This window comes from Amycolatopsis sp. NPDC023774 (genome assembly GCF_040639695.1).
GTDB lineage: Bacteria > Actinomycetota > Actinomycetes > Mycobacteriales > Pseudonocardiaceae > Amycolatopsis.
Window position 1 is genome coordinate 8,086 of the sequence record NZ_JBFAAJ010000011.1, and the last position, 55,675, is coordinate 63,760.

A 55,675-nucleotide genomic window follows, 5' to 3' on the forward strand; every position below is an offset into this window, starting at 1 on the left:
GCGGTGAACCGCGCGCTTCGGGCGAGCCGTATTGGACTGATCCGGTTGGCGTCGTTGTCGGGTCTTGGGTTTTGGTCGCGCCTGGTTGAGCCGGGCTGGGCTGGTTGGGTTGGTGCGCGCGGGCGTTCGGTTGTCGGGCGCGCGCTTCGGTCGGGCGGCGTCGGGGCTCGGGCGTGGTTGTCGGATCTCGGGGGTTCGGTGGCGCCTGGTCGAGTCGTGTCGGCTTGGTGCTCGGCGGTGAACCGCGCGCTTCGGGCGAGCCGTATTGGACTGATCCGGTTGGCGTCGTTGTCGGGTCTTGGGTTTTGGTCGCGCCTGGTTGAGCCGGGCCGGGTTGGTGCGGGCCGGCGCGTGGTGGTCGGCTGCGCGTTTCGGTCGGGCTGTGTCGGGTTCACCCGGCTCGGGCGTCGTTGCCGGGTCTCGGTGGTCGGCCGCTCCTGGTCGAGCCGGGGCTGTCGGTTTGGTGCGGCGGGGTCTCGGCCCACCACCGCTGGGCGTAGCCGTGGCTCGCGGAGCAATTCGGGCCGGTGCCGCAGCCCCCGGCCCCTGAATGCCGCAAAGGGCACCCTGAGGGAGTCGGAGTCCCTCGAGGTGCCCTTCGTGGACGTCGGTGCCGGCTAGAAGTCGAAGCCGCCGCCGCCAAAGCCACCGCCGTCGAACCCGCCGCCATCAAAGCCGCCGCCGTCGAAGCCGCCGAAGTCCTGGCCGCCGCCGTCGCCTCCGTCGAAGCCGCCGGCATCACCACCGTCGCCACCGTCGCCGCCCTGGTCGCCGGACTCGAGGGCGTCCTGCTGGCCGGCGTCGTAGCCCGACTCCCAGGCCGAGGCGCTGGCGATGCCGCTCATGCCTGAGAACATGGCGCTGAACAGGAACATCGAGCCCAGGCCCCACGCGCCGGCCACGAGCGCGGGCTTCCACCACGGCTCGCTGTACCAGCCCTGTGGCACCGGGCGCCCCGCCACGCGGCCGCCCGGGTAGTAGTACGGCGTGTCCTGGCCGGGGTCGGGCGAGGCCTCGTAGTGCTGGCCCTCGACGTCGACCTTGCGATGCTCGGTCACCTTGCCGGCGCGCTCGCGCTCGGCCTCCTCCGGCAGCGCCGGGCCCGGGTCGAGGCCCATGGCCATGCGGGCCGCGCGGACGTAGTACAGGCCTTCGACGGCGGTGTCCTTCACCAGCCGAGCCTGTTCCACCGTTTTCGCCTGCTCCATCTGCGAGCCGGCGGCGTTGTAGCGCTCGCTGGCGTCGGCCATCGCCTGCTGGGAAGCCGTGTCGGTGCCGGAGATGTTGAGGACCTGCCCGCCGAGGCGTTCGACGAGGCGGCGCGCGTCAGCCTTCGCGTCGTCGAGCTGCCGCTGCCGCGAAGCGGCCTGCGACCGGGCGAAGTACAGCCCGCCCCCGACGATCACGACGACGAGCACGATCAGCAGGATCGCGGTGCCCATGGGTCACTCCACGTGGTGAGCTTGTCTCGGCGGCCCCGTAGCCGCCTTTGAAACGGACAACGCGGACAGTACGCTGAGGGTTCCCGGGAGGTGATGTGGAGCACCCCTGGCCGGGCAAAATAGAACACGTTACGGTCGGGTATGCAGTTCTCCCTGTCGATCGCGATGAATCCCCTCGATCAGCTGGGCGAGCTCGCCCGTGCCGCCGAGGAGGCCGGATTCTCCTCGATCGTCCTGCCGGATTCCCTGTTCTACTCGGAGAAGGTGTCCGCGGATTACCCGTACACGCCCGACGGCAGCCGCTTCTGGACCGAGGAGACGCCGTGGGTCGACCCGCTGGTGGCGGCGGCGTCGATGGGCGCGGTGACCGAGCGGCTCGAGTTCTACACGTCCGTGTTGAAGCTCGGCTCGCGCAACCCGGTGCTGCTCGCGCGTCAGGTGAACTCGGTGGCGGCGCTGACCGGCGGCCGGTTCGGCCTCGGGCTCGGCATTGGCTGGTCGCCGGAGGAGTTCGAGTGGTGCGGCGCGCCGTACGAGCGGCGCGGCAAGCGCTTCGACGAGGCCATCGAGGTGCTGCGCCTGATCCTCGACGGCGGCATGGTCGAGTTCCACGGCGAGTTCTTCGACTTCGACAAGCTGCGTATGAGCCCGACGCCGCCGAAGCGCGTTCCGTTCTACATCGGCGGCCACACGGACGTCGCGCTGCGCCGCGCCGCGCGTGTGGGCGACGGCTGGTCGTCGGCGATGATGACGCTCGACCAGCTGCGCGACACGATCAAGCAGCTCAAGGAACTCCTGGCCGAGCGCGGGCGAGAGGCCGATCCGTTCGAGTTCCAGGCGGTGTGTGTCGACCGGTTCGGGCTCGACGGGTTCCGCGAGCAGGCCGAGGTGGGAGTGACCGACGCGATCACGATGCCGTGGGTGTTCGAGGGCCTCGGTTTCGACGCCGAGGTGGGCCCGAAGGTCGACGCGATCCGCAAGTTCGGCGAAGAGGTCATCGCGAAGTTCGGCGAACCGGGAGAGTGACATGAGTGTCGAGGTCAGCTGGGACGTCGACGCGGACCAGCCGCCGGCTCGCCTGGCGTCGTTCCGCTCGATGACGTCGGTCGCGGCGGGCGACAAGGACGCCTGGCTGGCGTTGTTCGCACCGGACGCCGTGGTGGAGGACCCGGTGGGTCCGTCGATGTTCGACGAGCAGGGCAAGGGCCACCACGGCCACGAGGACATCGCTGCGTTCTGGGACCTGACGATCGCCCATGTGGAGCGCTTCGAGTTCGTGATCCGTGACTCGTTCGCCGCGGGCGCGGAGTGCGCGAACGTCGGCACCATCACCACGTACCTGCCCGGCGGCTACTGCGTCGACACCGACGGCGTCTTCGTCTACCGCGTGGGCGAAGCCGGTCTGATCACCTCGATGCGCGCCTTCTGGGAACCCGAACGAGCCATGGCGACGGCGCGGCAGGTCTGACCTGCCCATACCACCTCCGCGGGCCGTCTGACCGGCCGCTGTTCGGCTCGCGGCCCCGCCGGGGCATTTCGCGCACGGGCTCACGGTGGGCGCATGGTGGCTCGTGGGGTGCACCTAGTCAGCGGCGTGCCGCTCGAGGACTCGGAGACGGTGTCCCGCGCGTCTCGTCGCACGGCGGCACGTTCGTGCGGCGGATGCCGGACGGCGAGACGGGCGTCCGGTCGAACTGGACGTCCTGGCGGCGGCCGGAGTGCGAACGCACCCCGGCCTGGTCACCGACGACGTCCACCGCGGCGAGTACAACAGCACGCCCGAGTACCGGCTGGCCGGTCCCGCTTCGGCAGTGTGCTTGGGCCCTCGGCTACGCCCAGGCGGCCCTGTCGTCGCGGGTCGTCTTCCGGCGCCTGCGCGCGGCGCGGGTGCTGCCGGACGTGCAGTTTCAGGTCCAGCCTCCCCACGCCCATGGCGCCGACCCGCCGTGCACGTGGACACCGCCGACCAGACCGCCGTCGAGCCGACGTACGAAACCGCGATGCTGCGCGAGCTGGAGCTCATCCCCGACGCCATCCCCGCCGACCAGCTCGCCATCCAGTGGGACGCCGCCGTCGAGTCCGGCATGCTGGAGGGCGTTTTGTCGGCTGAGTCCCGGATCTCGAGGCCAGTATCCTCGACCGCCTGACCCGCGTCGCAACGCCGTGCCCGCCGACGTCCACCTGCGTTACGGCGACGGCGGCAGCCGCCACTTCGTCGGGACACCACGCTCCTGGCGCGCGTGGCGAACGCCGTGGCCGCGGGGCGCTCGCGGCCGTGGGGGTGGATTTAATTGCCCGTGCCGATCGGGCTGACGGACCCGGAGTACTTCGCGCCGCCGCGTTCCCTGGCGTTGCCCGCGAAGACCGAGCTCTACGTGGGTCTCTTGCGCGTCGCAGACGGTGAACCCGGTGCCCGCAACCGCATCGCTGCCGCACTGTCCGCTGTGGACTCCTTCGGCATCGCCACGGAATGCGGCTTCGGCCGGCGCCCACCGGAGACGGTGCCGGGCTTGCTGGCGCTGCACGCGGCGGTGGCGGAGCTGACGCCCTGACCCGGTTACCGGGCGGAGGGCAGCGCCTTCATGCAATGGTCGGCGTACGAGCATTGCGTCTGGATGACCTCGCGGAACTGATCGAGCGACACCGGCACGTCGGCGCGCTCGGGCGGGCACCTCGCGCGCAGCCAACGCGCCCAGGGGCCGTTGTCGGCCAGGAACTGGGCCGCGTGGTCGGTCCCGAGTAGTACGTCCAGGTAAGCGAGCGCGCCCATGGCCGAGTCCTGCTCGCCGCGGTCGGTGCGCGGCAGGAACGCGTGGAGGTAGTCGACCAGCAGGCGCGCGTCCGCCTCCGTGCCGAATCGGGCCAGGGCGAAGCAGAACCCACGGCCGGCATAGATGCGTTCGTTCGCGAGGAGCAGCTCGCCGATCCGTTCGCGGTGCGCCGCTCGCCGGGCGAACGCGACCAGCCACGACGCCGTCAGCTGCGCGCGCCATTCGTAGCCGAGCAGCAGCGCGAGCTCGTCGTCGGTGATGCGCACCGAATCCCCGGCCAGCGCGCGTCCGAAGGTCTGCCGGGCCGCCGGGTCGCTCAGGAACGGCGTGTTGACCAACTGCAGGTACCTGCGGCCCGGCGTCACGTACGTTTCGACGACGGCCTTGAGCGCGGGCTCGTGCCGGTGGTTGCGCATGCGGGGATTCTGCCCGCGCGGGCGCCTGACCACGAAGGCCTTTTCCTGGCAGGATCGCCGGTCGGGAGTTGCCGAACAGGGGAGGCGTCATGGCTGCCGGACATCCGCTCGGCCCGCCGGCACACGAGCAGCACTGGGTCGACCTCGCGGCACGGCTCGCGGGCGAGTTCGCGCTCACGACGGCCGAGCGGGACCGGACCGGCGAGCTGCCCGTCGAGAACCTCCGACGGCTGAACGCGAGTGGGCTCGACGCCGCGTTGCTGCCGGCGCAGTACGGCGGCCAGGACCTCAGCTACCGCAGCTACGGCGCGATCGTCCGGGTGCTGAGCGCGGCATGTCCCTCGACGGCGTGCGTATGGGTGATGCACGTCGGCGCGGCGGCGGGGCTGGTGGAGATGTCCGAGCCGGGGGTGGCGCGGTTCTTCGCCGAGCGGCTGGCGGCCGGGGCGCGGTTCGCGAACGCGTTGAGCGAGCCGGCCGGCGGGAACCTGTTCCTGCAGTCGCAGCAGGCCGCGCAGGCGGTGGCCGGCGGATTCCGGCTGAGCGGGGAGAAACGCTTCTCGTCCGGGTGCGAGCTCGCCGACCACTTCCTCGTCAACGCGAAGGTCGACGGCGTCTCCACGTTCTTCGGGCTCGACGCCGACCCGGCGACGATGACGTTCCTCCCGAGCTGGGACGCGATGGGCCTGCGCGCGAGCGGCAGCCAGCTGATCCGCTTCGACGGCACGCTCCTGCCGCACGAGCGGCGCTGCCCGCCGTCGAACCGCCGGCGACCCAACCACATCGGTGCGGGGGTGGCGGCGTTGTCGCTGGGGATGGCCGACGGCGCGCTGGCCGCGTTGCGGGAGCACGCGCGCGCCCGGAAGGTGGTGCCCGGCGGCGGGACGCTGGCGGAGCAGCAGTGGGTGCGCTTCGGCGTCGGCGAGCTGGAGAGCCGGCTGCAGGCCGCGGGGATGTTCGCGCAGCACATGTGCTGGCTCGCCGACGAGAACTCGCCCGACTTCCTGCCCGCAACGATGCGCGCGAAGCTGCTGGCCAACGACATCGCGCGGGAGATCGCCGACCTCGGCGTGCGCGTGGGCGGGGGATCCGGGTACCTGAAGACGTCGCCGATCGAGCGGTGGTTCCGCGACGCGCAGGCGGGCTGGCTGATGGCCTACTCCGCCGAGATCTGCAAGGACGTGATCGGCTCGGAGGTGCTGGGCGACGATGCCTGAGCGGATGCTGTTCAACGCGTTCCACATGTTCGCCGTGTCCCACCACGCGCAGGGGCTGTGGGCCGAGCCGGAAAGCCGCCAGCGCGGCCGTAGCGCTCCTCGTGCCCCGGCAGCCCGCCGTGGCCGAAGTTGCGACCCGTGCCCGGGAGGAACGACGTGACGATGTTCCACGCCACCCGCCCGCCGGTGAGGTGGTCCAGAGTGGACACTTTGCGGGCGAACGGGTACGGGTGCTCCTTCAGGATGTTCTGCGTGAACGTGTAACCCAGGTGTTCTGTGTGGTAGGCGAGCAGCGGGATCAGCACCGACGGATCACCGGTCGGGAACTGCATTCCCTCGCGCACCGCCGCGTCGCGCGAGCCGCAGTAGGTCTCATAGGGGGCGAGGACGTCGGCGAAGAAGAGCGTGTCGAACCGGCCGCGCTCCAGCGTCCGGGCGCGGCGCGAGTTCGCCGATCCGGCCAAGGTGCACGCCGTGGTCCACAACGGACCCTACTACCGGCTCGACGGCCCGCACCTGAGCGATCCTTTGCCGCAGCGGGTGCCGGTGTTGTTCAACGCCGGCGTCTCGCCGACGGGCCGAGCGTTCGCCGGACGGTACGCGGAGTTCCTGTTCATCAACTCGCAGGACGCCGCGGAGGCGGCCCCGCTTGTCGCAGACGTGCGCCGGGCGGCGGCCGCCGCCCGGCAGGAACCCCGCGCACGTCAAGGGTTTTCGTGCCCCAGTCGTACCTGCTCGCCAGTACCGAGGCCGAGGCCGCCGCCGGCACGCCGAGCTGCCGGAGCGCCAGAGCGTGGAGGGGAGCCTGGCACGCGCGTCGGTGTTCGCCGGGCACGACTTCGGCCTCGACGACCCGGACGCGCTCGTCGGTGACCTGCGCCGGCGGGAGGTGTCGGAGCCCGTGCGCAAGGTGCTCGCCACGACCACGCGCGACGACTGGACGCTCGGCGAGCTGATCCTGAGCCGCACCAACAAACGCGTGGTGGAGACGCCTGAGCAGATCGTCGAGAGCATCGCGCGCTGGCGCGACGCGGGCGTCGACGGGATCAACCTGGAGTACGTGATCTCGCCGACGAGCTTCACCGAGTTCGTGGACCACGTCGCGCCGCTGCTGCAGGCTCGCGGCCTCATGCAACGCAAGTACTCGCCGGGAACGTTGCGGGAGAAGCTTTTCCCGGGTGGCGGCCCTCGGCCGCCGCGGGACCACCCGGCGTGGGTGCTCAGGCCGCGCTGTGAGCCAGCCAGTGCTCGACGAGACCGCGGTCGCCGGTGATCGTGACGTCGTCGGCGGGCCGGCGGCGGGTGAAGACGAGCAGGAGGTCGGTCAGCGGGCCCGCGAGCGTGGCGTCGGCAGGGGCGGTGCCGCGGGTCCACTCGATGCCGTCCGGGGTGCGGGTGACGTGCCAGCCCTCGGCGTCGGCGGGGAGGAGCCGCAGGGTCTGACCGGTGCCGTGCAGTTCGGCGACGTCGGGTTTGAGCGTTCGCGTGACGGGGTGGGCGAGCAGTTCGAGCCAGTCGGTGATCGCGTCCTCGGCGAGATCCGGGGAAACGGAGAACGCGCGGCCCGCGGCGTCGGCGTGGTGGACGATGGTGTCGTTGAGCATGCGGCGCAGCCAGAACGTGGCGGGTCCCGGGCCGAAGAACGTCCACACGGGACCGTCGCCGGCGCACACCGCGTCGACGAGGTCGGCGGCGCCCGCCTGCAGCCAGCCGGGCCAGCCGGCCGGGTCGCCGGGGTCCGCGTCGAACGGGTCGGGCACCGGCGACGGGCCGGAGCGGACGATGCTCGCCGACCAGCGGTGCGCCTGGCCGACGTGGCCGACGAGCACGCGCAACGGCCAGTCGGGGCACGTGGGCACGCGGGCGTCGGGGTGGGCTCCGGCCGCGGCTTTCGCGAAGGCGGCGGTGTGGTGGTGGAGAGCGTCGGCGAGTCGAGTGGTGTCCATGGCCGTACCGTAGGAACTCCATCCGGCTGGAGGTTCTACCGATGGTGATCGGGGTCACGCTGGGGATCGGCGACCTGGCGCGACTGACCGGCGTGCCCGTTCGCACGATCCGCTTCTACTGCGACGAAGGCCTGCTCGAACCCACCCGCAGCGCGGGCGGGCACCGCCGCTTCGCCGAGGACGCCGTCGAGCGGCTCACGCTCGTCCGCCGGATGCGCGGCCTCGGCCTGGGCCTGCCGCTGATCACCGACGTCCTCGCCGGCCGCCGCTCCCTGACCGACGCCGTGGCCGCCGAACGCGCAGCCCTGGACCGCGAGGTCGCCACGCTCGCCTGGCGACGTTCTGTCCTGCGCGCCGTCGAGGACGCGACCCCGCTCGACCGGCCCGCGCGGCTCGAGCTGCTGTCGGCCGTGGGGGACGGGTACGCCGCCCACGACGTTCTCGTCCGCCTGTGGCACCCCATGACCACCGGCCCGGTACCCGCCGAGTCGGCCCGCATGTTCCTGGAAATCAGCGCTCCACCGCCCCCAGAGCTGCCGACGTCCGCGCAGGTAGTCGCTTATGCGTCGCTCGTGCTGCTCGCCTCGGACCGCTCCTTCGTCGATGCCCTGCGCACCAGCACGCTGGTCGACCACGACCAGATCCCCGACCTCGCCGCCCTCCACGCCGAGGTCGCCCAGGCCTGCGAGCTCGCCTTCCCCGCCGTGACGTCCGGCACCCGCCCGGCGCCGGGCCCGCCCCTCGACCGCTTCGTCGCCGCCCACGCGGCCGCCCTGCGCACCACCGACACCCCGGCCTTCCGCCGCGCCCTCAACCACCGCACGGCCCCCGACCGCGACCCGCGCGTGCGCGCCTACTGGACCCTGGCGGGCCAGGTCACGGGCGAGCCGGCCCCGATGGGCGTCACGCACACCTGGCTGCTGGATGCGCTGAACGCATCGGCCGGCTGAATGGGGCCCCGTCCGGTGACGGTGAACCCGAAGGCCGCGCTGCTCGCGCCGGTGGTCGTCCTGCTGGCCGCGTGCGGCCCGACGGCGAAGGCGATCGATCCGCCTCAGCCGGGGCAGCCGCCGTACGCGTTGCTCGCCGGCGCGGAAGACTTCTACGTCAATCCCGACAACCCCGCCGCGAAATGGGTGCGGACAGCGCCGCCCGGTCCGCGCACGGACGCGATCCGGACGCGGATCGCCACGAGGCCGGCGGCCACGCTGATCGCGGAGCCCGCGGCAACGGCACCCGAGCGAGTCCGGGCCGTGGTGACCGCCGCCGCGGCGGTGCGCAAGCTGCCGATCCTGCTGCTCGACGCGGATCGGGCCGGTGCGTGTGCGGACGGGGGTGCGCGGTGGTTCGGCGAGGTGGCGCGAGGGCTGCGGGACGACCGCGCGCTGGTCGTCGTCCGGGGGCGCCACTGCGAAGCCGGTGACGCTGCCCACGCTTTGGCGGCCGCCGCCCACGCGACCGTGTTGCTCGACGTGTCCGATGCGGCGTCGCCGGAGATTGCGGCGCAGCGGGTCGCGGCGAGCGGGCCGGACGTCGACGGGTTCGCCACCGACGTCGGCGGCTACACCCCCGAACGCGCGGCCCTCGCGACCAGCCGGGCGATCAGCCGGGCTCTTGCCGCGAGCACCGGCAAACGCGACTACACCGCCGTGATCGACAGCAGCCGCAACGCCGAGCCGGTGTCCGGTGCGTGTAACCCGGCCGGTGCGCGAATCGGGTCGTACGAGTCGCTGTCCGATGACGGCGCCCCGCAACAGCTGTGGCTCACCGTGCCGGGCATTTCCGACGGGCCGTGCGGAAGCGCCTCGTCCAGCCGTGCCGGCGACTTCGTCCCCGACCTCGCCGCCGCCCTCGCGCAGCGGTGAGTCCCAGATCTTGGACAGGCTCGCCAGACGTCTGACGTCGAACCTATTCTCGCGGCGGACGAGGTCGAGGAGTGGTGCATGTCCGAACGTGATCGGGCTCGGCTGGCCGAGCCGGCGCAGCCGCAGGATTTTCCGGACAGCCCGTTGAGCCGGGTGTTGCGGCAGCCGTTGCTGCTGGGGGTGTTCCTGCCGCTGCAGACGGGTGGGTGGTCGCAGTCGACGTTGCCGCGCGGGACGGACTGGACGTTCGACTACAACCGGGCGCTGACGCAGCAGGCGGAGAAGTTCGGGTTCGACATCGCGTTCGGACTGTCGCAATGGCTGCCCAAGGGCGGGTTCGGCGGCGAGACGCACTACCGCGAGAACTTCCTGGACCCGTTCGTCTCCGCGATCGCGCTCGCGTCGGCGACGGAGTCCATCCTGTTGCTGGGCACGGTGCACGTGCTGTACGGGCCGTGGCATCCCTTGCACCTGGCCAAGTTCCTCGCCACCGCCGACCACATCTCGGGCGGGCGCTTCGGCGCGAACATCGTCACCGGATACGCCGACACCGAGCCCGCGATGTTCGGCCAGCTCAAGCCCGAGCACGACAAGCGCTACGCGATGGCCGACGAGTTCGTCGCCGTGTGCAAGGACCTCTGGGCGGGAGAGGACAACCTCACGTTCCGCGGCGAGCACTACTCGCTGCAGGAAGCCTACGCGTCGCCGCTGCCGAAGTACGGCCGCCCGATCCTGGTGTCCGCCAGCGGTTCCCCGGCGGGCTTCGCGTTCGCGGGCCGCAACTCCGACCTCGTGTTCATCTCCAGCCCCGCGGGCGAGAACATCGACCGTGCGCTGGAGGCGTTGCCGGCGCACGTGGAAAAGGTCAAGCAGGCCGCGCGGGACCAGGGCCGCGAAGTGCGCGTGGTCATCAATCCCACGGTCGTCTCGGCGCCCACCGGTAACGAGGCGCACGCGCGGTACCAGGCGATCATGGACCACGCGGACCTCGGTGCGATCGGCGCGTTCACCGACCGCCACACCGCGGGCGACAGCCAGTCGTGGCTCGAGCACTCGGCCCGTGGCCGCGCGGTCGGCGGGCACCTGCACATCGTCGGCTCGCCCGAGGAAGTCACGGACAAGCTGCGCCGGCTACACGAAACGGGCGTCGACGGCGTTCAGCTGACGTTCTACGACTACCAGCCCGAACTCCATTTCTTCGGCACCCAGATCGTGCCGCTACTGGAAGAGGCCGGGCTGCGCAAGAGTGTTACGAATCCCTGACTGTCCACGCGGGACCGGCCGCCGCGGCCGGTCCCCGGCCTACTCTGTGCCCGGACAGAGGAGGTCACCCTGATCACGTTGATGCTGATCGGCTTGGTGGGCGGGCTGATCACCGGCATTTCGCCGTGCGTTCTCCCGGTTCTGCCGGTGTTGTTCATGACCGGCGGGGCGAGCGGCGCGTCGGTGACGCCTACACGGCGCCGGCCGTTCTTCATCGTCGCGGGGCTGGCGTTGAGCTTCAGCCTCGTCACGCTCCTCGGCACGCTCGTGCTCGCCGCGCTGCACCTGCCCGGCGACGTCCTGCGCTGGGCGGGCCTCGTGGTGCTGGTGGTGCTCGGCGTCGCGATGATGTTCCCGAGCGTGCAAGACTTCCTGGAACGCCCTTTTGTCCGCCTGGGCCGCAAATCCGTGCCGGGCGACCGCGGCGCGTTCGTGCTGGGGCTCGCGCTCGGCACCGTCTACGTGCCGTGCGCGGGACCGGTGCTCGCGGCCATCACCGTGGCCGGCGCGACGCACACGATCGGCGTGACGACGGTCGCGCTCACCATCGCGTTCGCCGTCGGCACGGCGATTCCGCTGCTGTTCTTCGCGATGGCGGGCAACCGCGTCGCCGAGCGGGTGAAGGCGTTCCGCGACCGGCAGCGGCAGGTTCGCATCGCCGCGGGGATCGTGGTGATCGGGCTGGCCGTGGCGCTCACGTTCAACGTCACCGACGCGCTGCAGCGCGCCATTCCCGACTACACCGCGGGGCTGAACCAGGCCCTCGGCGCGGACAAGGTCGGCGGCGGCAGCCTGCAGGCGTGCGACCCGTCGGACGAGTTGCAGGACTGCGGAGCCGCGCCGCAGCTGGTCGGGATCAACCAGTGGCTGAACACGCCCGGCGGGAAACCGGCGCCGCTGAGGGGGAAAGTCGTGCTCTACGACTTCTGGGCGTACTCGTGCATCAACTGCCAGCGCGCCATCCCGCACGTCGAGGCGTGGTACCAGCGTTACCACGACGCGGGCCTGGAGATCGTCGGCGTCCACACGCCGGAGTACGCGTTCGAGCACGTCCCCGCCAACGTCGCGGACGGCGCCGCCCGCCAGCACATCACCTACCCCGTGGCGATCGACAACGACTACGCCACCTGGAACGCGTTCGAGAACGAGTCCTGGCCCGCCGAGTACCTCGCTGACGCCACCGGGCAGGTCCGCCACGTCTCCATCGGCGAGGGCGACTACGACGGCACCGAGTCACTCATCCGCGAGCTGCTCACCACCGCCAACCCGGGCCAGACGCTGCCCCCGCGCACCGACGTCGCCGACGACACCCCCACCAACCCGTTGCAGAGCCCGGAAACCTACCTCGGCTCCGAGCGCAGCGGCGCCGGCGGCGCCCCGGTCGACCTCCACGGCAAGTGGACCACGACACCGGAGTACCTCACCGCCGGCGACGACGCCTCCCTCACGCTCACCTATGACGCCTCCACGGTCTACCTCGACGTCGGCGGCACGGGCACCGTCACGGCGACCGCCGGCGGAGCCACGAAGACGATCCCGGTGTCCGGCAGCCCGGACATCCACGCTGTCGTGCAGACACCGACGCCCCAGCAGGGCACGGTGACGCTGAAGCTGAGCCCGGGGCTTCAGGCGTACTCCTTCACGTTCGGCTGACGTTTCGCGACTCGGAAGCTCACCACCGGCCTCGGTGCACGACCTCGTCGAATGGACGGCGCGTGGGGTTCTTGACGGGCCGCAATGGCCGGTCGGCGGGGTAGCCGATGCCCAACATGACCGACACCACGTGGTCGCCCGGCACCGCGAGGATCTCGCGCGCCCGGTCCTGGTCGCCGATCGAGGAGTGCCCAGTGCCGATGCCGAGGTCGGCGGCCGCGAGCATCATCGCGTAGGTGGCCTGCCCGAGGTCGTACTGGTCGAGCACGCGCGTGCGGTCGTCGGCCGGTTCGGGGACCACGAGCACGATCGCGGCCTGTGCGCCGGCGAGGTGGCCGGCGCCCTGCCAGACGGTGGCCAGCTCACGCAGCTGCTCGCGGTCGGTGACGATCACGAAGTCCCAGTGCTGGCGGTTCGAGGCCGACGGCGAGCGCCAGCCGGCCTCGGCGATCCGGGTCAGGTGTTCTTCGGCCACCGGCTGGTCGGTGTAGCTGCGGACGTTGCGGCGGGCGCGGATGGCGTCCCAGGTCTCCATGGTGTTCTCCTCTTCGCGCGGCGGACCGGTGCCACAAAGAGCCTTGCAGGAAAGCCCTTGCGGGCCAACTCCGCCACGGCGGCCGCGCGGTGGACAAACGACTGCCTTGGCCAACTGTTGCTTCAAGTAACAATCTGGCAGCCATATGTTTTCGTCCTCACCCGTCGGGGTAGCTGGCCGTCGGACACGACACGGCCAGAGGAGGCCCTATGGGTGTGGACGCCGGAACCACTCGCGCGGAACAGGTGGGCGCGGCCGGTGACGACAAGCGGCTGAAGAAACACTTCGGCCCGATCGGCCTGCTGTTCACCGCCGTCGGGTCGGTGATCGGCTCCGGCTGGCTGTTCGGCGCGTTGAATGCCGCGGAGCTGGCCGGGCCGGCCGCGATCGTCTCGTGGGGGATCGGCGCGGTGATGTTCATCCTGATCGGGATGACCTACGCCGAACTCGGCACGATGTTCCCGCACTCGGGCGGGGTCGCGCGATTCCCGCACTACTCGTTCGGTTCCTTCGCCAGCTTCTCGATGGGCTGGGTCACCTGGATCGCAGCGGCCGCGGTTTCGCCCATCGAGGTGCTCGCGGTCGTGCAGTACGCGACGAACTACCTGCCCTGGCTGGAAACGCTCGACGCCGACAAGAACGCCGTGCTCACCCCGGCGGGCACCGGGATCTGCATCGTGCTGCTCGCGCTGTTCGTGCTCGTGAACTTCTTCGGTGTGCGCTGGTTCGCGCGGATCAACAACGTGCTCGTCTGGTGGAAGCTGGCGATCATCACCTTGGTGATCGTCGTGTTCCTGTTCACCGCCTTCGACGGGAGTCACTTCACCGACTACGGCGGCTTCGCGCCCTACGGGGCACACGGCATCTTCTCGGCCGTGGCCAGCGCCGGGATCGCGTTCTCCTTCTTCGGGTTCCGCCAGGGCGTGGAGCTTGCGGGGGAGACGTCGAACCCGAAGCGCAACGTGCCGCTGACCCTCATCGGCTCCGTTGTGCTCACCGGGATCCTGTACGTGCTGCTGCAGATCGCGTTCATCGGCGCCGTTCCGTCCGACGCGGTGGCGAAGCAGGGCTGGCAGAACGTCGGCGCGAACTTCACGGCCGGCGGCGACGTGCTCGCCACGTTCGGGCCGCTCGCGGCGATCGCCGGCATCCTCGGGCTGGGCTGGCTCGCCGGGCTGCTCTACGCCGACGCCATCATCTCGCCCGGGGACACCGGCCTCATCTACACGGGCGTCACGGCGCGCATCTCCTACGCGATGGGCCGCAACCGCAACGCGCCGGCCGGGCTGTCGAAGGTGAACAACACCGGTGTGCCGTGGGTGAGCCTCGTCCTCGCGTTCGTGGTGGGCTGCTTCTTCTTCCTGCCGTTCCCGGGCTGGAGCCAGCTCGTGCAGTTCGTCACCAACAGCACCGTGCTGTCGTTCGGGTCCGGGCCGCTGGTGTTGCTCGCGATGCGCCGGCAGCTGCCGAACCAGGTCCGGCCGTTCCGCCTGGGCCGCTCGTGGGCGTGGGTGGTGGCGTTCCTGGCGCTGTTCTCCACCAACCTGATCATCTACTGGACCGGCTGGGACACGAACTGGAAGCTGTTCGTGGTGATCGCGTTCGGCTACGTCCTGCTGGCGCTCCATCAGACCCTGGCGAAGGGGCGCACGGCGCGCATGGACCTGCGGCACGGCTGGTGGGTGCTGGTGTGGTTCGCCGGACTGGCGGTCATCAGCTACCTCGGTGACTACCCGGAACAGGGCAAGCACGCCGGCAACCTCGGGGTGCTCGACTTCGACCTCGGGGCCATCGCCTCGCTTGCGCTGACGGCGATCGTCATGTGGCTCGCGTTGCGCAGCGCGCTGCCGCGTGAACGCGTCGAGGAGATCCTCGCCGAACACCGCGACGACGAGGAGGAGCAAGCGCCGGTCTGATCCGCCGCGCGCGGGTTCTTTTGCCGAATCGGCCGTCCTGTTCCTCCTGTTTGCGGCACACTGGACGCCATGACTCGACCGAGCCCGGTGACCGACGCCGCCGACGTCGACGCTCTCACCGACGCCGTGCTCACGGCGTCGCGGCTGCTCGTGGCGGTGTCGGTCCGGTCGATCGCCGCGGCCGGCGACCGGCTGACGCTGCCGCAGTTCCGGCTGCTGGTGGTGCTGCGTACGCGCGGGCCACTCAAGCACGCCACGCTCGCCGAGCACCTGGGCGTGACCCCGTCCACGGCCAGCCGGATGGTCGACCGGCTCGTGGCCGCCGGGCTGGTGCACCGGCGCCACAGCACCGTCTCCCGGCGGGAGATCGTGCTGGAGCTGACCGAAGACGGCGAGCGGACCGTCCGGCAGGTCACCGCGCGGCGGCGCCGGGAGATCGCGAAGATCGTGGCGAAGATGCCCGAGCAGCGGCGGCGCGGTCTCGTGGAGGCGCTCGCCGCGTTCGCCGAGGCCGGGGGCGAACCGCCGGTCGGCGCGGGGCCGGACGGCGGCTGGGGCTGACCGTGGTTGTCACGGGGGCCGGAGGACTTTGCTCAGCTTCCGGATGATCTTCCCGTCCAGCCCCGCGACGCGGCCGGCCGGCACGATCGCCGGCAAAAGCAAGGGGAACAGGTCGAGCGGGTAGGTCCACAGGTACTGGTTGGTGTGCAGGAGCATCAGCCAGATCGTGCCGAGCAGCAGCAGGCCGCCGATGGCCGCGATGCGCGTGAGCAGCTTGAAGGTGAGGTCGATGGCCATGAGCTCCGCCAGGAGCAGTAACCCTATTTTCGCGATGACATTGCCGAACCAGTCGAGCCCGACGAAAATCCGCAAGGCGACGGTAAGTTGTACCAGTGCCCTGGTGGGTATGGCGGATTTTTCTTCGAGCGCAACGGGTTCGGCGGTCTGCTGAGTCATCGTGGTCTCCGTGGTCGTGCTGAAGGAGAACGACCAGAGAGTAGATCCACTTCGGCCGAGTGCCGCGTTTTACGCTGGCGGCGTCAGAGGCCCGTAAGACATTGCCGAAATGTTCCTGGCGACCGAATTCGATTCGCGTTTCTTGTCGCGGACTGTCCACTGTGGCCGATTGGGCCTACTTCCGTGGTGTCGTGTAGTGCTCGACGAGATTGATCATTATGCGGCGACGACCCACAGCGCGTCGGCCACGACCACACTGACGCCCAGCGCCGCCACCGCCGACGTCCAGGTGCCAGCCAGACCGGCGAGGCCGAACGGGATGCTGAACAGGTTGAGCGGGAAGCGGTGTTCGCGCGGTTTCTCGCCCGTTGCGGAATCCCCGTGCATGGTGGGCGCTCCTTTCCGGCCGGCGGCGGGTGTTCGGGCCGGGCCGGTGGCAGTGGACAGCGAACGTCGCGGCGGGTCGGCCCGCTGCGACCGGCACCCGGTGGTCCGGCGGGTGGTGTCGACAGAGGACTGTCGCGCTGAACCCGGGTGCGGCCGGAGTCCACTTCGTACACAGTCGTGTCGGGCTCGTCGCCGGGACCTATCGCGCCGGCGCTGGCGGAGCACTTCGATCGGGTGGGCTTCACCGTGCGCACTGTCGCCGGAACGGGTCACTTCGTGCACCTCGACGACCACGAGGGCTTCGTGGCGGCCCTGGACGGCTGGGTGTGAGCTATGCCCGCGGCGCATAGGAAGTCAGCTCAAGCAGCATTTTCCGGATATCCGGTGAGCGGGACACGATGGACGTGTGACCACCAGGACCACCGTCGCGGCGCGATTCCCAGGAGCCCGCAGATGAGCGGGAACGCGCGCGAACCCGGCCGCTCGACGATCGACCGGCTGTTCACCCTGCTCGACGTGTTCGACGGCACTGAGCTGACGCTGGCGGAGATCACCGAGCGCTCCGGGCTGCCGCTGACCACGGCGCACCGGATCCTCGCGTCCCTCGAGCGCTGCGGCGGCGTCGAACGCGGCCCGGCCGGCACCTACCGCATCGGGCTGCGCCTGTGGGCATTGAGCACGCGCTCGTCGGCCGGCGCGGCGCTGCGGGAGCGAGCGTCGCGACCGATGCAGACGCTGTACGAAGCCACGCACGCCACCGTGCAGCTCGCCGTGCGCGATCACCACAGCGCGCTCGTGGTCGAGCGGCTCACGGGGCTGCAGGCGTCCGCCGACCGCACGGAGGTCGGCGGACGCCTGCCTTTGCACGCGACCGCGGTGGGCAAGGTCCTGCTGGCCCACGACCCGGCCGGGCTGCTCGCCGAACTCGGCGAGCGGGGTCTGCGCCGCCATACCCCGCACACGCTCGTGATGCCGGGCCGCCTCGCCGCGTCGGTGCGCGCCACCCGCGAAACCGGATTCGGCACGTCGCACGAGGAACTGATCCTGGGCGCCGCGTCGCTCGCCGTGCCAGTGACCGACGCCGACGGCGTCGTGCGCGCCGCCCTTGGGCTCGTCACCCGCTCCCACGCGTCCCTTGCCCGGCACGCCGACGTGCTGCGCTCCGCGGCCGAGCGGATTTCGGGGCCTGCCCTGCTTCGGAAGTCGAGCTGACCCCATGGACTTGACGGTGCGCCGGTGGGCGGGTGGCAATCGGACCGCGTTGCTCGTCCACGGCTTGTTCAGCGACAGCGCGTCGTGGCATCGGCTGGGCCCGGCGCTGGCCGATCGCGGCTACACCGTGCTGGCGCCGGATCTGCGCGGCCACGGCGCCAGCCCTCGGAGCCGCTATTCGCCGACCGACTGGGCGCTGGACCTCGTCGACACGGTCGGCGACACGAAGATCGACTTGGCCGTCGGGCATTCCCTGGGTGGCCTCGCGCTGGCCATCGCCGCGCACGCGCTGCGCCCGTCGAGCGCGGTGTACCTCGACCCGGCGTGGCGGATGACGGCTGAGCAGGACGTGCGCTCGCGAGGCGAGTGGACCGCGTGGCTGGAGTGGACCGAGCCCGCGCAGTTGCGCGAACGCCTCGGCGGGCGGTGGCCCGAAGCCGACCTCGCGCTGCGGTGGGAATCCCTGTGGCGCATGGATCCCGCGGCCATCCCCGGGCTCGCCACCGGCGTCGGTTACGACCATTCACCCGAGTCGGCGCCGTGGCCGTCGCTGGTCCTCGGAGCGGAGGGGAGCGAGTACATCACTCCGGTGCACGCCGGGGAGCTGCGCGCCCGCGGCCTGGCCGTGGAGACCGTGCCCGGCTCGGGGCACTCGTGGTTCCGCGAGGACTTCACGGCATTCCTCGCGCGCCTCGACGAGTGGCGCGCGGCGTCGTAGTCACGCGGCGGCGAGCCAGCGGGCACAGCGACTGTCCACACGGGACGAACCGCTTCAGGGCGCGGATGCCGTCGAAGCTGCCGGGCCGGTAGCCATCGGCGATGACGCCTCGGAGCAGGGAGCCGGCGACGAAGACTCCGCCGTAGGCGGCGCGGTGGTGTAAAGCCAATTGTGCCAGGGATGGGCGTTGGGGTCCGCGCCGGAGCGGAGCATCGCCTCCATCATCGGGTGGTTGTCCACATCGACCAGGGACAGCACCGCCGCGAAGCCGCGCACGCGGGCGGCGCGGTAGGCCGCGAGCAGGAGTTGGTCCACGTAGCGGTGACCGCGCTGCTCAGGTAGGACACCGATGAGCACGATGGTGCCCACCCCTGGATCACCGTCCCGTTGGGCCAGACCCACGAACCCGACCGGTACAGCGTCGGTTGTTTCGGCGTACAGCCACGACTGGGCGTCCGCGGGGGAAGCGTGGTGGTCCAGGAACGTGGTGACCCATTGCTGGGGATGGTGGCGGCCGAACACCAGGGCGTCGGTCCGGTCCAGGGTCTGGGCCACACACCGCCCGATCAGGGATAGGAACGCCTCCTGCCCGATCCGCGACATCGGCTCCAGTCGCAGTCCGACGGACTCGCGCAGCGCTTGACCGGTGTCGGCCCACCAGAAGCCCTCTTTCTCCTGGAACAACTCGAACCCGCAGGCCTGCGCAACGTCGCGGCGAGCGGCGTGGTCAGAGCTCACCGACGCGCTGACCGGCAGGTAGACCGAGACGCCCCGCGGGGCCGAGTCCAGGGCTGCGGTCACCACGGCCCGTGCGGCACCCCGCCCGCCCTCTGCCCAAGACAGCCGAGCCACCGCGTACTCGAGGGGCTCGCGCTCGAAGATCTCCGCCCGCCCCAACACCGCCGACGCCTGTTCCACACCGTCGTGCTCCACCACAAAACGCGCGATCGGCCTCAATGTCGATCCCGGCCTGACCTGCGAGGGATCAAGCGTGATCCGACGAACCTCACCCACTGCACAACCCCCGTCCCCTCCGGCGCCAACCGGGACTATCCAACACCTGCGCAGCCGAGCGTCACAGTCTCCTTCGTCCGGCCCGATATTCCTGTCCGCACTTGTCCGACTGCTTGTAGACGCTGTTGAAGTCGCGTTTGCGGGTGCGGTCGAGGTCGGCCAGTTTCGCTGTGGCAGCGGTGAAGCTGGTGGTGCGACCTTCGACCTCGCCGAGCCAGCCGTTGAGGCTCGCTTCAGCGATACGGTCGCGCAGGTTCGCCACGATCTCCACTGGCCGGCCGCGCTGGCAGGGATCGACGTGCAGCGTCGGGCAGCGAACGCAGGCGTGTTCGTGCTGGCAGGGTGTGCCGTCGGGTCGCCGCAGTCGCCCAGTTCAAGTCTGCGTAGCTGGAAGCTTCTCTGCACGGATCAAGTTGATCACGGCGGTCAGATTGCCGCTGTCGGCCAGGGCAGGACTGTGAGCTCGGGCCACTGGCGGCGCCAACGACTGGTCTTGTCCTCGAAGACGCTGCGTGGCGCCAGGATTGGGTTGGGCCGGACGATGATGTTGAACACGTCGGATAGCCCGTGCGGGGCGTAGACGCGCCAGCGCCCGGCTGGTTCGAGGCGGACACCCAAACAGCAGGTGGTCGCCGCGAAGGAGTCGATCGCATCCTCGGTGCACGTGTGGGCGGGACATGGCGTCCCGAACTTCTCCTCGTACCAGAGATGGACGCGCGCCTCGTTGCGGATCTCCACCTCGGCCGGGATGTCGGCGAAGACATGCTTCGCCGACTGGATCACCGCGTCCTCCGCCTCCCAGGACAGGTCGGTGGCGTCGAAGTAGAACAGGTCGTAGTCCTTGATGCCGTCGCCGGGCGCCCGGCTGGTGACTGCGTTCCAGACGGTCTGGAACAGACAGCCTGCCGTGAGATACCAGCCGGGCAGCCGCAGCGACACCGACCGGGACAGCACCTCCGTCAGCACTTCGTTGCACGAGAGCACCGTTCGGAAGGCGTCGAGTTGTTCTCAACAGGTAGTTGGCTGCTCACCGCCTATACCTACCACCTGCGCGGCTGGGTGGGCGGACAAGCGTCAACGCGCGGGCCGAAGCCTCGCGTGCGGCGCGTGCGCGTCGGTCCAGCAGGTCTTCCCTCGATCTCATCGAGACGGGACAGCATTTTCGGATTTATGGCGAGCATCGGGCAGCGCAAACACGAATGCTCATGCCGGCAAGCGGAACCGTATGGCCGTGTGCAACCCGGGACGCCGTCCTGGCAGGTGGTGTTCCCGCTGACGGTGCATGGGCCGCTGACGGGGTGGTTGTGGGACCTGGCCGCGTGCGACGTGAGTCCGACGACGTCGCGATGATGGCGGTGGTTTCCGGCGGTGGACGTGAAGTCGAAAGCCGGACGCCGCCCGTCGGCATCCCCCGACCGCTCCTCGAGCTGCTGCGCAAGCACAAGGCGACGCAGGACCGAGAACGCGAGTTCGCGGGCACCGAATGGCAGGAACTGGGCTGGGTGTTCGCGCAGTCAACCGGCAAGCCGCTGGATCCGCGGGCGGATCACGATGAGGGGAAGACTTTGCCGGCCGAGGCTCAGGTTCGCGACGGCTGATTGCACGATGCTGGTCATACGGCAGCGACGATGCTGCTCGTCCTGCGGGTGCCGCTGCCCGAGACCATGGCGGTGATGGGCTGGGGCGATGCGGCAGTGGCGAAGCGATCCGTCCACGTGCCGACGGAAGTCTTCACGGGAATCGCCGACCAGGTCGGCAACTTCCTCCGGAACGATGCGCCACGGCAGGAGCCTCCTGCGGAGCCTGCGATGCAGCCTCGCTGATCGACCAGCGCCAGCAACTCCTCGATGCCGCGAAATCGCCCGGCCGCCACTCCGGTGGCGACGACCCGCCTGGGCTACGCGCGGTGGTCTGAACGCCGTATAACGGCTTGTACTGAGACGGAAACTGAGACGGCGGGACAGCTCCGGTCGGAGCCGTCCCGCCGCTTCTGCCGGTCGGCATACTTCTACTGGTCGGGATGACAGGATTTGAACCTGCGACCCTTCGCTCCCAAAGCGAATGCGCTACCAAGCTGCGCCACATCCCGATACCCGCCACCCGCCGAAAGCCGAGCCCGCCGGGATCCGGAGGGGGTGTGCGGCACCAGCCTAGCCCTCACGCTAAGCTGGGCCAGCCTCCGGGTCCACTGGGTCCCAGCGGGGGCGCTGCGGGTGTAGCTCAATGGTAGAGCCCTAGTCTTCCAAACTAGCTACGCGGGTTCGATTCCCGTCACCCGCTCCATAGCCGTTCACCTGCGAAGACGAGGCCGCGTCGGCCTCGAGGCGGGTGGCGATCACGTCCAGGAGCAGGTCGGTGTCCACCGGCTTGGTGATGTAGTCGTCGGCGCCCGAGGCGAGGGTGCGTTCGCGGTCCTCGGCGGTGGCCTTGGCTGTGACGGCAATCACGGGCAGGTCCTCGTGGGCCGCCTCGGCGCGGATGGCCGCGATGGTGGCGTTGCCGTCGAGTTCGGGCATCATGACGTCCATCAGCACCAGCGCGGTGTCCTCGTGGCGTTCCAGGGCGCGGATGCCCGCGACGCCCGTGTCGGCGTAGATCACCTCCAGGCCGGCCTGTTCGAGCACCGCCGCGAGGGCGAAGACGTTGCGCAGGTCGTCGTCGACGATCAGGACCTTCTCGCCGTTGAAGCGCTTCGGGGCGCTGTCCGGCTCGGTGACGGTGATCGTGCTCGGCAGGACCGGCAGCTTCGGCTTGGGCCGTACCGGGACGGCGGGCGCGATGAGGTTCGCCGCGCCCACGGGCAGGTACAGCGTGAACGTGCTGCCCTTGCCCGGTTCGCTGCGCACGCGCAGCTCGCCGCCGATGAGCTCCGTGAGCTGCTGGCTGATCGAGAGCCCGAGGCCGGTGCCGCCGTACTTGCGGCTCGTGGTGCCGTCGGCCTGGCGGAACGCGTCGAAGATGATCGCCAGCTTCTCCTCGGGGATACCGATGCCGGTGTCCTCTACGGCGAACGCGATGATGCCCGCCGCCGACTGCAGCGCCTCCTGCTCGACCTCCTCGGCCGAGGCCATGCGGATGTGCAGCCGCACGCCGCCCTCGTCGGTGAACTTCGCGGCGTTGGACAGCAAGTTGCGCAGCACCTGCTGCAACCGGTGCTCGTCGGTGTGCACGCTGCCGGGCACGGGTGGATCGATGAGCACGGCGAATTCCAGGCCCTTGTCCGACGTGAGCGGGCGACACAGCGATTCGACGTAGTTCACGAGCTCCGGCAGCGTCACGTCGGACATCTGCAGGTCCATGCGCCCGGCCTCGACCTTCGCGAGGTCGAGGATGTCGTTGATCAGCTGCTGCAGGTCGCTGCCCGCCGCCCAGATCGTCTTGGCGAACTGGATCTGCTTCTCCGTGAGGTTGCCCTCCGGGTTCTCCGACAGCAGCTTGGCGAGGATCAGGGCGCTGTTGAGCGGGGTCCGCAGCTCGTGCGACATGTTCGCCATGAACTCGGTCTTGTACTGCGACGCCACGGTGAGCTGCCCGGCACGCTCCTCCAGCTCCTGGCGCGCCTGCTCGATCTCGATGTTCTTGACCTCGATGTCGCGGTTCTGCTGAGCCAGCAACGCCGCCTTCTCGGCCAGCTCCGTGTTGGAGCGCCGCAGCTCGCCCTGCTGCGCCTGCAGCTGCTCCGAACGCGCGCGCAGCTCCTGGGCCAGCCGCTGCGATTCGGTCAGCAGGGCCTCGGTACGCGAGTTCGACAGGATCGTGTTCACGTTGACGCCGATGGTGTGGCGCAGCTGCTCCAGCAGATCCAGGTGCACCGCGGAGAACTCGTTGACCGAAGCCAGTTCCAGCACGCCGAGTACCTCGCCCTGGAACAGCACGGGCAGCACGATCACGTTCACCGGCGGCGCCGAGCCGAGGCCCGAGGACACCAGCGCGTACTCCGGCGGAGCCTCGCGCACGAGGATCGTCTGCCGGTCGACGGCGGCCTGCCCGATCAGCGACTCGCCCATCGTGAACCGCAGTCCGGCGCGCGACTGCGCGAGCCCGTAGGCGGCGATGCAGTCGAGGACCTTGCGGCCCGGGTCGCTGCCGTCGTCGTGGGCGAGGAAGAACGCGCCCTGCTGCGCGCTCACCAGCGGCGCGAGCTCCGAGAGGATCAACGTGGCCACGGACGCGAGGTCGCGGTGGCCCTGCATCCGCCCGGACAGGCGCGCGAGGTTCGTCTTCAGCCAGTCCTGCTCCCGGTTCGCCGAAGTCGTCGACTTCAGGTTCGCGATCATCTGGTTGATGTTGTCCTTGAGGTCCGCCAGCTCACCGGACGCGTCCACGGTGATGTGGCGGGTCAGGTCGCCCGCGGTCACGGCCGTGGCGACCTGGCCGATCGCGCGCACCTGTGTGGTGAGGTTGCCGGCCAGCTGGTTCACGCTTTCGGTGAGCCGCTTCCACGTGCCGGACACGCCCTCCACCTCGGCCTGGCCGCCCAGCTTGCCCTCGGTGCCGACCTCGCGGGCCACGCGCGTGACCTCCGAGGCGAACGCGGAGAGCTGGTCGACCATCGTGTTCATCGTGGTCTTGAGTTCCAGGATCTCGCCTCGCGCGTCGACGTCGATCTTGCGCGAGAGGTCCCCTCGCGCGACCGCGGTGGTCACCTGCGAGATGTTGCGCACCTGGCTGGTCAGGTTGTGCGCCATGAAGTTGACGTTCTCGGTCAGGTCCTTCCACGTGCCCGCCACGCCGGGCACGCGCGCCTGACCGCCGAGGATGCCTTCCGTGCCGACTTCGCGCGCCACGCGCGTGACCTCGTCTGCGAAGGCACGCAGCGTCTCGACCATGCTGTTCAGCGTGGCCGCGAGGGCCGCGACCTCACCGGCGGCGTCGATGGAGATCTTCTTCGACAGGTCGCCGTTGGCCACCGCGCTCGCCATGGTGGCGATGCTGCGGACCTGGTCGGTCAGGTTGTCGGCCATGACGTTGACGTTGTCGGTGAGGTCCTTCCACGTGCCGGCGACGCCGGGCACGCGGGCCTGGCCGCCGAGCTTGCCCTCGGTGCCGACTTCGCGCGCCACGCGGGTTACCTCGTCTGCGAACGCGGAGAGCTGGTCGACCATCGTGTTGAGCGTGTTCTTGAGCTCGAGGATCTCGCCGCGCGCGTCGACGGTGATCTTCTGCGTCAGGTTGCCCTTGGCGACGGCGGCCGTGACCTGCGAGATGTTGCGCACCTGGTCGGTGAGGTTGTTGGCCATGAAGTTGACGTTGTCGGTCAGGTCCTTCCACGTGCCGGCCACGCCCGGCACGGTCGCCTGACCACCCAGCTTTCCCTCGGTACCGACCTCGCGCGCGACGCGGGTTACCTCGTCGGCGAAGGCGGAGAGCTGGTCGACCATCGTGTTGAGCGTGGTCTTGAGCTCGAGGATCTCGCCGCGGGCGTCCACCGCGATCTTCTTGGTCAGGTCGCCGCGCGCGACGGCCGTGGCCACCTGCGCGATGTTGCGGACCTGCGCGGTGAGGTTGTTCGCCATGAAGTTCACGGACCCGGTGAGGTCGCGCCAGATGCCGGCGACGCCGGGCACCTGAGCCTGGCCGCCGAGCATGCCCTCCGTGCCGACCTCGCGCGCGACTCGGGTGACCTCGTCGGCGAAGGCGGAGAGCTGGTCGACCATCGTGTTCATCGTCGTCTTGAGCTCGAGGATCTCGCCGCGCGCGTCGACGGTGATCTTCTGCGTCAGGTCGCCCTTCGCCACGGCGGTGGTCACGTGGGAGATGTTGCGGACCTGGTCGGTGAGGTTGTCGGCCATCTGGTTCACCGAGTCGGTGAGGTTGCGCCAGGTGCCGGCCGCGCCGGGGACCTCCGCCTGGCCGCCGAGCCGGCCGTCGCTGCCGACCTCGCGCGCGACGCGGGTGACCTCGTCGGCGAAGGCCGAGAGCTGGTCGACCATCGTGTTCAGCGTGGTCTTGAGCTGCAGGATCTCGCCGCGGGCGTCGACGTCGATCTTCTTGGTCAGGTCGCCGGCCGCGACCGCCGTGGCGACCTGGGAGATGTTGCGGACCTGGTCGGTGAGGTTGTCGGCCATCAGGTTCACCGAGTCGGTGAGGTCGCGCCAGGTGCCGGCGACGCCGGGCACGCGCGCCTGGCCGCCGAGGCGGCCTTCGCTGCCGACCTCGCGTGAGACGCGCGTGACTTCGTCGGCGAAGGACGACAGCTGGTCGACCATGGTGTTGATGGTGGTCTTGAGCTCGAGGATCTCGCCGCGTGCGTCGACGTCGATCTTCTTGGTCAGGTCGCCGCGCGCCACGGCCGTGGTGACCTGGGCGATGTTGCGGACCTGCTCGGTGAGGTTGTCGGCGAGGAAGTTCACGGAGTCGGTGAGGTCGCGCCAGGTGCCCGCGACGCCGGGGACCTCGGCCTGGCCGCCGAGGCGGCCCTCCCCGGCGATCTCGCGCGAGAGGCGGATCACTTCGGCGGCGAAGCGCGAAAGCTGCGCGAGCAGGCCGTTCACGGTCTTCGCGAGGTCGGCGTACTGGCCCTGCAGCGGCTTGCCGTCCAGTTGCAGCGCCATCGGCTGCGAGAGGTCGCCCGCGGCCACGGCGCCGAGCACCCGGTCGAGCTCCACCACGGGCTTGCTGACGTCCTCGATCAGCCCGTTGACGGTCTCGACGGCGGTGGTCCAACCACCGGGGCCGATCTCGGCGCGCACGCGCTCGGTGAGCCGGCCCTCCTGCCCGACGGCGCCGCGTACGCGCATGAGTTCCGTCACGAGCCGCTGGTTGCGCTCGGCGATGTCGTTGAACGCGCCCGCGAGCTGAGCGGCGATCCCGTCGCCGCTCGCCACGAGCCGACGGCGGAAGTTGCCTTCGCCGAGGTCACGGACGGCGGCCAGGAGTCGCTCCAGTGCGGCCGCTTCACCGGCGGCGATGCCGTTGCCCCCGGTGATCTCGTCCCGCTCGGAACCGGTTGTCATGTCTGCCGACCCTCTCCACCACGCGTGTGCCAGCCATGGTCGTCGACCCAGCGTGCCACGGTTCGCCCTACACTTCGAGCCAGTCCGCCCGCTCACGCTGTGCCAACCTTGTACTGACGACAAGTCGGTCGACCCGGAGGCAGGAGGTTCGTGCATGGTGTCACGGCCCGCTCCGGCGTCGGCCCTGCCACCCGGCGCCGAGCTGCCCGAGTACGGGGGTTTCTGGCGTTCGGTACTCGAAGACGTGCGGGACCCGGTGTTCGTCCAGGACCCGGCCGGAGCCGTGCGCTGGGCCAACGCGGCCGCGCGCACGCTCGGGGCCGAGGGCCCGCCCGTACTCGTCACCGTGACGGAGACCACCGGCCGCATCGACTTCGGCGACGTCCGCCGCGCCGCGCACGTGCGTGCGCTGCCCGAGGGCTGGCGCGTGTGGACCGTGGTCGACGACAGCCCCCGTCGTCCTGAGGACTTCCTCGCGGAAGCCGGTCCGAAACTCGCCGCGGCCCGCGGCCGCCACGGCACGGCACGCGTGATCGCCGAGCTGGCCGCGTCGGCGCTGGGCGACTGCGTGTTCGTGCTGCTGCCCACCACCCGTGGCCGCTGGGAGTGGTGGAGCTGCGAGGACCACGGCGCGCCCGGCCACGGCCGCATCCGGCGGGTGCTCGCGCAGCACGCGCCGGCCGTGGCCGAGACGTTCGCGGCCGTGGGCCCGCCCGAGATGCGCGTGGTGCCCGCGGCCGAGGTGGCCACGATGCCCGCCGTGGTGGCCGAGCGGTTCGCCGGCCACGCCGAGGTTTCGGTGGTGTCGCTGGGTGTCGACGAGGGCGGCGTCACCGGCGCGGTGCTGATCGGGCGGCGCGCGGAACCGGCGTTCGGCTCTGGGCAGCCGCGCGCGATCGAGGCGTTCGCCACCGCCGCGGGCACGGCGCTGGCCAACGCGCAGCGCTACGCGCGTCAGGAAGAAGCCACGCGCGGCCTGGAGACCACGCTGAAGCCGACCCCGCCCGCTGAGGTCGACGGCGCCAACTTCGAGCTCTGGTACGAGCCGGCCGGTGGCGTGCTCGGCGTGGGCGGCGACTTCTACGACGTCCTCGCGCGCGAGGACGGCAGCGCGTTCGTGGTGGTCGGCGACATCTGCGGCAAGGGCGCCGAGGCGGCCGCGCTCACGGGCCGCGTGCGGCATTCGCTGGCCGCGTTGCAGCTCGTGGAACGCGACGGGCGCACCATGCTGCGCCTGCTCAACGAACTGCTCATCGCCGGCGGCTCCAATCGCTTCGCCACGCTCGTGCTCGGCTCGGTGGCGCCGACGGAGTCGGGTCTCGACGTCACGCTCGCCTCGGGCGGGCATCCGGCGCCGCTCGTGCTGCGCCGAGACGGCGGGGTGGAGGAGGTGAGCGTGCCGGGCACGCTCGTCGGGATCTCGCCGCAGGCGCGCTTCGCCGAGGCGACAGTGCACCTCGACGAGGGCGACGTCTGCCTGCTCTACACCGACGGCGTCACGGAAGCGCGCAACCGCACGGAGTCGGCCGAGCTGTTCGGCGACGAGCGGTTCCACAGCGTCCTCGCCGACTGCGTCGGGCTGCCCGCGCACCAGGTCGTGGCGCGGCTGCGCGAGGCTGTGCGCGCCTGGCTGGGCAACTCCGGCCACGACGACATCGCCGTGCTCGCGATCGAAGCCGCGGCACGCGCGGATTGAGCGGTCCGCCGGGCGGGTAGCCAGGGATCAGGCACTTGGACCCGGACGGAGGAAACCCGATGACGAACGCACTTCACGGCCGCAAGGTGGCCATCCTGGCGGCCGACGGCGTCGAGCAGGTGGAGCTGGAAGAGCCGCGCAAGGCGGTCACCGCCGAAGGCGCGACCGTGGACCTGGTCTCCCTCGCCGACGGCGAGATCCAGGCGATGAACGGAGACATCGACAAGGGCGCGACGTTCCCGGTCGACCGGCTCGTCTCCGACGTCTCCGCGGACGATTACGACGCTCTCCTGCTGCCCGGCGGCACGATGAACCCCGACAACCTGCGCCGTGACCCGGCGGCCGTGCGGTTCGCGGGCGACTTCGTGCGCGCGGGTAAGCCCGTCGGCGTGATCTGCCACGGGCCGTGGACGCTCGTGGAGGCCGACGTGGTCCGCGGGCGCACGCTGACGTCGTTTCCCAGCGTGCGCACGGACATCCGCAACGCGGGCGGCACCGTGGTGGACGAAGAAGTGGTGGTGGACAACGGTCTCGTGTCCAGCCGCAACCCGGATGACCTGCCGGCTTTCTGCGCGAAGGTGATCGAGGAGTTCGCCGAGGGGCGCCACCCGGTCGGCTGAGCCTCGGCAAAGCACTGGCGCACTCCCGGTCCACGGGGGACCCTTGTCGGGTCCGAGCCGTGCGATCCGGGAGGAGGTGACGCGATGACAGTGCATTCGAGGCGATACGGCCGGTGGTGCCGGGAGCACTTCGACACGCCCGCCCCCGCCGGGGGCAAGGCCGTGAAGGAGGTTCAGGTTCCGCCGCCCGAACCTCCGGGGCCGCCCGCGCCTCCGTCGCCGCGGAAGCCGAAGGGCTGAATTCCGGGCTGTTTGGGGGAAAGTGGGCAACCTCGATGAGGGCCGCACGTCCTGCCGGTCATGAAACACACCCGGTGCGCCGTCGTCGTCGTGGCCGCACTCGCCGTGCTGGCCCTCGGCCCCGCCGCCACCGCTGCTCCTGATGTCCCCGCTGGGTTCGCGCCCGCGTCCACGAGCTGGACCGGGCCGGAGCACGGTTTCGTGCTGGGCTACACCGACTGCGGCGAACCAGGTTGGTGCCCGGCCCTGCTCTCCACGACCGACGGCGGCGCGCACTGGCGGAGGCTGGGCGCGCCGCCGATGTCGTTGCCGGACAACCACAACCACGTCCGGATCGTCGCTGCCGGCGATCAGCGCCTGTATGTCACCGACGGCTCCCGCGTCCTCGCCACGCACGACGGCGGCCGCCACTGGTTCACGGTGCTCGTGGCCGGCGGCGGGCAGCGTTACGTGTCCGCGCTGGCCGAGACGGGTGGCCGGATTTTCGCCGTGGTCACGAGCAACTCCTCCGGCAACACCACGTCCGTGTACTCGGGCCTGGCAGGCGGGCCCGTGCTGACGCCGCTGCCGGGGTTCGAGGTCACGGGCGGGATCACCTACGGCGACCTGGCCACCGGGGGTGGCCTGCAGATCGCGCTGGGCGCCGATTACCGCACCGAAGAGTACTGGACTTCACGCGACGGGGTGGTGTTCACGCGTGCTTCGCCGCCGTGCCCGTCCGGGACCACCGCGTCGCTGGGCGGCGTGCGGGCCGGGCAGGTGATCGCGTTGTGCAGCAGCAGCCCGGGTTCGCCGCAGCCGGGCTCGTCGGAGCGGCGGATGTGGCGCGCGCGGAAGCTGGGCGGGACTTTCAGCGGTACGGCCGACGCGCCGTCCGTCGGCATCACGCAAGGCTTCGGCGCCGCGACCGCCGACACCGCGACCGTCGCGGCCGAAGGAGGCGGCGACGGCTTCCTCCACCACACCACCGACGGCGGCCGCACGTGGACCACCACCGTGCTGTCGGATCGGGGCGTCGGGCTCTCGGATCTGGCCTTCGTGGGCGAGGGCGTCGGCGTGGTCGTCGACGGCCTGCCGGACGCCGAAGCCGGCTCCGCTGTGTATCGGACGGCCGACGCCGGGAGGACGTGGGAAGAACTATCGTTCTCCTGAGCATTACTGCAGGTGGAGCGGACTGTGGGGAGTGGGTTCACTTGGTGAACGCGGTGTCGTAGGCTGTGCACTGTCCGTGGCGCGAAGGGGGCAGTGGTGGTTTCGGGGACCTGGACGCGCTTCGACCACGACCGGCCCAGCCTGGCCCGCTTGTCCGACGCCCTCCTCGGCGGCTGCGACCACTACGAAGCCGACCGCGTGATGCTGCAGCGCCTGCTCGCCGTCGCCCCCGGCTCGCAGACCATGGCGCGCGAGCACCGCGACTGGCTGATGCGCGTGGTCCGCCACCTCGCCGCCGACCGCGGCATCGACCAGTTCCTCGACCTGGGCTCCGGCATGCCCACCGCCGAGAACACCCACGAGGTCGCCCAGCGCCACAACCCCGACGCGCGAGTCGTGTACGTCGACAACGACCCGGTCGTCCAGGTCCATGGCCGCGCCGTCCTGGAGACCAACGACCGCACCCACGTCTCGGGCGCCGATCTCACCGACCCGGGCGCAACCCTGGGTGACCCCATCGTCTACCGCCACCTCGATTTCGACCGCCCGATGGCCCTGCTGCTCTGCTCGATCGTCCACCACATCGACAGCCTCGACCGCGCGCAGTTCATCGTGCGCAGCTACGTCGACCAACTGGCCCCCGGCTCGTTCCTCCTGCTCACCCACCACCACGAACCCCCGGCCGACCCACCCCGGCAGGCCTTGGCGCGCCTCATCGACTCGACCTTCCAGGGCACGGGGCTGGGCACGGTGCACCGGTCGCGGGAGGAGATCGAGTCGTTCTTCGAGGGGATGGAGCTGCTGGAGCCGGGGCTGGGCCTGCTGCACGAGTGGTGGCCGGACGGCCCGCGGATGACTCCGTTGGGGGATTTGAACTATCTGACTTTGGGTGGAGTGGCCAGGAAGCCGTAGGGCGCAGGCTCGCGGCGTGGCCCTGGTTTCGCCGCCGCTGACGTCTCATGCGCTTTTCCGCGCAAGGGCGGCTGGCCGATCACCGGACTTCGTGGCTACGGCGACGAGGCTGCAGACGTTCTCGTTGCGGCGCAACGCATCCAGCTCTCGCCGGAGCTCCGCGAAGGTCAGCGTCTCCCGCTTCGTGGCGGAGCCACCCAACCGTAGAACAGAAAACGGGCGGCCTCCACAAAGGAAGCCGCCCGTTTCAGTTCAGCCCAGACCTCACGCCACGTCGAACGTGTCCGGGTCCGGCCCGGTGCGCAGGCCACGGTCGAGGGACGACAGGCTCGCCACCTCGGTGTCGGTGAGGGTGAAGCCGAAGACGTCGAAGTTCTCGGCCACGCGCGAGGGCGTGACGGACTTCGGGATGACGACGTTGCTCAGCTGCAGGTGCCAGCGCAGCACGACCTGGGCGGGGGCGCGGCCGTGCGCGGCGGCGATGTCGACCACCGCCTGCTCGGCCAGGAGGTCGCCGCCCTTGGCCAGCGGGCTCCAGGCTTCCGTGGCGATGCCGTGGTCGGCGTGGAAGGCACGCAGTTCCTGCTGGACGAGGTAGGGGTGCAGCTCGATCTGGTTCACGGCCGGCACCACGCTGCCCTCGTCGAGCACGCGGCGCAGGTGCGACGGCTGGAAGTTGGACACGCCGATGGCGCGCACACGACCGTCGGCGTAGAGCTTCTCCAGTGCCTTCCACGTGTCGATGTACTTGTCGCGCGCGGGCAGCGGCCAGTGGATGAGGTAGAGGTCGAGCCGGTCGAGCCCCAGGGCCGCGATGCTGGCGTCGAAGGCGCGCAGCGTCTGGTCGTAACCCTGGTCGCTGTTCCACAGTTTGGTGGTGATGAACAGCTCGTCGGCCGCGATGCCCGACTCGGCGAGCGCCTCGCCGACGGCCGCTTCGTTTCCGTACGCGGTGGCGGTGTCGATGCTGCGGTAGCCGGCGTCGAGCGCGGTTTTCACCGCGGCCTTCGTCTCGGCGGGCGGCACCTGGAAGACGCCGAAGCCGAGCTGCGGCATCTCCACGCCGTTGTTCAACTTGGTGACAGGAACGCTGGTCAACTCACAAACCCTTCTGTACGAACAAAATCTCACGGAATGATCGCCGACGCGACCCCGCCGTCGACGCGCAGCGCGCCCCCGGAGGTCGCGGCGGCCTGGTCGGAGGCGACGTAGGTGATGAGGTTCGCCACCCCCTCCGGGCGGATCAGGCGGCCCAGCAGGGAAGTCGGACGGTCTTGAGCTATGAACCGCCGCTCGGCCTCGGCGAAGTCGAGGTCCGGGTACAGGCTGCGCACGAACTCGCGCACGCCGTCGGTGAGCGTGGGTCCGGGCAGCACGCTGTTCACGGTGACACCCGTGCCGGCCACCTCCTGCGCCATCCCGCGGGACAGCGCCAGCTGGGCCGTCTTCGTCATACCGTAGTGGACCATCTCGGTCGGCGGCTGAACCGCCGATTCACTGCTGACGAAGGTCACCCGGCCCCGCGATTCACCATCCAGGGCGCGTAGTGCCGCGCGTCAGGCGCACGCCCGAGAGCACGTTGACCTCGTAGATCCGCTGCCAGTCGGCGTCGCTGATCTCGAAGACCGGGATCGACGCGAAGACGCCCGCGTTGTTCACCAGCACGTCCACGTCCGGCAGCTGCTCGACGACCGCGGTGACACCCTGCCGACGTCGGCGACGATCCCGCGCACGCCCAAGCGCTTCGCGACCTCGGCGACGCGATCGGCGTTGCGGCCGTTCGCCACCACGCCGGCGCCCGCGGCGGCCAGCGCGGCGCCTGTGGCTCGCCGATGCCGGCGGTGGACCCCGTGACCAGGGCGGTGCGCCCGCTCAGGTCGATGTTCATCGGGTGGACACCCCTTCCTGCGTTCGCGAGTACAGTGGCATTAGACGATTACGAGCGTCGGCAATACTTGCACACGCGGTTAATTGCACGCGCTCGATAGTGCCTGACGGACGATCCGCTCGCAACCGCGGGGGTCGGCGAGAAGGGATGAACCGTGTCACTGGCTGACGACGCCGTGGAGGCCCGGGCTCAGGGCTGGCGCACTCTGGCCGCGTTGCACGCGCGCATCGAAGACCGGCTGCAGCGCGCGCTCGAGCGTGACCACGAGCTGTCGGTGAGCGAGTACACCGTGCTCGACGTGCTCGCCCGCCAGGACGGCTTCCACCTCCGGATGAACCAGCTCGCCAACGCCGTGGTGCTGAGCCAGTCGGCCACCACCCGCCTGGTGACCAGGCTCGAGGACCGCGGCCTGCTGTCGCGCTACCTCTGCCCGACAGACCGGCGCGGCATCTATACCGAGGTGACCGTCGCGGGCCGCGAGCTGCTCGACGAAGCCCGCCCGACGCACGACGCCACGCTGTCGGCCGCGCTCGCCGAGGCTGAGGAGCTGCCGGAGCTGGTGCCGCTCGTCGGCGCGCTGGGTTCGCTCGCCTTCGCGAATCAGTAACGCACCGTAACCATTCCTCTGGGCCCTCCGAGGACCTTCGGCCCTAGGCCTACACCTTTCGCCGCGTGAGGCTGGACCGGGAAAACTCCCGGAAGCCGGGTGGCGAAATGACGGAAAATGCTCGTATTGCGGAACAAGCTCCCGCCGGAATACTTGAGCGCCTCGGCAGCTGGTGCGCCGGCCGCTCGTGGCCGGTGATCGTGATCTGGCTCCTGGTGCTGGCCGGCGCGACGGTGGCCAACAACCTCGTGGGGGGGGCACGTACAGTGACGACTTCAGCCTGCCCGACGCCGAATCCGGCCGCGGCAGCACCGTGCTCGCCGAGCACGGCATCGTCGGTGGTTCGAACAGCGCGCGCCTGGTCTTCACCACCGACTCCGGCACGCTGAGCAGTCAGAGTGCCGCGATCGAGCAGGCCGCTGCGCAGGTCCGTTCCGTGCCCCACGTCGTGTCGCTGTCCGACCCCCTCGCGCCGGGCACCACCGCGCCCGACGGCCGGGTCGCCTTCGCCAACATCCAGTTCGACGACAAGCCGGCCGTGCTGGGTACCGACCTCGTCGACGGCATCGACAAGGCCACCGATCCCGTGCGCGCCACCGGCGTCCAGGTCGACTACAGCGGCGCGCTCGGCAAGGCGGCCGAACCCAGTGGCGGCGACCTGCGGTCGGAGTCCGTGGGCATCATCGTCGCGATCCTGGTGCTGCTGCTGGCTTTCGGCAGCGTGATCGCCGCCGGTCTTCCCATCGTCACGTCGGTGATCGGCGTGGTGACCGGCCTCGGCATCCTGGGGCTGCTGGCCGCCGTGGTCAGCTTCGCCACGGCCTCGCCGACGCTGGCGATCATGATCGGGCTCGGCGTCGGCATTGACTACGCCCTCTTCCTCACCACGCGCTTCCGGCAGCACCTCATCGACGGCGCCGATCCGGCCACCGCGGCCGGCCGCACCGTCGCCACCAGCGGCCGTTCGGTGCTGATCGCGGCGACGACCGTGGTCATCGCGCTGATGGGCCTGTTCACCGTCGGCGTCGCGTTCATCGGCAAGCTGGGCCTCGCGGCCGCGATCACGGTGATCGTCGCCGGGGTCGCGGCGACCACGCTCGTGCCCGCGCTGCTCGGTCTGGCCGGGCGCCGGATCGACCGGCTGCACGTGCGCAAGCCGGTGGCCGAACAGTCGGTCGACGGCAAGGAAAGCGCCTGGCACCGCTACGCCGTGCGCATCGACCGCCATCCGTGGCGCTACCTCGGCGCCGGCGTGCTCGTGGCCGCGGTGCTCGCCATCCCGGCGTTCTCCATGGAGCTGGGCCACATCGACGAGGGCGCCGACCCGGCCGGCACCACCACGCGCCAGGCCTACGACGCCATCAGCAGCGGCTTCGGCCCGGGTGCCAACGGGCAGTTCACCGTCGTCGTGGAGTCGTCCGACGCGGCCTTGGGCGCGGCCGTCCAGCAGGCCCTGGCGAAAACTCCCGGCGTCGCCTCGGCCACCCCGATGTCACCCAGCCCGGACGGCGCGCTGATGCTGTCCATGCTCACCCCCATCACGGGCCCGCAGGACGCCGCCACCGACGAGCTGCTCGGCAGGCTGCGCGCCCAGACCCTGCCCCTGGTCCTCGGAGGCGCAACCAGCTACGTCACCGGCATGACGGCCGGCCAGCTCGACTTCCGCGACATCGTCGCCGCCCGCCTGCCCACCATCATCGGCGTGGTGGTGGCGGCCGCGTTCGTGTTGCTGTTGCTGTCTTTCCGCAGCCCGGTGCTGGCGTTGAAGGCCGCGTTGCTGAACCTGCTGTCGATTGCCGCTTCGTACGGCGTGATCGTCGCCGTGTTCCAGTGGGGCTGGGGCGGGGCTCTGTTCGGGGTGGACGAGAAGGTACCCATCGAGTCGTACGTGCCGATGATCATGTTCGCCATCGTGTTCGGCCTGTCGATGGACTACGAGGTGTTTCTGCTCTCCCGCGTCCACGAGGCCTGGCTCAAGACGCGCGACAACTACGCGAGCGTCGCCGACGGCCTCGCCGTGACTGTCCGCGTGATCTCGTCGGCGGCCGTGATCATGGTGTGCGTGTTCTTCGCGTTCCTCGCCTCGCCGAACGTGGTGATCAAGATCTTGGCGCTCGGGCTGGGCGTGAGCGTGCTGATCGACGCGACGATCATCCGCCTCGTGATCGTGCCGGCGGCGATGTTCCTGCTGGGCAAGCGCTGCTGGTGGCTGCCGCCGTGGCTGGACCGGTTGTTGCCGCACCTCGAACCCGAACCCGAAGGGCTGCCTCCGGCTCGTGCACCGGAGTCGGCACCGTCCACTTAGACCGGTATGACGAGGTGGCTGAACCAGTCGACGGCGCACCCGGCCAGTCCTGCGCCGCAGAGCCACAGCGTGGATCGGCGTCGATGGCTGACGCCCTGGCTCGCTCGCCCCCTACCCGCCTCGTGGATGCGCGGGACGGTGCAATTTTCCCGGATGGGATGACCACCGGTTTCCCGCTGGACCGTCCCCTTGGGGCCTTATGGGCGTAGTCGGTGCAGGTCGCGTGGGAACAACGTCGTGCCGCGGATGTTGGGCACCTTCAGCACCCGTGCGGTCCACCGTTCGAGGCCGATGGCGAAGCCGCCGTGGGGTGGCATGCCGTGGGCGAAGGTCGCGAGGTAGTCGCGGTACTGGTCGGCTTCGGGGCCGAGGGCGGCGAGGTAGTCGGCGTAGTGGTGCAGCCGTTGGCCGCCCGTGACGAGTTCCAGACCGCGGAAGAGAAGGTCGAAGCTGTTGGACAGCAACGGATGCGCTGGGTCGGGGTGGGTGTAGAACGGGCGTTTGGTCATCGGGTAGCCGGTGACGAAGAGGAACTCCGAGTTGTGGTTGTCCAGGGCCCATTCGCAGAGGCGGCGTTCGTCTTCGGGGGAGAGGTCGGGTTCGGTGCTGTGCAAGATCTGCTGCGCCGTGGGGTAGGAGATGGTCGGGATCTCGGTGGGGACGTGCGGCGCCTCGGGCCCGACCGCGGCTGCCATTTCCGCGATGACATCCCGCAGCACGGCCATCACGTCGCGGTGGTCGGTGATGAAGCCGAGCTCCGCGTCCAGGCTCGTGTACTGCGCGAGGTGGCGCGCGGTGTCGTGGGGTTCGGCGCGGAAGACCGGGCCGATTTCGTAGACGCGTTCGAAGACGCCGACCAGCGCCTGTTTGAAGAACTGCGGCGACTGGGCGAGGTAGGCGGGCTTGCCGAAGTAGTCGAGCCGGAAGACGTTGGCGCCGGACTCCGTGCTGGTGGCCACGATCTTGGGCGTGTGAACCTCGGTGAAGCCGCGGTTGTCGAGAGCGCGCCGGAACGCCGCGACGCTGCGAGCCGCGATCTCGTGGCGCCGCTTCAGCTCGGGATGCCTGAGTGCGACGGCCGCGTTGTCGAGGATCGTCGGCAGAGCTGCCGGGACGGTCGGCCGGTAGAGGTCGAACGGCGGTCGTTTTTCGTGTGTGGCAAGGACTTTGATGGTCGCTTCCACGATCTCGACGCCATCGGGCGCCTGCTCGTTGGCCACGACTCGCCCGGTGACCTCGACGACGGTTTCTTCGCTCAGCTGCGCGATTTCGGTGTGGTCCGCGGGCTTGTCCACACTCGGCCCGAGTTGTGGACAACTCGGGACCATTTCGGCTCGGCGCCCGTTTTTGTCGGGGGTGGGCGATAGAATCGACTCGGGGACGCCCCCCTGGGAGGGTGGGGGTGTGTTCCGGGAGGGCGGGGGCGTGTTCGGTACGGGGTGAGGCGGCGCGCTCAAGACCACCTGAGCCAGCCCCGTACGGTCCCGGATCACCAGGAACGTCACGGACTTCAGGGTGCGCCGGCGGTGGAGCCAGCCGGCGATGGTCGTGGTGGTGCCGGTGTGCGTGGGCAGGTCGGCGACCAGGGTGCGAGGGAACATCCACTCTCCTCGAGCGAACGCGGCGAACCCTTGGGGGTGCGGGCGAGAAGGGAACTCGCGGTACCACCGCACCTTCGCCGCCGGAACAAAGGCGGCCTCGAACTGAGCCCGGTGTCGGGGGCCGGCCGGCGGGGCATTTCCTCCCCGCTGCTCAGGAGTGTCTTCGCGGCGGGGGCGCGGCGCCACCTCTCAGCGATGGCGGCTCTCTGTGGGCGCGGGACCCCGCGCTACTCGGCTCCGTCAGCGCGTTGCGCGAAAGTCTAGGCACAGGCGACACGGGACGTCGCGCGAATTAACCCCAGACCCGTGCAGGACTTTCGACTTGCCGCGCCGAACGGTGACAAACAGCCGTTTCCAACGAATTCCCCCGCGGTCACCCGGCCGCGTTCACCCAGGTGGCGCAGCAGCCGGTGCGGAGCAGCCCGGCCGGCTCATCCGAGTGGATGAAGCCGAACGGGTGAGCGGTTCGGACGCTGACGATTCCAATCCGTGCTCCATCCGAAGGACCGCCCACGGCGCCCCGAACAACAGTTTCCCCAGGTCCATCCGGCATTTAGGGGCTTTTGCCGGGATCGTTACCATCCCTCCATCGTTGACCCCTTCGTTCGCGCTGACTTAATTTGTTGCTCCACCAGACGAACTTGGCGGTGTCAGCGTGGACTCCTCCCTGCCTCTGAGACCCGTCGGCCGACCGCGGCCGGCGGACCAGGCTTCGGTACGGCGCAGCAATCTCGCGCTCGTGCTACGGCACCTGCGTGATGCCGGGCCGCGGTCGCGAGCGGGCATCGCGGCGGAGACGGGCCTGAACAAGGCCACGGTGTCGAGCCTCGTCGCTGAGCTGGTCGAGCGCGGGCTGGCGCGGGAGGGCGAGCTGGAACGCGCGGGAGCGGTCGGGCGGCCGGGCACGATCGTGGAGCTCGACGGGCGCGGGGTGGGCGGCGTCGGCGTCGAGGTGAACGTCGACTACCTCACCGCGCTGGCCCTGGATCTCACCGGAACCGTCCTCTTCGAACAGCGCGTCGCGCTCGATGTGCAAGCGCTTCCTCCGGCGAAGGTCCTCGACGCGACGGCCGAGCTGGCCGCGAGAGCGCTCAGGGAATGCCGCCGCCTCAAAGTCGCGCCGGTGGGGCTGACGCTGGCGATTCCGGCTCTCGTCGACGTGACAGCCGGCACCGTGGCGTTCGCACCCAACCTCCACTGGACCGACGTCCCCGTGGTCGCCGGCCTGGCCGAACGGCTCACCCAGCGCCTCGGCCGCCTGGGTTTCCCCATCCACATGGCCAACGACGCCAACCTCGGCGCCCTCGGCGAGCACGCGATGGGCAGTGTCGCCGGCACCGCGGACCTCGTCTACCTCACCGGTGAGATCGGCGTGGGCGGCGGCGTGATCTCCGGAGGGCGGCTCCTCGGTGGCGCGGAAGGGTTTTCCGGCGAGATCGGCCACATCCAGCTCGATCCGAACGGCCGGCGCTGCGGCTGCGGCCGGCGCGGCTGCTGGGAGACGATCGTCGGCCTCGCCGGGATGCTGCGGCTCGCGGCCGAGCCCAACGACCCCGTGCACGACCCGTCGCTGGACCTCGAGCAGCGCCTCGACATGCTGCGCCGCCGCGCGGAGCTGAAGGATCGCCGCACGCTCGACGCGCTGGCCAAGGTGGGCACCGGGCTCGGCGTCGGCGCGGCTGTGCTCGTGAACGTGTTCAACCCGCGCGTGGTGCTGCTCGGCGGGTACTTCGCGCAGCTCGGCCCGTACCTGCTCGGGCCGATGATGGCCGAGCTCAAGGCCCGCGTGGTCGCGCCCGACATCGGCGGCTGCCGCGTGGAGCTGTCGTGGCTGGGTTTCTCGGCCGCCTCGCGCGGCGGGGCCCACGTGGCGCTGGAAGCCGTGTTCGACGACCCCGCGCGGATCGTCGCCGGAGCCGGGGAGAGGGACAGCGGATGACGCTTCTCGAAATGACGGGGATCGGCAAGGGATTTCCCGGCGTGCGCGCCCTCGACGACGTCGAGCTGAGCGTGGCCGAAGGCGAAGTGCACTGCCTGCTGGGCCAGAACGGCGCCGGCAAGTCCACCTTGATCAAGGTGCTCGCCGGCGCGCACCGGCCCGACACGGGAGAGATCCGCGTCGGCGGCGAGCCCGTGGAGCTGCCCAACCCCACCGCCGCCATCAAGTGCGGCATCGCCACGCTGTACCAGGAGCTCGACCTCGTCGACGGGCTTTCCGTGGCGGAGAACATCTTCCTCGGCCACGAGCAGGCCAGCGTCGGCTGGGTACGCCGGGCGGCCATGCGCGCCGAGGCGCGAGGACTTCTGGATCGCCTGGGCCACCGCGAGATCCGCGTGGAACGCGAGGTCGGCTCGCTCTCGGCTGCGGGCAAGCAGATCGTGAGCCTGGCCCGCGCGCTCTCTCTCGACGCGCGCCTGATCGTGCTCGACGAACCCTCGGCCGTCCTCGCGAGCGACGAGGTCGCGAACCTCTTCCGCGTGATCCGCGGCCTCACCGAACGCGGTGTCGCGGTCGTCTACATCTCCCATCGGCTCGAAGAGATCCGCGAGATCGGCGACCGCGTCACGGTGCTGAAAGACGGCCACACCGTCGCCACCGGGCTCCCGGCCCGCACCACGCCGACCACCGAACTGGTCGCGCTGATGACCGGCCGCCGTGTCGAGTACCTCTTCCCGCCCCGGCCCGCCGAAGACGCGTTCGACGACCGGCCGGTGCTGCTGGAGGTCGAGGACCTCACCGTGGCCGGCTCGTTCGAAGACGTGTCGTTCACCGTGCGGGAAGGCGAGATCGTCGGCCTCGCGGGACTTGTCGGGTCGGGCCGGTCCGAAGTCCTGGAAACCGTCTACGGCGCGAGGAAACCCACCACCGGTCACGTCAAGCTGGCCGGGAAACCTCTCCGGAAGGGCGTGACCTCAGCCGTCCGCGCCGGTCTCGGCCTCGCTCCGGAGGAACGCAAGAGCCAGGCCCTGCTGCTCCAGGAGTCCGTGGCCCGCAACGTTTCCCTCGCCTCGCTGCGGCGCTACGCGCGGTTCGGCTGGTTCAACTCCCGCGCGGAGACCGCCGCCGTCCGCCGCCACACCGAGGCCCTCGACCTGCGCCCGCCCGACATCCGCCGCCCCGCGGGCAAGCTGTCCGGCGGCAACCAGCAGAAGGCCGTGCTCGCGCGCTGGCTGCTCAAGGGCTGCCGCGTGCTGCTGCTCGACGAGCCCACGCGCGGGGTCGACGTGGGCGCGCGGGCCGAGCTGTACCGCGTGATCCGCGAACTGGCCGATTCCGGCGTCGCGATCGTGCTGGTGTCCAGCGAGCTGCCGGAGGTGCTCGGCCTGGCCGACCGGGTGCTGGTGCTGCGCGAAGGCCGCGTGCTCACCGAGGCGCGCGGACGTGACCTCGACGAATCGGCCGTGCTGGATCTCATCCTCGAGGAGCAGGAGCGTGCGGAATGAACGCTGAACAGGCGGTGGCACCCGAGCCCACGCGCCGGTTCTCGGTGCGGCTGCGGGAGGCACGCAACCTCGGGCTGGTCGGAGTGCTGGCCGTACTGGTGCTGATCGGCGCGCTGACCGAACCGGGTCAGTTCCTCACCACCGGCACGGTGGTGCTGGTGCTCACGCAGGCGTCGGTCATCGGCGTGATCACCGTGGGCATGACGTTCGTGATCATCGGCGGCGGCATCGACCTGTCCGTCGGGGCGGTGGTCGCGCTCGCGACGGTGTGGGCGACCACGCGCTCCACCCAGGCGTTCGGCATCACCGGGATCGTGTTCACCGCCGTGGCCGTGGGGGTCGGCTGCGGCCTGGTCAGCGGGCTGCTCATCGCGTACGGCCGGCTGGTCGCGTTCATCGGCACGCTGGCGATGCTCGCGGCGGCGCGGGGCCTCGCGATCCAGCTCTCGCAGGGCCGCACGCAGACGGTGACTTCGAAGAACCAGGCACTCGTCGACCTCGGCTACCAGGACAGTTACGTGCTCGGCATCCCGCCGCTGGTGCTGATCTTCGCGGCGGTCGCGCTCGTCGGCTGGCTCGTGCTCAACCGCACCACCTTCGGCCGCCGCACCTACGCGATCGGCGGCAACCTGGAGGCCGCGCGGCTGGCGGGCATCAACGTGAAGCTGCACACCTGCCTGCTGTATGTCCTTTCCGGACTGTGCTGCGGCATCGCCAGCGTGATGCTGATCATCCTGACCTCCAGTGGCACCTCGGGCAACGGCAACCTCTACGAGCTCGACGCCATCGCCGCGGTGATCATCGGCGGCACCCTGCTCTCCGGTGGCCGTGGCACGCTCGTCGGCTCCGTGCTCGGGGTGCTCGTGTTCACGGTCATCAGCGTGCTGTTCACCCTCAACAACCTGCCCACGGCCGTGCAGCAGCTGGCCAAGGGCGTGATCATCGTGCTCGCCGTGCTCGTGCAGCGGCGGGCTTCGCTCTACTCGAGTGAGAGGACCACCCGATGAACTCCGACATCCGCCGCCGCGCGTTCCTGACCGGAGCGACCCTCGCGGGCGTGAGCGCGCTCGCCGCGTGCACGAGCAACGAGGAACCACCGCCCGCCGCCGCGACCGCACCCCAAGGTGCGCAGGACGCGCCGGGCAAGAAGGTCACGGTCGGGTTCGCCGGGCCGCAGGCCGACCACGGCTGGCTCAACGCGATCACCGTCAATGCGCGGGCCGAAGCGCAGCGCCATCCCGACGTGGAGCTCGTCGTCGCCGAGGGGTCGAACGACGCCGCCACGCAGTCGGCGCAGATCGACGCGCTGATCAACCGCAAGGTAGACGTACTCGTGGTGCTGCCGGCCGACGGAAAGCAGCTCACGCCGGCCGGCCGCAAGGCGATGGACGCGGGCATCCCCGTGATCAACCTGGACCGGATCTTCGATTCGCCGCAGGCCTACCGCACGTGGGTCGGCGGGGACAACTACCGCATGGGCGTGAACGCGGGCAACTACATCGGCCGGCAGCTCAACGGGCAGGGCACCGTGCTCGAGCTCGCCGGCATCGACACCCTCGAGCTCACCCGCCAGCGCACGCAGGGCTTCGACGACGCCCTGGCCAACTACCCGGGCATCCGCAAGGTCGGCCGCGCCGCCGCCGAGTTCACCGTGCCGACCGGGCAGGCGCGCATGGCCGAACTGCTGCAGGCGCACCCGCAGTTCAACGCGATCTGGAACCACGACGACGACCAGGGCGTGGGCGCGCTGCAGGCCGTGCGCCAGGCCGGGCGGTCGGACTTCCTGATGGTCGGCGGCGCCGGGTCGAAGGCCGCGATGGAGGCGATCAAGAGCGACAACTCGGTGCTCAAGGCCACCGTGCTCTACCCGCCGACGATGGCCGCGTCCGCCGTGCGCCTCGCGCGGCTGCTCGGGCAGGGGAAGGGCGTGTCGGACCTGGCGGAGCAGGAGATCCCCGCTTCGGTGACCACGTTCTCCGCCGTCGTGACCAAGGAGAACGTGGACAAGTACCTGCCGGTTTCCTTCGAGTGAAAGGGTTTTCGATGGCCGGGCAGATCGGCGTCGGGATGGTGGGCTACGCCTTCATGGGCGCGGCCCATTCCCAGGCGTGGCGGACCGTGCACCACGCCTTCGACGTGCCGCTGACGCCGCGGATGGCGGTGCTGTGCGGACGTGACGCCGCGGCGGCGTCGGCTGCCGCGGAGAAGCTCGGCTGGGATTCCGTGGAGACGGACTGGAAACGGCTCGTGGACTCCGACGAGGTGGGGCTCGTCGACATCTGCACGCCGGGGGACACGCACGCCGAGATCGCGCTGGCCGCGCTGGCCGCGGGCAAGCACGTGCTGTGTGAGAAACCGCTGGCCAACACGGTCGCCGAAGCCGCGGCGATGGCCGCTGCCGCCGAGGACGCGGCCGCGCGCGGGGTGCGGTCGATGGTGGCGTTCAACTACCGGCGGGTGCCGGCGCTGGCGTTCGCGCGCAAGCTGGTGGCCGACGGGCGGCTGGGCCAGCTGCGGCACGTGCGGGCGCAGTACCTGCAGGACTGGATCGTCGATCCCGAGTTTCCGCTGGTGTGGCGGCTGCAGAGGGAGCTTGCGGGGTCGGGCGCGCTCGGCGACATCGGCGCGCACATCGTGGATCTCGCGCAGTTCCTGACGGGCTCGCGGATTTCGGGCGTGAGCGCGGTGACGGAGACGTTCGTGCGTGAGCGGCCGCTGGTCGCGTCGTCGTCAGGGCTGGCGGCTTCCTCGGGGTCCGCGCGGGGCGAGGTGACGGTGGACGACGCCGCGCTGTTCACCGCGCGCTTCGCGTCGGGCGCACTGGGCAGTTTCGAGGCGACGCGGTTCGCGGCCGGGCGCAAGAACTCGATGCGCATCGAGCTCAACGGTTCCGCGGGCAGCCTCGCGTTCGACTTCGAGGCGATGAACGAGCTGCATTTCCACGACCACACCCTGGACCCGTCCATTGCCGGGTTCCGGAGGATTCTCGTGACCGAGCCCGAGCACCCGTACGTCGGCGCGTGGTGGCCGCCGGGCCACGGCCTGGGTTACGAGCACACCTTCACCCACGAGGTGCGTGATTTCCTCGTGGCGCTCGGCTCGGGCACCGATCCGACGCCGTCGTTCGCAGACGGGTTGCAGGTGCAGCGCGTGCTCGACGCGGTGGAACGCAGCGCCGCCGCCGATTCCGTGTGGACTGTTGTCTGATCAGGAGGTTTTTCGATGGCACGACCGCTGACGCTGTTCACCGGGCAGTGGGCCGACCTGCCCTTCGAGGAGGTCTGCCGCCTCGCGAGCGGCTGGGGCTACGACGGGCTCGAACTCGCCTGCTGGGGCGACCACTTCGAAGTCGACAAAGCGCTTTCCGACGACGGCTACGTGCAGTCCAAACTGGACACCCTGGCCAAGCACGACCTTCGCGTGTGGACGATCTCCAACCACCTGGTGGGCCAGGCCGTGTGCGACCACCCCATCGACGAGCGCCACGAGGCCATCCTGCCCGCCCGTATTTGGGGCGATGGCTCACCGGAAGGCGTGCGCCGGCGGGCGGCCGCCGAGATGAAGGACACCGCGCGGGCGGCCGCGTTGCTGGGCGTGTCCACTGTGGTCGGCTTCACCGGGTCGTCCATCTGGCACACGGTGGCGATGTTCCCGCCGGTGCCACAGTCGATGATCGACCGCGGCTACACCGACTTCGCGGCTCGCTGGAACCCGATTCTCGACGTGTTCGACGAGGTCGGCGTCCGCTTCGCCCACGAGGTCCACCCGAGCGAGATCGCCTACGACTACTGGACGACGGTGCGCACACTGGAGGCGATCGGCCACCGCCCGGCCTTCGGACTGAACTTCGACCCGTCGCACTTCGTCTGGCAGGACCTCGACCCCGTGGGTTTCCTGTGGGACTTCAAGGACCGCATCTACCACGTGGACTGCAAGGAAGCCCGCAAGCAGCTCAACGGCCGCAACGGCCGCCTCGGCTCCCACCTCCCGTGGGCCGATCCGCGCCGCGGCTGGGACTTCGTCTCCACCGGCCACGGCCACGTTCCGTGGGAAGACGTCTTCCGCATGCTCAACGCCATCGCCTACGACGGTCCCGTTTCCATCGAATGGGAAGACGCCGGCATGGACCGGCTGACCGGCGCGCCGGAGGCGTTGGAGTTCGTGAAGCGGTTGAACTTCACACCCCCGACGGCGGCGTTCGACGCGGCTTTCTCGTCGAAGCCTTAGGTCTGTCGGACCGGCGTGGCCCTCAGGTCAGGCGGTTGGCGATCATGATGATGACGACCACCAGCGTGAGGGCCGCGAACACCATGCCCACGATGGCCAGCGCCTTCATCCGCCGCCGTCCCACGCACGCGGCGATGCCCAAAGCGAGCGCCACGAGTGCGAACGGCAACCCGATCCACGCCCGGACGTCGAGCGTGCCACCCAGGCGCGAGTCGTCCATCGCGACCGGCAGGAACGGGACGATCAGGCCCACGATCCCGACGACGAACGCCACCACGGCGAGCACGCCGCTCTTCAACGGCCCTTGCTGAAGCATCCCGGGCTGCCCGGTCCACTGCTGCTGCGGCCCGGGGTGCAAGGGCAGGCCGGGCCGCGGCGGCAGGTGAGCCGAGGGCGGCTGCGGCACCGCGGCGGGAGTGGACCACGCCTGCTGCGTCCCGCCGCTCAGCCGCCCGGCCTCGGCCGCGGGCGGCTGCCCTGGCGTGTACCGCAACACGGGCCCTTGCGGCGGCGGCGGGAAACTCGCGTCCGGCCGGGGTTCCGGTGCATCGGTTTCGGGCTGCGGACCCTCGGTCATGGTGGGGACTCCCTCGCTGGCAGGACCGCTTGGCGAGAAGAAACATAGTGGTTCGACCACCCGCGCGACCAGCAAACGCCGTTCATCGCGGCGACCTCGGCCGCCGCTGCGGCTGCGCTCGTACCTGCGGTTCCCACCTACGCAGACGGTTGGGGGGCCGTGCCCAGGCCGGCAAGCCCGGGCACGGCCCCCATCGTCGCGCAGTCAGCGAATCGAAGCGCCCAGCGCCGTCACCGGGTGCCGAGCAGGTGCTCCAACGCCAGCTGGTTCAGCCGGGTGAAGTGGTAACCCCTCTTACCGGCCGCCTCGACGTCGAACGAGTCGGCCGCCAGGTCGTCCAGGGTTTCACCAGGGGCGACCGTCGGCACTGACAGCTCGTCAACGCGCGAAGCCGACAGCGCGGCAGCCACCTCGGGGTCGGCGCGGAACGCGGCGGCCTTTTCCTTCAGGATCAAGTACATCCGCATGTTCGCCGCGGCCGAGTCCCAGACGTCCGAAGGGTCCTCGGTGCGCAGGGGCTTGTAGTCGAAGTGCCGCGGGCCGTCGTAGCCGCCGTTCTCCAGGAGGTCCACCAGGAAGAACGCCGACGTCAGGTCGCCGTGGCCGAAGATGAGGTCCTGGTCGTACTTGGGGCCGTGCTGGCCGTTGAGGTCGATGTGGAAGAGCTTGCCCTGCCACAGCGCCTGCGCGATGCCGTGCACGAAGTTCAGACCGGCCATCTGCTCGTGGCCGACCTCGGGGTTGAGCCCGAACAGCTCCGGGCGCTCCAGCTGCGAGATGAGGCCCAGCGCGTGCCCGATCGTGGGCAGGAGGATGTCGCCGCGGGGTTCGTTGGGCTTGGGCTCCAGGGCGAACCGGATGGCGTAGCCCTGGGACACGGCGTAGTCGGCCAGGAGGTCGAGGCCTTCCTTGTAGCGGTCCAGCGCGGCACGCACGTCCTTGGCCGCGTCGGACTCGGCGCCTTCGCGGCCGCCCCACAGCACGTACGTGGCGGCGCCCAACTCCGCGGCCAGGTCGAGGTTGCGGCGGACCTTCGTCAGCGCGTACCGGCGGACGTCACGGTCGTTGCTGGTCAGGCCGCCGTCCTTGAACACGGGGTGCGTGAACAGGTTGGTGGTCGCCATCGGCACCTTCAGGCCCGTAGTCTCCAGCGCCGCCTTGAACTTCTTGATCGCGGTGTCGCGGTCGGGCTCGGTGGCGAGCAGGTCGTCGTCGTGGAAGGACACGCCGTACGCGCCCAGCTCGGCGAGGCGGTGCACGCTCTCCACCGGGTCCAGCGCCGGCCGCGTCGCCACGCCGAACGGGTCGGCGGCCGGCCAGCCCACGGTCCACAGGCCGAACGAGAACTTGTCGTCCGGAGTGGGCGCGAAGTCGGTCATGACGATCCCCTTCAATCCAGTGCAGCATCAATCCAGTGCACTATTTAGTTCACGTTGTAGACTAAATATGCGCTCCGGAGGCCCCCCCGTCAAGGGCCACCGCTTCACCGGGGCCTCGGTACAGTTCCGAGAGGAGGCCACGGGGATGACGCAGGCGGTGCGGCACGACTCCATGCGCGCGCGCAACCTCGAGCTGGTGCTCCGCGAGGTCGCCGCGCGCGGCCCACTCACCCGCGCGGCGCTCGCGGAGCTCACCGGTCTCACCAAGTCCACCGTGTCGAAGCTCGTCGGCGACCTGCTCGACGCCGGTTTCCTCGCCGAGACCGGTCCGGCCCGCGCGGGCGAACGCGGCCGCCCCGGAGTCGAGGTCGTGCTGTCCGGCGCGCGCGTGGCGTCGCTCGGGCTGGAGATCAACGTCGACTACCTCGCCGTCTGCCTGCTCGACCTCGCCCGCACCGTGCGCTTCACCGAACGCCGCGAGCGCGACAACCGCGGTTCCCGCCCCGAAGAAGTGCTGGGGGAGCTGCAAAACCTCGCCGAAACGGCGCTCGCCGCGGCCGGAGGCCTGACCGTCGCCGGCGCCGTCCTCGCCGTGTCCGGCCCGGTCGGTGACGGCGTGCTGTTCAGTGCACCCAACCTCGGCTGGAGCGACGTCCGCGCCGCCGACATGCTGCACCTGCCCGTGCCCGTCACCCTCGACAACGAGGCCAACCTCGGCGCCCTGGGCGAGCTCTGGTTCGGTGCCGGCCCGCCCGACTTCCTGTTCGTCTCCGGCGAGGTCGGCATCGGCGCGGGCCTGGTCGTGGACTCGGCGTTGTTCCCCGGCACCCACGGCCTCGCCGGGGAGCTCGGCCACGTCGTCGTCTCCCCGACGGGCCCCCGCTGCCGCTGCGGCGCGTCCGGCTGCCTGGAAACCTATGCGGGGCAAGAAGCTCTGCTCGAAGCCGCGGGCGTGGCCAGTGTCCGCGAGCTCCTGCGCAACCTCGGCACCGACGACCCCACCGCCACCAAGGCCACCACCTCGGCCGGCGAAGCGCTCGGCCTCGCACTGTCCTCGGCCGTCAACCTGCTCGACCTCGACCACGTGGTGCTCGGCGGCGTCTTCGCCCCGCTGTTCCCGTGGCTCGCTCCCGCCGCCGAAACGGTGCTGGCAGGCCGCCTGGGCCGGCTGCGCGGCTCGGTCCCGACGCTCGCACCGTCCACTGTGGGCGGTGACGCCGCCACGCTCGGCGCGGCCGGCCGCACCATCCACCTCGTGCTGGCCGACCCGGGCCCGTTCCTCACCCGCGCGTGAGCCCGGCTCATCCCCGGGGGGTGAGCTGACTTCGGCACCGGCGGGCCGGCGATGACGGCGAAGTCCCGCCGAATCGAGGTGTTCGATGACCGCCCAGCCGACTGTGCGGACACCCGACCAGTCGCGCGTGCGCCACACCGAGTGGCATTGCGCTCGATGGGCCAGCCGAACTCCGTGGCCGGCGAGTTCGACTTCTGGGACGAGCGCTACGAGGGGCGGCGACTGTTCTCCGAGGTGCTCGGCACCTTCTTCCTGGTGCTGGTCACGGTCGGCGGCGGTGGTGGTGGACGCGTGGTTCGGCGGTGACGCGGTGCCGGCCGGTGCGCGGGTCGTGGCGCCGGCGTTGATGGCCGCCGCCATCATCCTGTTGATGGGCACAGTGTCCGGCGCCCACCTCAACCCAGCCGTGAGCCTCGCGTTCGCGGCGCGAGGCGACTTCCCGTGGAAACGGGTCCCGGCCTACCTCGTGGCCCAGTTCGTCGGCGCGGCGCCGGCCACGCTCCTGTTGTGGGCGTTGCTCGGCAAGCAGGGCAGCGCGGGCCTGACCCTGCCCGGCAGCGGGATCGGCACGGTCACGGCGATGCTGTGGGAACTCGTGCTGACGGTGGGGCTCGTGAGCGTGATCCTGGGCAGCTCATCAAGAGCCCAGCAGGTCGGACCGCTGGCCGCGATCCCGGTGGGCAGCTACATCGCGTTGCCGGGTTGTGGGGAGCGACGGTGAGTGGTTCGTCGATGAACCCGGCGCGCTCGCGCGGGCCCGCGCTGGTGCTGGGCGACTGGACGTCGTGGTGGGCCTACCTCGTCGGCCCGATCGCCGGCGGCGTCATCGCGGTGGGGATCGCCTACGTCCTGCGGGGCCCGGGCGGCGGCCGGAGCGGGGAGAAGGCGGCGCAAGGCGTACTTCCGGGGAGCGCGGCGGCTGCACCGCACTCCCCGGAGAGCGCTTAGCTCACCGCGCGCACCAGCACGATGCCGCTGCCCACGGTCGCGCCCGCGTCGTCGACCACCGAGAGCTGACCGCGCAGCACGCGGCCGGCGCCCGGAGCGGCCGAGGCCGTCACGACACCCGGCACGGTCCACGTGGTGCCGGAGGCGTGCGCGGCGACCGGGTCGGTCACCGTGACGCCGCCGAACGACGGGTTCACGAACACGTCCAGGTAGTCGTACGCCGTGGTCCCGGTGGGCACGGAGTACCCGTCGACGACCGCGACCCATCCGCCCGCGGCCGGGTTCTGGATCGTCACCGACTCCTCGGAGTCACCGTCGGCGCTCTGGCCCGCGAGGACGCACGAACCGCTGCTGCAGTTGTACACCGACAGGTCCAGGTCGGCGGCGGTGTCGGCGGTGTTGCCGATCGTCACCGTCAGCGAGGAGGAACCGGGGAGCACGCTCAGTTGCGTCTGCTGCTGGGCGTCCTGGGCGATCGTCGGCCGCGTGATCTTCGCGCTGCCGAACGTGCTGCCCACGACGTGCCCGGTGAACGCCTTCAGCGAGTTCTTCACCGTGTACGTGCGATCCACCGCGGCACCCAGCGGAGCCGAAGCGATGTCGTCCGGGTTCGGCGTGATCGCGGTGCCCAGCGCGGAAACCGTCAGCTCGTACGGTGCGGTGTCTACATCGGACGTCCGCCGCGCCTCCACCGTGATCTCCCAGACGCCCGGCAGCGGGTTGGTCAGCGTGCGGCTGGTCGGCGTGCCACCGACGCAGCCCGCACCCGCGTCGGGGTTGTAGCAGTTGGTGGAGGTGTTGCTGTCGACCGGAACGCCGGTCGGGTCGTAGCGCAGGAACCGCACCTGGCCCTTGCCCGGGTCACCGCCGCCGGTCAGGTCCACCTGCAGTGAGCTCGCACCCTGCGGCACGCGCAGGAAGTAGCTCACCGACTGGTTGCGCGCGATGGTGCCCGAGGCCGTGAAGACGCCCGAGGAGGCGAACTCCGCCGGCGCGAAGACCGTGTTCATGGTCTGCACGTCGACGCCGATCGTCAGCGGGTTGTCCAGGTACAGCAGCGCCGAATGCGCACCGGCCTGTTTGGGGTTCACCTTCACCGGGAAGGAAACGGGCTTGTTCAGTGGCAACGACACCAGGGAACCCGAGGAGAATGTTCCGTCGTTGCCCACCCAGCGTGCGAAATACACCACCGGACGAGAAGAACCGGACGTGCGCGTGAGCGTGTATGTGCGCGTGGAGGACTTCCCGACGGTCACGCCCTCGCGGTCGTGGATGCCGACGCCGACGCCCGGGGTGGGCTTCAGCAGGTTCGCCTGCACGGTGTGCACGTCGACGGCGGTGGTGACCGCGTCCGGCTTCGGATTCAGCGACAGCGCGACCCACGCGGCCGGCACGTTGAACAGCCCGGCGCCCTGCTCGTACGCGCCGATGCCCGGAACGAACCGCGCCGTGGACTTGATCGCCGAACGCAGCGCCGCGACCGGCGGCCGCTGGCCGTGGTGCGTCGCCTTGTACGCGCTCACCAGCAGAGCCGCCGCGCCCGTCGCCTGCGGCGAGGCCATCGACGTGCCCTGCAGCATCGCGTACCCGGCGGGCAGCGCGTACGTGCCCGCGACCGGACCCGGCGCCTCCCACCGCGGCACGGTGGAGATCGCCGCGCCGGGTGCGATGATGTCCGGCTTGAAGCCGCCGTCTTCCCGCGGGCCGCGCGAGGAGAACGGGTGCAGCGCCTCGGCCTTCGACACCTTGGAGCCGTAGTTCGACAGCCACGTCTCGCGCGTGATGTACGAACCGACGCTGATCGCGTCCGTGGCCACCGACGGGTCGCCGACCGAGTTCGCGCCGGCGCCGGAGTTGCCCGCGGAGATGAAGATCTGCACGTTGTACTCGGCGATCGTGCGGTTGTAGAGCTCCGCGCGCGCGTTGTTGCCGTCGTTGAGCGCGGGCAGGCCGCCGATGGAGATGTTGATGACGTCGGCGCCGTGGCTCGCGGCGTAGACCACGCCGTCGAGCAGACCGCTGGAGGTGCAGGAGTCCGTGGTGAGACAGACCTTCACGGCCATCACGTTCGCGCCCGGGGCAGCACCGTCCATCTTGCCGCCGAACAGGTCGTTGCCCGTCGCGATGCCGGCCACGTGCGTGCCGTGCTCGGCGCCCGCGATGCCGATGTTCACGAAGCCCGGCTCGTCGGTCTGCACCACGAACGCCATGCGCTCGGCGCGGTCGGTGGCCGGGTTGTCGGTGCCGAAGTAGCCGACGTCGAAGTTCTTGGCGTAGTCGGACATCGGCTTCTCGTCGGTGAAGTCGCCGTCGCCGTCGAGGTCCACGCGCACCTGCTTGGTGGCGGTGTCGAGCAGCACGCCCCACGAGTCGGTGCGGTCGCCGTCGCGGTCGAGGTCGCCGCCGGTCTCGCTGCTGGCGCCGCCGAGGTCGCCCGCGGTCTCCTTGAACAGGCCGAAGGTGTACGGGCCGCTGGTGGTGGGCGCGGTCCAGTCACGGCCGTTCGAGGTGAACGTGCCGGTGTAGGTCTGGGCGGACTGCTGCACCCACGTGCCGTCGCCGGAGTTGGTGGCGTTGGCGTTGTACCAGTCGACGATCTTGCGGTCGCCGTTGCTGGTCTTGGCCAGCGCGGGGCTGTCGAGGTCGACGCCGGAGTCGAGCACGGCGACGGTGGTGCCCTTGCCGTCCCAGCCGCCGAAGGTCTGGCCGAACTGCGCGGCATAGGTGTCGCCGGTGGGCAGGTACGGGTTCACGCGCGGGGTGTGCTTGCCCGGAGCCGGCTGTGGGATCGGGTTGGCCGCGCCTTCGGGCTTCGGGTCGTCGCGGTGGATGAGGCCGTCGACGTCCACGGCGTTGACCGACTTGAGCTTCGCGGCCTTCTCGGCGTTCGCGACGGGCACGGAGACCTTGACGTAGTCGAGCTTCGCGTCCGTGGACTCGACCACGCCGCCGAGGGCCTTGAGGTCGTTCACGGCGGCGCTCGAGCGGCCGCGCTCGGCCGCGACCAGCAGGGTGACGGTGCGTTTGCCGGCCCGCTGGGCCTCGGCGACGAGCGCGCGGTCGGAGTCGTCGAGGGTCTTGCCGTCAGTGGTGGTGGCGTTTCCGGGGGAAGAAGGAGGCTGCGCGGCGAGCGCAGCGGGCACCCCGACGGGGGCGACGCCGAGGGCGGTGGCGAGGAGGATGATCCCGGCCCGCCGTCTCCAGCGTGATCTCTGCTGTGTCATCGGAGCAGTACACAGGTCGGGACCATCCGCATCAATCAGACAGTCAGCCTATCGGCCGCAATTCGACGTGAGACGAACGGCCTAACGAGATGACCACCATTGGCGGTCCGGTGGTTGCACCCCTGGGGCATGGCGCCACACCGCCCCGGAAACCACGACGGGCGAGGGCGGTGTGTCCTTCCGCCAGGCAATCCCAGCCCAGCGAGGATGGCCGGCCAAAGGTGACGACCGTCGGGTCCGGGGACGAAGCTCTCCGGACGGGGCCGGGGGTTGCATCCCCGAAGACACGGCGAGCGAGGCCGGTCCGCGCTTCCCGCGGACACATCCCGCCCACTCGCTCGTGGCAACCGAGGGAGTCGAACCCTGCGCGGCTTGTGAAGGCGGCGCCCCTGACCGGCCCTGACCCTTCGGCGGGCGACGGTTGCCGAGTACTTCTGTCAACACTACGGGAGTACCCGCGCATTCCCGGGATCTCACATTCGTCACCCGTTCGGGCAGTGACGGGATAACGGTGATCTCGTCGTGCCGGTGATTCCCTTCCCTCGCACCGGCCTGGCAGGCTGGGTGGATGGACGATCTCCTCCTCCGCCGGGTGCGGGTCGGGCTGGGCGGCGGGCTCGCCGACGTGCGCGTGAACGACGGCCGGGTGGCCGCCATCGAGGAGCCGGGCACCGGTTCGGGCTTCGCCGCGCGCGTGCTCGACGGTCACGGCGGCACGCTCCTGCCGGGCCTTGTCGACGCCCACGTGCACGCCCTGCAGTGGGCCACCTTCCGCCGGCGCATCCCGCTGGAGGAAGCGCGTTCCGCGGTGGAAGCGGTGGAACTGCTGCTGCTGCGGCTGCTGGAGACGCCCGACCAGCCGGGTGACCTCGTCGTCGGCGCCGGTTTCCGCGACGGGCTCTGGCCCGACAAGCCGCACAAGGATCTCCTGCAGCGCGCGTTGCCGGGCCGCGCGGTCGCGTTGTTCAGCGCGGATCTGCACACGCTCTGGCTCAGCCCGGCCGCGCTCAAGCTGATCGGTCGCGACCATCCGACGGGCGTGCTGTTGGACAACGACTGCATGACCGCCACCGCCGCCCTGCCGTCGGGGGCACCGGACGTGCAGGACCGCTGGGTCGCCGACGCGCTCAGTGCGGCGGCTTCCCGTGGTGTGACGGGGATCGTGGACTACGAGTACGCCGACACGGTCACCGATTGGACCCGCCGCGTCGCTTCGGTGGCGCCGGCGACGCGGGTGTCCTGTGTGATCTCGCGGCCACTGCTGGAGGTCGCGGTCTCCCGTGGCCACCGGACCGGCGACGTGCTGCCGGCCGGTGACGGGTTGCTGAGCGTGGGGCCGTTCAAGTTGTTCGTGGACGGTTCGCTCAACACGCGCACCGCGTATTGCCACGACCCCTATCCGGAGTCGGATTGCCCAGGCCTGCTCGAGCTTCCGCCTTCGGAGCTCGAGTCCCTGCTGCGGCAGGCGTGGGACAACGGCCTGGTGCCGGCGGTCCACGCCATCGGCGACAAGGCCAACACCATCGCCCTCGACGCGTTCGCGGCGGTCGGCTGTCCTGGCCGCATCGAGCACGCGCAGCTGTTGTCGTATGACGACGTGCCGCGGTTCGCCGGGCTGGACCTCGTGGCGAGCGTGCAGCCCGCGCACCAGCCCGACGACCGCGACGTCGCCGACCGCCACTGGTACGGCCGCACGGACCGCGCCTACGCCTATCGCGCCCTGCTGGAAGCCGGCGCCCGCCTGGAAATCGGCTCCGACGCGCCGGTCGCGCCGCTGGACCCGTGGGACGGGATCGCCGCCGCCGTGGGCCGCACGGACGACGACCGGCCGGCCTGGCACCCGGAGCAGGCGATCCCCCTGGCGGACGCGTTGGCCGCGGCTTCGGGCGGCCGCCGCGGGGTCGCCGTCGGTGACGTCGCCGACTTGATGATCACGGCGGCCGATCCGTCGCATCTGTCCCCGGCGCAGCTGCGCGACATGCCGCTGACGGCGACGATCCTGGCGGGGAAGCCGACGCACCTGGCGTGAGGCGGCACCGCGAGCGGGGCGGCCCGGCGCGTCAGCGGGCGGCGGTACCGGCCTGCCAGCCCGAGGCCCACAGCCGATCCGGCGTCACCTCACCGCGGAAGAGCGGAGCCGCGCGGGCGGCGAAGTCGGCGAAGGACGTCGGGCGGAGGCCGAGCTTCGAGAACACGGCGGTGTCCACAACGGACTCCGGGCTTCCCGTGCGGCGAAGGCGGAAGAGTGCGGCGAGGTCGTCCGCGAACTCCGCCGGGATGCCGGCCGCCACGACGCGGCGGTGATGCTCCTCGGGGGAGAGGTCGACGTAGCGGATCGGCCGTCCCACGACGCCGGTCAGGATCTCGCAGACGTCCGCCATGGTCAGCGCCTGCGGTCCGGTCATCTCGTGAACGGCCGATTCGTGGCCGTCGGAGGTGGCGGCGGCGTAGACGACCTTCGCGATGTCCTCGACATCGATCGGGGCCAGGCGGGTGGCGCCCAGGGGCAGAGCGAGCTCGCCGCCGGCGAGCATGGCCGGCACTTCTCGCAGGTAGACCTGCATGAACTGGCTCGGCCGCAGGATCGTCCAGGCGAGGCCGGACGCGCGCAGGTGCTCCTCGATCCGTGCGTGCAGCCGCGCGAACCGGAAATTCGATTCCGGGTCCGTGCCCATTCCGGACACCTTCACCACGTGCCGGACACCGCACCGCACGGCGGCGTCGATCAGGTTGGCCTGTGCTTCGGCCATCCGGCCGTCCGCGCCGGAGATCAGGACCGCCGTGTCGACGCCGTCGAGTGCCGGGCCGAGCGTCTCCGGCACCAGCAGGTCGCCGTGGACGGGGGAGATACCGGGCACCGCCGGCAGCGGCCTGCGGACCAGGGCCCGCGCCGGGTGGCCCCGCCGGACGAACTCGCGCACGACAGCCGAACCGGTGAGTCCGGTGCCGCCGGTGATGAGGATCATGGGGGTGACTCCTTCGTCGAATTTCCCTCTCGATCCCTGTAGACGAAGCGCTCCCCGCGAACTGACCGCGGAATCCACCGGGGGTCCGGCGCGTTGCCGGAGTTGTGACGCCGAACACCCTTGACGACTGGACTGCTCTCGATGCCCGGCACCGCCCGGAGCTGCTCGGTTACTGCTACCGGATGCTCGGGTCGGCGGTCGACGCCGACGAAGCCGTGCAGGAGACGATGCTGCGGGCCTGGCGCGGGCGCGACGGCTTCACCGGCGCCGCCACCCCGCGGGTGTGGTTGTTCCGCATCGCCACGAACGTCTGCCTCGACCAGCTCC

The 55,675-nt window shown here is 70.5% G+C and carries 51 protein-coding genes, 2 tRNA genes and 4 pseudogenes (1 of these 57 cut by a window edge); 36 read left to right on the plus strand and 21 right to left on the minus strand.

What is annotated here, in order from left to right; all coding sequences use genetic code 11:
* Positions 1-617: 617 nt before the first annotated feature.
* Entirely contained in the window at positions 618-1,442 is an 825-nt protein-coding gene (locus AB0F91_RS22880; RefSeq protein ID WP_360600233.1) for a hypothetical protein, read from the minus strand.
* Between the two features lie 141 nt (positions 1,443-1,583).
* Here AB0F91_RS22880 and AB0F91_RS22885 point away from each other — a divergent pair, with 141 nt between their 5' ends.
* The gene (locus AB0F91_RS22885; RefSeq protein WP_360600234.1) at positions 1,584-2,468 is read left to right on the plus strand and encodes a TIGR03619 family F420-dependent LLM class oxidoreductase; all 885 of its coding nucleotides are present in this window, start codon (positions 1,584-1,586) and stop codon (positions 2,466-2,468) included.
* Between the two features lies 1 nt (position 2,469).
* Positions 2,470-2,910, plus strand: coding sequence for a nuclear transport factor 2 family protein (locus tag AB0F91_RS22890; RefSeq protein WP_360600236.1), 441 nt, complete (start codon positions 2,470-2,472; stop codon positions 2,908-2,910).
* Between the two features lie 118 nt (positions 2,911-3,028).
* Here the strand turns inward: AB0F91_RS22890 and AB0F91_RS22895 are convergent, their stop codons facing one another.
* Positions 3,029-3,199 carry a hypothetical protein gene (locus tag AB0F91_RS22895; protein WP_360600238.1) on the minus strand — a complete coding sequence of 57 codons (171 nt, stop codon included), beginning with the start codon at positions 3,197-3,199 and terminating at the stop codon, positions 3,029-3,031.
* 195 nt (positions 3,200-3,394) lie between these two features.
* Between AB0F91_RS22895 and AB0F91_RS22900 the strand changes: the two genes are divergently transcribed.
* Complete coding sequence (locus tag AB0F91_RS22900) at positions 3,395-3,589, plus strand: hypothetical protein (RefSeq protein ID WP_360600240.1); 195 nt, start codon at positions 3,395-3,397, stop codon at positions 3,587-3,589.
* Between the two features lie 144 nt (positions 3,590-3,733).
* Positions 3,734-3,994, plus strand: a complete 261-nt coding sequence (locus AB0F91_RS22905) for a hypothetical protein (protein ID WP_360600242.1) — start codon at positions 3,734-3,736, stop codon at positions 3,992-3,994.
* A gap of 5 nt (positions 3,995-3,999) precedes the next feature.
* Here the strand turns inward: AB0F91_RS22905 and AB0F91_RS22910 are convergent, their stop codons facing one another.
* A complete protein-coding gene (locus AB0F91_RS22910) occupies positions 4,000-4,629 on the minus strand; it encodes a DUF6000 family protein (protein ID WP_360600244.1) in 630 nt (209 codons plus the stop codon).
* An 89-nt stretch (positions 4,630-4,718) separates the two neighbouring features.
* On the opposite strand from AB0F91_RS22910, the gene AB0F91_RS22915 reads away from it, so the two are divergent.
* On the plus strand, positions 4,719-5,846 hold the full coding sequence (locus AB0F91_RS22915; RefSeq protein ID WP_360600246.1) for an acyl-CoA dehydrogenase family protein: 1,128 nt from the start codon (positions 4,719-4,721) through the stop codon (positions 5,844-5,846).
* Between the two features lie 11 nt (positions 5,847-5,857).
* Here AB0F91_RS22915 and AB0F91_RS22920 read toward each other — a convergent pair whose 3' ends face one another.
* Positions 5,858-6,310 (minus strand): LLM class flavin-dependent oxidoreductase, encoded by a 453-nt coding sequence (locus tag AB0F91_RS22920; protein WP_360600248.1) that lies wholly within the window; start codon positions 6,308-6,310, stop codon positions 5,858-5,860.
* A 10-nt stretch (positions 6,311-6,320) separates the two neighbouring features.
* Between AB0F91_RS22920 and AB0F91_RS22925 the strand changes: the two genes are divergently transcribed.
* Positions 6,321-6,719, plus strand: a complete 399-nt coding sequence (locus AB0F91_RS22925) for an LLM class flavin-dependent oxidoreductase (protein ID WP_360600250.1) — start codon at positions 6,321-6,323, stop codon at positions 6,717-6,719.
* Complete coding sequence (locus tag AB0F91_RS22930; protein WP_360600252.1) at positions 6,640-7,119, plus strand: hypothetical protein; 480 nt, start codon at positions 6,640-6,642, stop codon at positions 7,117-7,119. Before AB0F91_RS22925 ends, AB0F91_RS22930 begins: the two co-directional genes overlap by 80 nt.
* Here the strand turns inward: AB0F91_RS22930 and AB0F91_RS22935 are convergent.
* A complete protein-coding gene (locus AB0F91_RS22935) occupies positions 7,067-7,792 on the minus strand; it encodes a maleylpyruvate isomerase family mycothiol-dependent enzyme (protein WP_360600254.1) in 726 nt (241 codons plus the stop codon). The two genes, AB0F91_RS22930 and AB0F91_RS22935, sit on opposite strands and share 53 nt — an antisense overlap.
* Positions 7,793-7,833: 41 nt before the next feature.
* On the opposite strand from AB0F91_RS22935, the gene AB0F91_RS22940 reads away from it, so the two are divergent.
* The 4 genes from AB0F91_RS22940 to AB0F91_RS22955 all read left to right on the plus strand — a co-directional run bounded on the left by AB0F91_RS22940 (position 7,834) and on the right by AB0F91_RS22955 (position 12,573).
* On the plus strand, positions 7,834-8,742 hold the full coding sequence (locus AB0F91_RS22940) for a MerR family transcriptional regulator (protein ID WP_360600256.1): 909 nt from the start codon (positions 7,834-7,836) through the stop codon (positions 8,740-8,742).
* Positions 8,743-8,757: 15 nt separating this feature from the next.
* Positions 8,758-9,657, plus strand: coding sequence for a glycoside hydrolase family 6 protein (locus AB0F91_RS22945; RefSeq protein WP_360600258.1), 900 nt, complete (start codon positions 8,758-8,760; stop codon positions 9,655-9,657).
* A 78-nt stretch (positions 9,658-9,735) separates the two neighbouring features.
* Positions 9,736-10,920, plus strand: coding sequence for an LLM class flavin-dependent oxidoreductase (locus AB0F91_RS22950; RefSeq protein ID WP_360600260.1), 1,185 nt, complete (start codon positions 9,736-9,738; stop codon positions 10,918-10,920).
* A gap of 81 nt (positions 10,921-11,001) precedes the next feature.
* Complete coding sequence (locus tag AB0F91_RS22955) at positions 11,002-12,573, plus strand: cytochrome c biogenesis protein CcdA (protein ID WP_360600262.1); 1,572 nt, start codon at positions 11,002-11,004, stop codon at positions 12,571-12,573.
* Between the two features lie 19 nt (positions 12,574-12,592).
* On the opposite strand, the gene AB0F91_RS22960 is transcribed toward AB0F91_RS22955, so the two are convergent.
* Positions 12,593-13,108 (minus strand): nitroreductase family protein, encoded by a 516-nt coding sequence (locus AB0F91_RS22960; RefSeq protein WP_360600264.1) that lies wholly within the window; start codon positions 13,106-13,108, stop codon positions 12,593-12,595.
* A 209-nt stretch (positions 13,109-13,317) separates the two neighbouring features.
* On the opposite strand from AB0F91_RS22960, the gene AB0F91_RS22965 reads away from it, so the two are divergent.
* On the plus strand, positions 13,318-15,024 hold the full coding sequence (locus AB0F91_RS22965; protein ID WP_360600266.1) for an APC family permease: 1,707 nt from the start codon (positions 13,318-13,320) through the stop codon (positions 15,022-15,024).
* A gap of 69 nt (positions 15,025-15,093) precedes the next feature.
* Complete coding sequence (locus AB0F91_RS22970; RefSeq protein WP_360600268.1) at positions 15,094-15,585, plus strand: MarR family transcriptional regulator; 492 nt, start codon at positions 15,094-15,096, stop codon at positions 15,583-15,585.
* Positions 15,586-15,594: 9 nt separating this feature from the next.
* Here AB0F91_RS22970 and AB0F91_RS22975 read toward each other — a convergent pair whose 3' ends face one another.
* Together AB0F91_RS22975 and AB0F91_RS22980 are read right to left on the minus strand one after the other, a co-directional pair.
* Complete coding sequence (locus AB0F91_RS22975; RefSeq protein WP_360600270.1) at positions 15,595-15,981, minus strand: hypothetical protein; 387 nt, start codon at positions 15,979-15,981, stop codon at positions 15,595-15,597.
* Between the two features lie 216 nt (positions 15,982-16,197).
* Complete coding sequence (locus AB0F91_RS22980; protein WP_360600272.1) at positions 16,198-16,368, minus strand: hypothetical protein; 171 nt, start codon at positions 16,366-16,368, stop codon at positions 16,198-16,200.
* 147 nt (positions 16,369-16,515) lie between these two features.
* Here AB0F91_RS22980 and AB0F91_RS22985 point away from each other — a divergent pair, with 147 nt between their 5' ends.
* The 3 genes from AB0F91_RS22985 (at position 16,516) to AB0F91_RS22995 (ending at position 18,298) form a co-directional block, all read left to right on the plus strand.
* Positions 16,516-16,698 carry a hypothetical protein gene (locus tag AB0F91_RS22985; protein ID WP_360600274.1) on the plus strand — a complete coding sequence of 61 codons (183 nt, stop codon included), beginning with the start codon at positions 16,516-16,518 and terminating at the stop codon, positions 16,696-16,698.
* A gap of 123 nt (positions 16,699-16,821) precedes the next feature.
* Positions 16,822-17,580 carry an IclR family transcriptional regulator gene (locus AB0F91_RS22990; protein WP_360600276.1) on the plus strand — a complete coding sequence of 253 codons (759 nt, stop codon included), beginning with the start codon at positions 16,822-16,824 and terminating at the stop codon, positions 17,578-17,580.
* 4 nt (positions 17,581-17,584) lie between these two features.
* A complete protein-coding gene (locus tag AB0F91_RS22995) occupies positions 17,585-18,298 on the plus strand; it encodes an alpha/beta fold hydrolase (RefSeq protein WP_360600278.1) in 714 nt (237 codons plus the stop codon).
* Here AB0F91_RS22995 and AB0F91_RS23000 read toward each other — a convergent pair.
* From AB0F91_RS23000 to AB0F91_RS23015, 4 genes and pseudogenes are all read right to left on the minus strand, one after another.
* Positions 18,252-18,449, minus strand: a pseudogene (locus AB0F91_RS23000) (hypothetical protein); the annotation flags it as partial. The gene AB0F91_RS22995 and the pseudogene AB0F91_RS23000 overlap by 47 nt on opposite strands.
* Positions 18,450-18,520: 71 nt before the next feature.
* Positions 18,521-18,901: pseudogene (locus tag AB0F91_RS23005) on the minus strand (GNAT family N-acetyltransferase); the annotation flags it as partial.
* 472 nt (positions 18,902-19,373) lie between these two features.
* Positions 19,374-19,574, minus strand: a complete 201-nt coding sequence (locus tag AB0F91_RS23010; RefSeq protein WP_360600280.1) for a hypothetical protein — start codon at positions 19,572-19,574, stop codon at positions 19,374-19,376.
* A gap of 164 nt (positions 19,575-19,738) precedes the next feature.
* Positions 19,739-20,278, minus strand: coding sequence for a nucleotidyltransferase family protein (locus tag AB0F91_RS23015; protein WP_360600282.1), 540 nt, complete (start codon positions 20,276-20,278; stop codon positions 19,739-19,741).
* A gap of 380 nt (positions 20,279-20,658) precedes the next feature.
* On the opposite strand from AB0F91_RS23015, the gene AB0F91_RS23020 reads away from it, so the two are divergent.
* Positions 20,659-20,910, plus strand: coding sequence for a hypothetical protein (locus AB0F91_RS23020; RefSeq protein WP_360600284.1), 252 nt, complete (start codon positions 20,659-20,661; stop codon positions 20,908-20,910).
* Between the two features lie 30 nt (positions 20,911-20,940).
* Positions 20,941-21,135, plus strand: coding sequence for a hypothetical protein (locus AB0F91_RS23025; RefSeq protein ID WP_360600286.1), 195 nt, complete (start codon positions 20,941-20,943; stop codon positions 21,133-21,135).
* A gap of 189 nt (positions 21,136-21,324) precedes the next feature.
* On the opposite strand, the gene AB0F91_RS23030 is transcribed toward AB0F91_RS23025, so the two are convergent.
* A tRNA-Pro gene (locus AB0F91_RS23030) sits at positions 21,325-21,401 on the minus strand.
* 120 nt (positions 21,402-21,521) lie between these two features.
* On the opposite strand from AB0F91_RS23030, the gene AB0F91_RS23035 reads away from it, so the two are divergent.
* A tRNA-Gly gene (locus AB0F91_RS23035) sits at positions 21,522-21,595 on the plus strand.
* Here AB0F91_RS23035 and AB0F91_RS23040 read toward each other — a convergent pair.
* The gene (locus tag AB0F91_RS23040) at positions 21,547-26,268 is read right to left on the minus strand and encodes a HAMP domain-containing protein (protein ID WP_360600648.1); all 4,722 of its coding nucleotides are present in this window, start codon (positions 26,266-26,268) and stop codon (positions 21,547-21,549) included. The genes AB0F91_RS23035 and AB0F91_RS23040 overlap by 49 nt on opposite strands.
* A 154-nt stretch (positions 26,269-26,422) precedes the next feature.
* On the opposite strand from AB0F91_RS23040, the gene AB0F91_RS23045 reads away from it, so the two are divergent.
* The 4 genes from AB0F91_RS23045 to AB0F91_RS23060 all read left to right on the plus strand — a co-directional run bounded on the left by AB0F91_RS23045 (position 26,423) and on the right by AB0F91_RS23060 (position 30,888).
* Positions 26,423-27,964, plus strand: coding sequence for a SpoIIE family protein phosphatase (locus AB0F91_RS23045; RefSeq protein ID WP_360600288.1), 1,542 nt, complete (start codon positions 26,423-26,425; stop codon positions 27,962-27,964).
* A 59-nt stretch (positions 27,965-28,023) separates the two neighbouring features.
* Positions 28,024-28,584, plus strand: a complete 561-nt coding sequence (locus AB0F91_RS23050) for a type 1 glutamine amidotransferase domain-containing protein (protein WP_360600290.1) — start codon at positions 28,024-28,026, stop codon at positions 28,582-28,584.
* A gap of 300 nt (positions 28,585-28,884) precedes the next feature.
* Entirely contained in the window at positions 28,885-29,976 is a 1,092-nt protein-coding gene (locus tag AB0F91_RS23055; protein WP_360600292.1) for a hypothetical protein, read from the plus strand.
* Positions 29,977-30,072: 96 nt separating this feature from the next.
* The gene (locus AB0F91_RS23060) at positions 30,073-30,888 is read left to right on the plus strand and encodes an SAM-dependent methyltransferase (RefSeq protein ID WP_360600294.1); all 816 of its coding nucleotides are present in this window, start codon (positions 30,073-30,075) and stop codon (positions 30,886-30,888) included.
* A gap of 264 nt (positions 30,889-31,152) precedes the next feature.
* On the opposite strand, the gene AB0F91_RS23065 is transcribed toward AB0F91_RS23060, so the two are convergent.
* Positions 31,153-31,986: an aldo/keto reductase gene (locus AB0F91_RS23065; protein ID WP_360600296.1), complete on the minus strand. Its 834-nt coding sequence runs from the start codon at positions 31,984-31,986 to the stop codon at positions 31,153-31,155.
* A gap of 29 nt (positions 31,987-32,015) precedes the next feature.
* Positions 32,016-32,559 (minus strand): annotated as a pseudogene (locus AB0F91_RS23070) (SDR family oxidoreductase).
* Between the two features lie 371 nt (positions 32,560-32,930).
* Here AB0F91_RS23070 and AB0F91_RS23075 point away from each other — a divergent pair.
* Entirely contained in the window at positions 32,931-33,383 is a 453-nt protein-coding gene (locus AB0F91_RS23075) for a MarR family transcriptional regulator (protein WP_360600298.1), read from the plus strand.
* 313 nt (positions 33,384-33,696) lie between these two features.
* Positions 33,697-35,688: an MMPL family transporter gene (locus AB0F91_RS23080; protein ID WP_360600300.1), complete on the plus strand. Its 1,992-nt coding sequence runs from the start codon at positions 33,697-33,699 to the stop codon at positions 35,686-35,688.
* Between the two features lie 197 nt (positions 35,689-35,885).
* Here the strand turns inward: AB0F91_RS23080 and aspS are convergent, their stop codons facing one another.
* On the minus strand, positions 35,886-36,983 hold the full coding sequence (gene aspS / locus AB0F91_RS23085; RefSeq protein WP_360600302.1) for an aspartate--tRNA(Asn) ligase: 1,098 nt from the start codon (positions 36,981-36,983) through the stop codon (positions 35,886-35,888).
* Positions 36,984-38,028: 1,045 nt separating this feature from the next.
* Between aspS and AB0F91_RS23090 the strand changes: the two genes are divergently transcribed.
* From AB0F91_RS23090 to AB0F91_RS23115, 6 genes are read left to right on the plus strand one after another with little or no spacing between them, the layout of a single operon-like run.
* On the plus strand, positions 38,029-39,228 hold the full coding sequence (locus AB0F91_RS23090) for an ROK family transcriptional regulator (RefSeq protein ID WP_360600304.1): 1,200 nt from the start codon (positions 38,029-38,031) through the stop codon (positions 39,226-39,228).
* A complete protein-coding gene (locus tag AB0F91_RS23095; protein WP_360600306.1) occupies positions 39,225-40,733 on the plus strand; it encodes a sugar ABC transporter ATP-binding protein in 1,509 nt (502 codons plus the stop codon). The genes AB0F91_RS23090 and AB0F91_RS23095 overlap by 4 nt, the downstream gene beginning before the upstream one ends.
* Positions 40,730-41,740 (plus strand): ABC transporter permease, encoded by a 1,011-nt coding sequence (locus tag AB0F91_RS23100; RefSeq protein ID WP_360600308.1) that lies wholly within the window; start codon positions 40,730-40,732, stop codon positions 41,738-41,740. Before AB0F91_RS23095 ends, AB0F91_RS23100 begins: the two co-directional genes overlap by 4 nt.
* Positions 41,737-42,765 (plus strand): substrate-binding domain-containing protein, encoded by a 1,029-nt coding sequence (locus AB0F91_RS23105; protein ID WP_360600310.1) that lies wholly within the window; start codon positions 41,737-41,739, stop codon positions 42,763-42,765. Before AB0F91_RS23100 ends, AB0F91_RS23105 begins: the two co-directional genes overlap by 4 nt.
* An 11-nt stretch (positions 42,766-42,776) precedes the next feature.
* The gene (locus AB0F91_RS23110; protein WP_360600312.1) at positions 42,777-43,940 is read left to right on the plus strand and encodes a Gfo/Idh/MocA family oxidoreductase; all 1,164 of its coding nucleotides are present in this window, start codon (positions 42,777-42,779) and stop codon (positions 43,938-43,940) included.
* Between the two features lie 15 nt (positions 43,941-43,955).
* A complete protein-coding gene (locus AB0F91_RS23115; RefSeq protein ID WP_360600314.1) occupies positions 43,956-44,960 on the plus strand; it encodes a sugar phosphate isomerase/epimerase family protein in 1,005 nt (334 codons plus the stop codon).
* A 22-nt stretch (positions 44,961-44,982) separates the two neighbouring features.
* Here the strand turns inward: AB0F91_RS23115 and AB0F91_RS23120 are convergent, their stop codons facing one another.
* Both AB0F91_RS23120 and xylA read right to left on the minus strand, forming a co-directional pair.
* Complete coding sequence (locus AB0F91_RS23120; protein ID WP_360600316.1) at positions 44,983-45,537, minus strand: hypothetical protein; 555 nt, start codon at positions 45,535-45,537, stop codon at positions 44,983-44,985.
* 230 nt (positions 45,538-45,767) lie between these two features.
* Positions 45,768-46,916: a xylose isomerase gene (gene xylA / locus AB0F91_RS23125; RefSeq protein WP_360600319.1), complete on the minus strand. Its 1,149-nt coding sequence runs from the start codon at positions 46,914-46,916 to the stop codon at positions 45,768-45,770.
* 145 nt (positions 46,917-47,061) lie between these two features.
* Here xylA and AB0F91_RS23130 point away from each other — a divergent pair, with 145 nt between their 5' ends.
* The 3 genes and pseudogenes from AB0F91_RS23130 (at position 47,062) to AB0F91_RS23140 (ending at position 49,158) form a co-directional block, all read left to right on the plus strand.
* On the plus strand, positions 47,062-48,210 hold the full coding sequence (locus AB0F91_RS23130; RefSeq protein WP_360600321.1) for an ROK family transcriptional regulator: 1,149 nt from the start codon (positions 47,062-47,064) through the stop codon (positions 48,208-48,210).
* Between the two features lie 156 nt (positions 48,211-48,366).
* A complete protein-coding gene (locus tag AB0F91_RS23135) occupies positions 48,367-48,516 on the plus strand; it encodes a hypothetical protein (protein ID WP_360600322.1) in 150 nt (49 codons plus the stop codon).
* Between the two features lie 64 nt (positions 48,517-48,580).
* Positions 48,581-49,158: pseudogene (locus AB0F91_RS23140) on the plus strand (MIP/aquaporin family protein).
* Here AB0F91_RS23140 and AB0F91_RS23145 read toward each other — a convergent pair.
* Positions 49,155-52,382 carry a S8 family serine peptidase gene (locus tag AB0F91_RS23145; protein WP_360600324.1) on the minus strand — a complete coding sequence of 1,076 codons (3,228 nt, stop codon included), beginning with the start codon at positions 52,380-52,382 and terminating at the stop codon, positions 49,155-49,157. The pseudogene AB0F91_RS23140 and the gene AB0F91_RS23145 overlap by 4 nt on opposite strands.
* Before the next feature lie 568 nt (positions 52,383-52,950).
* Between AB0F91_RS23145 and AB0F91_RS23150 the strand changes: the two genes are divergently transcribed.
* Positions 52,951-54,411: an amidohydrolase family protein gene (locus AB0F91_RS23150; protein WP_360600326.1), complete on the plus strand. Its 1,461-nt coding sequence runs from the start codon at positions 52,951-52,953 to the stop codon at positions 54,409-54,411.
* A gap of 31 nt (positions 54,412-54,442) precedes the next feature.
* Here the strand turns inward: AB0F91_RS23150 and AB0F91_RS23155 are convergent, their stop codons facing one another.
* On the minus strand, positions 54,443-55,348 hold the full coding sequence (locus AB0F91_RS23155; protein WP_360600328.1) for an SDR family oxidoreductase: 906 nt from the start codon (positions 55,346-55,348) through the stop codon (positions 54,443-54,445).
* Between the two features lie 104 nt (positions 55,349-55,452).
* Between AB0F91_RS23155 and AB0F91_RS23160 the strand changes: the two genes are divergently transcribed.
* A protein-coding gene (locus AB0F91_RS23160; RefSeq protein ID WP_360600330.1) for an RNA polymerase subunit sigma-70 crosses the window boundary here: on the plus strand, positions 55,453-55,675 show its start. The gene runs 779 nt beyond the window's last position; the window shows 223 of its 1,002 coding nt (coding positions 1-223); its start codon is at positions 55,453-55,455; the stop codon falls past the right edge of the window.

Bases quoted from the DNA above. Each gene is read 5' to 3' on its own strand.
- AB0F91_RS22885 (WP_360600234.1), top strand. From the start codon at position 1,584: ATGCAGTTCTCCCTGTCGATCGCGATGAATCCCCTCGATCAGCTGGGC.
- AB0F91_RS23095 (WP_360600306.1), top strand. From the start codon at position 39,225: ATGACGCTTCTCGAAATGACGGGGATCGGCAAGGGATTTCCCGGCGTG.
- AB0F91_RS22890 (WP_360600236.1), top strand. From the start codon at position 2,470: ATGAGTGTCGAGGTCAGCTGGGACGTCGACGCGGACCAGCCGCCGGCT.
- AB0F91_RS22965 (WP_360600266.1), top strand. From the start codon at position 13,318: ATGGGTGTGGACGCCGGAACCACTCGCGCGGAACAGGTGGGCGCGGCC.
- AB0F91_RS23025 (WP_360600286.1), top strand. From the start codon at position 20,941: ATGCTGCTCGTCCTGCGGGTGCCGCTGCCCGAGACCATGGCGGTGATG.
- AB0F91_RS23150 (WP_360600326.1), top strand. From the start codon at position 52,951: ATGGACGATCTCCTCCTCCGCCGGGTGCGGGTCGGGCTGGGCGGCGGG.
- AB0F91_RS22910 (WP_360600244.1), bottom strand. From the start codon at position 4,629: ATGCGCAACCACCGGCACGAGCCCGCGCTCAAGGCCGTCGTCGAAACG.
- AB0F91_RS22995 (WP_360600278.1), top strand. From the start codon at position 17,585: ATGGACTTGACGGTGCGCCGGTGGGCGGGTGGCAATCGGACCGCGTTG.
- AB0F91_RS23055 (WP_360600292.1), top strand. From the start codon at position 28,885: ATGAAACACACCCGGTGCGCCGTCGTCGTCGTGGCCGCACTCGCCGTG.
- AB0F91_RS23145 (WP_360600324.1), bottom strand. From the start codon at position 52,382: ATGACACAGCAGAGATCACGCTGGAGACGGCGGGCCGGGATCATCCTC.
- AB0F91_RS22960 (WP_360600264.1), bottom strand. From the start codon at position 13,108: ATGGAGACCTGGGACGCCATCCGCGCCCGCCGCAACGTCCGCAGCTAC.
- AB0F91_RS23105 (WP_360600310.1), top strand. From the start codon at position 41,737: ATGAACTCCGACATCCGCCGCCGCGCGTTCCTGACCGGAGCGACCCTC.
- AB0F91_RS22970 (WP_360600268.1), top strand. From the start codon at position 15,094: ATGACTCGACCGAGCCCGGTGACCGACGCCGCCGACGTCGACGCTCTC.
- AB0F91_RS22935 (WP_360600254.1), bottom strand. From the start codon at position 7,792: ATGGACACCACTCGACTCGCCGACGCTCTCCACCACCACACCGCCGCC.
- AB0F91_RS22940 (WP_360600256.1), top strand. From the start codon at position 7,834: ATGGTGATCGGGGTCACGCTGGGGATCGGCGACCTGGCGCGACTGACC.
- AB0F91_RS23020 (WP_360600284.1), top strand. From the start codon at position 20,659: ATGATGGCGGTGGTTTCCGGCGGTGGACGTGAAGTCGAAAGCCGGACG.
- AB0F91_RS22880 (WP_360600233.1), bottom strand. From the start codon at position 1,442: ATGGGCACCGCGATCCTGCTGATCGTGCTCGTCGTCGTGATCGTCGGG.
- AB0F91_RS23155 (WP_360600328.1), bottom strand. From the start codon at position 55,348: ATGATCCTCATCACCGGCGGCACCGGACTCACCGGTTCGGCTGTCGTG.
- AB0F91_RS22980 (WP_360600272.1), bottom strand. From the start codon at position 16,368: ATGCACGGGGATTCCGCAACGGGCGAGAAACCGCGCGAACACCGCTTC.
- AB0F91_RS23130 (WP_360600321.1), top strand. From the start codon at position 47,062: ATGACGCAGGCGGTGCGGCACGACTCCATGCGCGCGCGCAACCTCGAG.
- AB0F91_RS23120 (WP_360600316.1), bottom strand. From the start codon at position 45,537: ATGACCGAGGGTCCGCAGCCCGAAACCGATGCACCGGAACCCCGGCCG.
- AB0F91_RS22950 (WP_360600260.1), top strand. From the start codon at position 9,736: ATGTCCGAACGTGATCGGGCTCGGCTGGCCGAGCCGGCGCAGCCGCAG.
- xylA (WP_360600319.1), bottom strand. From the start codon at position 46,916: ATGACCGACTTCGCGCCCACTCCGGACGACAAGTTCTCGTTCGGCCTG.
- AB0F91_RS23100 (WP_360600308.1), top strand. From the start codon at position 40,730: ATGAACGCTGAACAGGCGGTGGCACCCGAGCCCACGCGCCGGTTCTCG.
- AB0F91_RS23050 (WP_360600290.1), top strand. From the start codon at position 28,024: ATGACGAACGCACTTCACGGCCGCAAGGTGGCCATCCTGGCGGCCGAC.
- AB0F91_RS23115 (WP_360600314.1), top strand. From the start codon at position 43,956: ATGGCACGACCGCTGACGCTGTTCACCGGGCAGTGGGCCGACCTGCCC.
- AB0F91_RS23045 (WP_360600288.1), top strand. From the start codon at position 26,423: ATGGTGTCACGGCCCGCTCCGGCGTCGGCCCTGCCACCCGGCGCCGAG.
- AB0F91_RS23110 (WP_360600312.1), top strand. From the start codon at position 42,777: ATGGCCGGGCAGATCGGCGTCGGGATGGTGGGCTACGCCTTCATGGGC.
- AB0F91_RS22990 (WP_360600276.1), top strand. From the start codon at position 16,822: ATGAGCGGGAACGCGCGCGAACCCGGCCGCTCGACGATCGACCGGCTG.
- AB0F91_RS22975 (WP_360600270.1), bottom strand. From the start codon at position 15,981: ATGACTCAGCAGACCGCCGAACCCGTTGCGCTCGAAGAAAAATCCGCC.
- AB0F91_RS23040 (WP_360600648.1), bottom strand. From the start codon at position 26,268: ATGACAACCGGTTCCGAGCGGGACGAGATCACCGGGGGCAACGGCATC.
- AB0F91_RS23135 (WP_360600322.1), top strand. From the start codon at position 48,367: ATGGGCCAGCCGAACTCCGTGGCCGGCGAGTTCGACTTCTGGGACGAG.
- AB0F91_RS22955 (WP_360600262.1), top strand. From the start codon at position 11,002: ATGCTGATCGGCTTGGTGGGCGGGCTGATCACCGGCATTTCGCCGTGC.
- AB0F91_RS22915 (WP_360600246.1), top strand. From the start codon at position 4,719: ATGGCTGCCGGACATCCGCTCGGCCCGCCGGCACACGAGCAGCACTGG.